Source organism: Neogemmobacter tilapiae, assembly GCF_014652215.1.
Taxonomy (GTDB): domain Bacteria; phylum Pseudomonadota; class Alphaproteobacteria; order Rhodobacterales; family Rhodobacteraceae; genus Neogemmobacter; species Neogemmobacter tilapiae.
This window is the reverse complement of the sequence record NZ_BMYJ01000011.1, coordinates 56,088-110,875: the sequence shown is the minus strand read 5'-3', so window position 1 is coordinate 110,875 and position 54,788 is coordinate 56,088. Positions and strand designations below refer to the sequence as shown.

58 protein-coding genes (1 of these 58 only partly in view) are annotated in these 54,788 nt (G+C 61.6%); 34 read left to right on the top strand and 24 right to left on the bottom strand.

The window, feature by feature from the left end:
- Together IE095_RS15940 and IE095_RS15935 are read right to left on the bottom strand one after the other, a co-directional pair.
- Positions 1 to 28 carry the 5' portion of a ceramide glucosyltransferase gene (locus tag IE095_RS15940; RefSeq protein WP_189412880.1) on the bottom strand. 1,064 nt of this gene lie to the left of the window's left edge, so 28 of the gene's 1,092 nt are visible here — the first part of the coding sequence; it begins with the start codon at positions 26 to 28; the stop codon falls past the left edge of the window.
- Entirely contained in the window at positions 25 to 828 is an 804-nt protein-coding gene (locus tag IE095_RS15935) for a UDP-2,3-diacylglucosamine diphosphatase (RefSeq protein WP_189412879.1), read from the bottom strand. Before IE095_RS15935 ends, IE095_RS15940 begins: the two co-directional genes overlap by 4 nt.
- A 199-nt stretch (positions 829 to 1,027) precedes the next feature.
- Here IE095_RS15935 and IE095_RS15930 point away from each other — a divergent pair, with 199 nt between their 5' ends.
- Both IE095_RS15930 and IE095_RS15925 read left to right on the top strand, forming a co-directional pair.
- Entirely contained in the window at positions 1,028 to 1,429 is a 402-nt protein-coding gene (locus tag IE095_RS15930; protein WP_229804851.1) for a c-type cytochrome, read from the top strand.
- Positions 1,430 to 1,470: 41 nt separating this feature from the next.
- Entirely contained in the window at positions 1,471 to 2,787 is a 1,317-nt protein-coding gene (locus IE095_RS15925) for a replication-associated recombination protein A (RefSeq protein WP_189412875.1), read from the top strand.
- On the opposite strand, the gene IE095_RS15920 is transcribed toward IE095_RS15925, so the two are convergent.
- On the bottom strand, positions 2,784 to 3,338 hold the full coding sequence (locus IE095_RS15920; RefSeq protein WP_189412905.1) for a YqgE/AlgH family protein: 555 nt from the start codon (positions 3,336 to 3,338) through the stop codon (positions 2,784 to 2,786). The genes IE095_RS15925 and IE095_RS15920 overlap by 4 nt on opposite strands.
- A gap of 123 nt (positions 3,339 to 3,461) precedes the next feature.
- On the opposite strand from IE095_RS15920, the gene IE095_RS15915 reads away from it, so the two are divergent.
- A complete protein-coding gene (locus tag IE095_RS15915) occupies positions 3,462 to 4,268 on the top strand; it encodes a protein-disulfide reductase DsbD domain-containing protein (protein WP_189412873.1) in 807 nt (268 codons plus the stop codon).
- Positions 4,269 to 4,274: 6 nt separating this feature from the next.
- Here IE095_RS15915 and IE095_RS15910 read toward each other — a convergent pair whose 3' ends face one another.
- Positions 4,275 to 4,625 carry a hypothetical protein gene (locus tag IE095_RS15910; protein ID WP_189412871.1) on the bottom strand — a complete coding sequence of 117 codons (351 nt, stop codon included), beginning with the start codon at positions 4,623 to 4,625 and terminating at the stop codon, positions 4,275 to 4,277.
- Positions 4,626 to 4,793: 168 nt separating this feature from the next.
- Here IE095_RS15910 and IE095_RS15905 point away from each other — a divergent pair, with 168 nt between their 5' ends.
- The 3 genes from IE095_RS15905 (at position 4,794) to IE095_RS15895 (ending at position 7,741) form a co-directional block, all read left to right on the top strand.
- Complete coding sequence (locus tag IE095_RS15905; RefSeq protein ID WP_229804849.1) at positions 4,794 to 5,753, top strand: threonine-phosphate decarboxylase; 960 nt, start codon at positions 4,794 to 4,796, stop codon at positions 5,751 to 5,753.
- A complete protein-coding gene (gene cbiB / locus IE095_RS15900) occupies positions 5,750 to 6,673 on the top strand; it encodes an adenosylcobinamide-phosphate synthase CbiB (protein ID WP_189412867.1) in 924 nt (307 codons plus the stop codon). The genes IE095_RS15905 and cbiB overlap by 4 nt, the downstream gene beginning before the upstream one ends.
- Positions 6,674 to 6,802: 129 nt before the next feature.
- Positions 6,803 to 7,741 (top strand): glycosyltransferase family 2 protein, encoded by a 939-nt coding sequence (locus IE095_RS15895; protein WP_189412865.1) that lies wholly within the window; start codon positions 6,803 to 6,805, stop codon positions 7,739 to 7,741.
- Here IE095_RS15895 and smc read toward each other — a convergent pair.
- Positions 7,738 to 11,187 carry a chromosome segregation protein SMC gene (smc, locus tag IE095_RS15890; protein WP_189412863.1) on the bottom strand — a complete coding sequence of 1,150 codons (3,450 nt, stop codon included), beginning with the start codon at positions 11,185 to 11,187 and terminating at the stop codon, positions 7,738 to 7,740. The genes IE095_RS15895 and smc overlap by 4 nt on opposite strands.
- A gap of 167 nt (positions 11,188 to 11,354) precedes the next feature.
- Here smc and IE095_RS15885 point away from each other — a divergent pair, with 167 nt between their 5' ends.
- The gene (locus IE095_RS15885) at positions 11,355 to 11,852 is read left to right on the top strand and encodes a GNAT family N-acetyltransferase (RefSeq protein ID WP_189412861.1); all 498 of its coding nucleotides are present in this window, start codon (positions 11,355 to 11,357) and stop codon (positions 11,850 to 11,852) included.
- Here IE095_RS15885 and IE095_RS15880 read toward each other — a convergent pair.
- The gene (locus IE095_RS15880; protein ID WP_189412860.1) at positions 11,849 to 12,511 is read right to left on the bottom strand and encodes a Crp/Fnr family transcriptional regulator; all 663 of its coding nucleotides are present in this window, start codon (positions 12,509 to 12,511) and stop codon (positions 11,849 to 11,851) included. The genes IE095_RS15885 and IE095_RS15880 overlap by 4 nt on opposite strands.
- 204 nt (positions 12,512 to 12,715) lie before the next feature.
- On the opposite strand from IE095_RS15880, the gene IE095_RS15875 reads away from it, so the two are divergent.
- Positions 12,716 to 15,604 (top strand): NAD(P)-binding protein, encoded by a 2,889-nt coding sequence (locus IE095_RS15875; RefSeq protein ID WP_189412858.1) that lies wholly within the window; start codon positions 12,716 to 12,718, stop codon positions 15,602 to 15,604.
- Complete coding sequence (locus IE095_RS15870; RefSeq protein ID WP_189412856.1) at positions 15,604 to 18,342, top strand: adenylate/guanylate cyclase domain-containing protein; 2,739 nt, start codon at positions 15,604 to 15,606, stop codon at positions 18,340 to 18,342. Before IE095_RS15875 ends, IE095_RS15870 begins: the two co-directional genes overlap by 1 nt.
- Positions 18,343 to 18,415: 73 nt before the next feature.
- Here IE095_RS15870 and IE095_RS15865 read toward each other — a convergent pair whose 3' ends face one another.
- The 10 genes from IE095_RS15865 to IE095_RS15820 all read right to left on the bottom strand — a co-directional run bounded on the left by IE095_RS15865 (position 18,416) and on the right by IE095_RS15820 (position 25,683).
- Entirely contained in the window at positions 18,416 to 18,748 is a 333-nt protein-coding gene (locus IE095_RS15865; protein ID WP_189412854.1) for a RebB family R body protein, read from the bottom strand.
- Positions 18,749 to 18,824: 76 nt separating this feature from the next.
- The gene (locus tag IE095_RS15860; RefSeq protein WP_189412852.1) at positions 18,825 to 19,157 is read right to left on the bottom strand and encodes a RebB family R body protein; all 333 of its coding nucleotides are present in this window, start codon (positions 19,155 to 19,157) and stop codon (positions 18,825 to 18,827) included.
- A gap of 47 nt (positions 19,158 to 19,204) precedes the next feature.
- Complete coding sequence (locus IE095_RS15855) at positions 19,205 to 19,915, bottom strand: hypothetical protein (RefSeq protein WP_189412850.1); 711 nt, start codon at positions 19,913 to 19,915, stop codon at positions 19,205 to 19,207.
- Positions 19,916 to 19,920: 5 nt separating this feature from the next.
- Complete coding sequence (locus tag IE095_RS15850; protein ID WP_189412848.1) at positions 19,921 to 20,229, bottom strand: hypothetical protein; 309 nt, start codon at positions 20,227 to 20,229, stop codon at positions 19,921 to 19,923.
- Between the two features lie 27 nt (positions 20,230 to 20,256).
- Positions 20,257 to 21,723, bottom strand: coding sequence for a hypothetical protein (locus tag IE095_RS15845; protein WP_189412846.1), 1,467 nt, complete (start codon positions 21,721 to 21,723; stop codon positions 20,257 to 20,259).
- A gap of 38 nt (positions 21,724 to 21,761) precedes the next feature.
- The gene (locus IE095_RS15840) at positions 21,762 to 22,529 is read right to left on the bottom strand and encodes a hypothetical protein (protein ID WP_189412844.1); all 768 of its coding nucleotides are present in this window, start codon (positions 22,527 to 22,529) and stop codon (positions 21,762 to 21,764) included.
- Positions 22,530 to 22,603: 74 nt separating this feature from the next.
- The gene (locus IE095_RS15835; protein ID WP_189412842.1) at positions 22,604 to 22,876 is read right to left on the bottom strand and encodes a RebB family R body protein; all 273 of its coding nucleotides are present in this window, start codon (positions 22,874 to 22,876) and stop codon (positions 22,604 to 22,606) included.
- 3 nt (positions 22,877 to 22,879) lie between these two features.
- Complete coding sequence (locus IE095_RS15830; RefSeq protein ID WP_189412840.1) at positions 22,880 to 23,518, bottom strand: RNA polymerase sigma factor; 639 nt, start codon at positions 23,516 to 23,518, stop codon at positions 22,880 to 22,882.
- 95 nt (positions 23,519 to 23,613) lie between these two features.
- Positions 23,614 to 24,294, bottom strand: a complete 681-nt coding sequence (locus tag IE095_RS15825) for a Crp/Fnr family transcriptional regulator (protein WP_189412838.1) — start codon at positions 24,292 to 24,294, stop codon at positions 23,614 to 23,616.
- A gap of 381 nt (positions 24,295 to 24,675) precedes the next feature.
- On the bottom strand, positions 24,676 to 25,683 hold the full coding sequence (locus IE095_RS15820) for an NAD(P)/FAD-dependent oxidoreductase (protein WP_189412836.1): 1,008 nt from the start codon (positions 25,681 to 25,683) through the stop codon (positions 24,676 to 24,678).
- A 46-nt stretch (positions 25,684 to 25,729) separates the two neighbouring features.
- On the opposite strand from IE095_RS15820, the gene mnmC2 reads away from it, so the two are divergent.
- Both mnmC2 and IE095_RS15810 read left to right on the top strand, forming a co-directional pair.
- On the top strand, positions 25,730 to 26,398 hold the full coding sequence (mnmC2, locus tag IE095_RS15815) for a tRNA (5-methylaminomethyl-2-thiouridine)(34)-methyltransferase MnmC2 (RefSeq protein WP_189412834.1): 669 nt from the start codon (positions 25,730 to 25,732) through the stop codon (positions 26,396 to 26,398).
- On the top strand, positions 26,395 to 27,285 hold the full coding sequence (locus IE095_RS15810; RefSeq protein WP_189412832.1) for a DMT family transporter: 891 nt from the start codon (positions 26,395 to 26,397) through the stop codon (positions 27,283 to 27,285). Before mnmC2 ends, IE095_RS15810 begins: the two co-directional genes overlap by 4 nt.
- Here the strand turns inward: IE095_RS15810 and IE095_RS15805 are convergent.
- The 5 genes from IE095_RS15805 to IE095_RS15785 all read right to left on the bottom strand — a co-directional run bounded on the left by IE095_RS15805 (position 27,272) and on the right by IE095_RS15785 (position 32,003).
- A complete protein-coding gene (locus IE095_RS15805) occupies positions 27,272 to 29,212 on the bottom strand; it encodes a lytic transglycosylase domain-containing protein (RefSeq protein ID WP_189412830.1) in 1,941 nt (646 codons plus the stop codon). The genes IE095_RS15810 and IE095_RS15805 overlap by 14 nt on opposite strands.
- Before the next feature lie 68 nt (positions 29,213 to 29,280).
- Entirely contained in the window at positions 29,281 to 29,922 is a 642-nt protein-coding gene (locus IE095_RS15800) for a trimeric intracellular cation channel family protein (protein ID WP_189412828.1), read from the bottom strand.
- Positions 29,919 to 30,395, bottom strand: a complete 477-nt coding sequence (rnhA, locus tag IE095_RS15795) for a ribonuclease HI (protein WP_189412826.1) — start codon at positions 30,393 to 30,395, stop codon at positions 29,919 to 29,921. Before rnhA ends, IE095_RS15800 begins: the two co-directional genes overlap by 4 nt.
- Positions 30,395 to 31,345 carry a 4-hydroxy-3-methylbut-2-enyl diphosphate reductase gene (gene ispH, locus IE095_RS15790; protein ID WP_189412824.1) on the bottom strand — a complete coding sequence of 317 codons (951 nt, stop codon included), beginning with the start codon at positions 31,343 to 31,345 and terminating at the stop codon, positions 30,395 to 30,397. The genes rnhA and ispH overlap by 1 nt, the downstream gene beginning before the upstream one ends.
- An 88-nt stretch (positions 31,346 to 31,433) precedes the next feature.
- Positions 31,434 to 32,003 carry a LabA-like NYN domain-containing protein gene (locus IE095_RS15785; protein ID WP_189412822.1) on the bottom strand — a complete coding sequence of 190 codons (570 nt, stop codon included), beginning with the start codon at positions 32,001 to 32,003 and terminating at the stop codon, positions 31,434 to 31,436.
- Between the two features lie 161 nt (positions 32,004 to 32,164).
- Between IE095_RS15785 and folK the strand changes: the two genes are divergently transcribed.
- The 5 genes from folK to IE095_RS15760 all read left to right on the top strand — a co-directional run bounded on the left by folK (position 32,165) and on the right by IE095_RS15760 (position 36,791).
- Positions 32,165 to 32,743 carry a 2-amino-4-hydroxy-6-hydroxymethyldihydropteridine diphosphokinase gene (gene folK, locus IE095_RS15780; protein ID WP_189412820.1) on the top strand — a complete coding sequence of 193 codons (579 nt, stop codon included), beginning with the start codon at positions 32,165 to 32,167 and terminating at the stop codon, positions 32,741 to 32,743.
- 81 nt (positions 32,744 to 32,824) lie between these two features.
- Complete coding sequence (gene rpoZ, locus IE095_RS15775) at positions 32,825 to 33,181, top strand: DNA-directed RNA polymerase subunit omega (RefSeq protein WP_189412818.1); 357 nt, start codon at positions 32,825 to 32,827, stop codon at positions 33,179 to 33,181.
- A 28-nt stretch (positions 33,182 to 33,209) separates the two neighbouring features.
- On the top strand, positions 33,210 to 35,327 hold the full coding sequence (locus tag IE095_RS15770; RefSeq protein ID WP_189412816.1) for a RelA/SpoT family protein: 2,118 nt from the start codon (positions 33,210 to 33,212) through the stop codon (positions 35,325 to 35,327).
- 54 nt (positions 35,328 to 35,381) lie between these two features.
- The gene (locus IE095_RS15765; RefSeq protein WP_229804847.1) at positions 35,382 to 36,038 is read left to right on the top strand and encodes a DUF2062 domain-containing protein; all 657 of its coding nucleotides are present in this window, start codon (positions 35,382 to 35,384) and stop codon (positions 36,036 to 36,038) included.
- A gap of 9 nt (positions 36,039 to 36,047) precedes the next feature.
- Positions 36,048 to 36,791, top strand: coding sequence for a pyridoxine 5'-phosphate synthase (locus IE095_RS15760; protein ID WP_189412812.1), 744 nt, complete (start codon positions 36,048 to 36,050; stop codon positions 36,789 to 36,791).
- On the opposite strand, the gene IE095_RS15755 is transcribed toward IE095_RS15760, so the two are convergent.
- Entirely contained in the window at positions 36,788 to 37,738 is a 951-nt protein-coding gene (locus IE095_RS15755) for an ATP-grasp domain-containing protein (protein WP_189412810.1), read from the bottom strand. The two genes, IE095_RS15760 and IE095_RS15755, sit on opposite strands and share 4 nt — an antisense overlap.
- Positions 37,739 to 37,810: 72 nt before the next feature.
- Between IE095_RS15755 and IE095_RS18655 the strand changes: the two genes are divergently transcribed.
- From IE095_RS18655 to IE095_RS15715, 9 genes are all read left to right on the top strand, one after another.
- Positions 37,811 to 37,945, top strand: coding sequence for a hypothetical protein (locus tag IE095_RS18655; RefSeq protein WP_268247728.1), 135 nt, complete (start codon positions 37,811 to 37,813; stop codon positions 37,943 to 37,945).
- 31 nt (positions 37,946 to 37,976) lie between these two features.
- Positions 37,977 to 38,939, top strand: a complete 963-nt coding sequence (locus tag IE095_RS15750; RefSeq protein WP_189412808.1) for an aKG-HExxH-type peptide beta-hydroxylase — start codon at positions 37,977 to 37,979, stop codon at positions 38,937 to 38,939.
- Positions 38,936 to 39,340, top strand: coding sequence for a holo-ACP synthase (gene acpS / locus IE095_RS15745; protein ID WP_189412806.1), 405 nt, complete (start codon positions 38,936 to 38,938; stop codon positions 39,338 to 39,340). The genes IE095_RS15750 and acpS overlap by 4 nt, the downstream gene beginning before the upstream one ends.
- A gap of 68 nt (positions 39,341 to 39,408) precedes the next feature.
- The gene (gene lepB / locus IE095_RS15740; RefSeq protein WP_189412804.1) at positions 39,409 to 40,203 is read left to right on the top strand and encodes a signal peptidase I; all 795 of its coding nucleotides are present in this window, start codon (positions 39,409 to 39,411) and stop codon (positions 40,201 to 40,203) included.
- Complete coding sequence (gene rnc / locus IE095_RS15735; protein ID WP_189412802.1) at positions 40,200 to 40,892, top strand: ribonuclease III; 693 nt, start codon at positions 40,200 to 40,202, stop codon at positions 40,890 to 40,892. The genes lepB and rnc overlap by 4 nt, the downstream gene beginning before the upstream one ends.
- Positions 40,885 to 41,808 carry a GTPase Era gene (gene era / locus IE095_RS15730; RefSeq protein WP_189412800.1) on the top strand — a complete coding sequence of 308 codons (924 nt, stop codon included), beginning with the start codon at positions 40,885 to 40,887 and terminating at the stop codon, positions 41,806 to 41,808. The genes rnc and era overlap by 8 nt, the downstream gene beginning before the upstream one ends.
- Before the next feature lie 98 nt (positions 41,809 to 41,906).
- A complete protein-coding gene (locus IE095_RS15725; protein ID WP_189412904.1) occupies positions 41,907 to 42,236 on the top strand; it encodes a DUF1491 family protein in 330 nt (109 codons plus the stop codon).
- A 27-nt stretch (positions 42,237 to 42,263) separates the two neighbouring features.
- Positions 42,264 to 43,001 carry a DNA repair protein RecO gene (gene recO / locus IE095_RS15720; protein ID WP_189412798.1) on the top strand — a complete coding sequence of 246 codons (738 nt, stop codon included), beginning with the start codon at positions 42,264 to 42,266 and terminating at the stop codon, positions 42,999 to 43,001.
- A gap of 326 nt (positions 43,002 to 43,327) precedes the next feature.
- On the top strand, positions 43,328 to 44,578 hold the full coding sequence (locus IE095_RS15715; RefSeq protein ID WP_189412796.1) for an MFS transporter: 1,251 nt from the start codon (positions 43,328 to 43,330) through the stop codon (positions 44,576 to 44,578).
- Here IE095_RS15715 and IE095_RS15710 read toward each other — a convergent pair.
- Both IE095_RS15710 and IE095_RS15705 read right to left on the bottom strand, forming a co-directional pair.
- Complete coding sequence (locus IE095_RS15710) at positions 44,551 to 45,558, bottom strand: SDR family oxidoreductase (RefSeq protein WP_189412794.1); 1,008 nt, start codon at positions 45,556 to 45,558, stop codon at positions 44,551 to 44,553. The genes IE095_RS15715 and IE095_RS15710 overlap by 28 nt on opposite strands.
- A 63-nt stretch (positions 45,559 to 45,621) precedes the next feature.
- On the bottom strand, positions 45,622 to 47,220 hold the full coding sequence (locus IE095_RS15705) for a phosphoenolpyruvate carboxykinase (protein ID WP_189412792.1): 1,599 nt from the start codon (positions 47,218 to 47,220) through the stop codon (positions 45,622 to 45,624).
- 294 nt (positions 47,221 to 47,514) lie between these two features.
- On the opposite strand from IE095_RS15705, the gene IE095_RS15700 reads away from it, so the two are divergent.
- From IE095_RS15700 to IE095_RS15660, 9 genes are all read left to right on the top strand, one after another.
- The gene (locus IE095_RS15700) at positions 47,515 to 48,216 is read left to right on the top strand and encodes a response regulator transcription factor (protein ID WP_189412790.1); all 702 of its coding nucleotides are present in this window, start codon (positions 47,515 to 47,517) and stop codon (positions 48,214 to 48,216) included.
- A gap of 9 nt (positions 48,217 to 48,225) precedes the next feature.
- Positions 48,226 to 49,920 (top strand): sensor histidine kinase, encoded by a 1,695-nt coding sequence (locus IE095_RS15695; RefSeq protein WP_189412788.1) that lies wholly within the window; start codon positions 48,226 to 48,228, stop codon positions 49,918 to 49,920.
- Positions 49,917 to 50,336: an HPr kinase/phosphorylase gene (locus IE095_RS15690; protein WP_308428909.1), complete on the top strand. Its 420-nt coding sequence runs from the start codon at positions 49,917 to 49,919 to the stop codon at positions 50,334 to 50,336. The genes IE095_RS15695 and IE095_RS15690 overlap by 4 nt, the downstream gene beginning before the upstream one ends.
- A gap of 34 nt (positions 50,337 to 50,370) precedes the next feature.
- Positions 50,371 to 51,294: an RNase adapter RapZ gene (gene rapZ, locus IE095_RS15685; RefSeq protein ID WP_189412900.1), complete on the top strand. Its 924-nt coding sequence runs from the start codon at positions 50,371 to 50,373 to the stop codon at positions 51,292 to 51,294.
- Between the two features lie 7 nt (positions 51,295 to 51,301).
- Positions 51,302 to 51,733, top strand: coding sequence for a PTS sugar transporter subunit IIA (locus IE095_RS15680; RefSeq protein WP_189412786.1), 432 nt, complete (start codon positions 51,302 to 51,304; stop codon positions 51,731 to 51,733).
- Complete coding sequence (locus IE095_RS15675; protein ID WP_189412784.1) at positions 51,730 to 51,999, top strand: HPr family phosphocarrier protein; 270 nt, start codon at positions 51,730 to 51,732, stop codon at positions 51,997 to 51,999. The genes IE095_RS15680 and IE095_RS15675 overlap by 4 nt, the downstream gene beginning before the upstream one ends.
- A 39-nt stretch (positions 52,000 to 52,038) precedes the next feature.
- Positions 52,039 to 52,920 carry a lysophospholipid acyltransferase family protein gene (locus IE095_RS15670; protein ID WP_189412898.1) on the top strand — a complete coding sequence of 294 codons (882 nt, stop codon included), beginning with the start codon at positions 52,039 to 52,041 and terminating at the stop codon, positions 52,918 to 52,920.
- 123 nt (positions 52,921 to 53,043) lie between these two features.
- Entirely contained in the window at positions 53,044 to 53,628 is a 585-nt protein-coding gene (locus tag IE095_RS15665) for an ANTAR domain-containing response regulator (protein WP_189412896.1), read from the top strand.
- Positions 53,625 to 54,782, top strand: coding sequence for a CmpA/NrtA family ABC transporter substrate-binding protein (locus IE095_RS15660; protein WP_189412782.1), 1,158 nt, complete (start codon positions 53,625 to 53,627; stop codon positions 54,780 to 54,782). The genes IE095_RS15665 and IE095_RS15660 overlap by 4 nt, the downstream gene beginning before the upstream one ends.
- Positions 54,783 to 54,788 lie beyond the last annotated feature (6 nt).

The window sequence follows — 54,788 nt, the reverse complement described above, 5'->3', positions numbered from 1 at the left end:
ATCCACTGGCCAGAACAGTACCGATCATGCGATCACCGCCTGGCCCTGCGCCGACTGACCACGCTGGACGGCCATGGCACGGACATCCAGCAGATGCAGTCGGCCCGAAAAATCCTCGGCCAAGGCGGTGAAACTGTCCAACCAGTCGCCACAGTTGCCGTAGAGCAGCCCATGGCGTTCATGCAGCGCCGCAATGTGGAAATGGCCGCAGATCACCCCATCGACACCCCGCAGACGCGCCAGATCAATCAGACGCCGTTCATGCGACCGGTCGGGATAAAGCCAATGGTTCAGCAGATGCAGCGCCTTGGCAAAAGGCCCCCGTTTTGGGTCGCGCAGCCGAAGGATCCAATCATCGATCACGCGGTCCAAGGCCCGCAGTCCATGGTCCAGCCGACTGCCGATGCGCCGCAGAAGGTTCGACTGAAATAGCCAATTGTCCTGCCCGTCGCCGTGAATGATAAGATAGCGCCGACCATCCCCGGCCTGATGCACGATTTCCAGACAGGTTTCGACGCGCAGTGCACGCGAGGGATGCGCCGTTTCAGGAGCCGGGTCGTGGTTGCCCCGGACATAAGTGATGCGCGCACCTTCGGCCTGCCGAAGGTGCAAATGGTCGATCACGGCCTGATGCGTGTCGGTCCAATGCGGGATCACGACATGCCAAAGGTCAAGGATGTCGCCGACGAGATGGTAATGTTCAGCGCGGTTCTTTTGCAGGAAATCGAGGATCAGATCAGCGCGGCACCCGATGGCGCCCAGATGCAGATCCGACAGGAACAGGCTGCGATGTTGGCGGGGCGGATGATCCGGTGCGGCGTGACCCATCTGTCCTGTCCTTCGTTCCTTGGCGTCTTTCGCCATTAACGGGGCGGTTTTGTCTTTCCGTCGCAGAATCCTGCAACGTCGCTGTGACATTGCTGCGAATGCAGCATGACACAGGTCAAAGCTCTGACCCGGCATTTGGTTCCAGTCTGGAGGCGCATGCCCGAATCAGGGGCATATTCTTTGGATGAGAGGATAAATGATGCTGTTGCGCAGCAGTGTTTTGCTGGCCCTGCTGGCCAATCCGGCTTTGGCGGGCGATCCGGCGGTGGGCGAGAAAGAGTTCAACAAGTGCAAGGCGTGCCATGCGCTGGTAGCCTTTGACGGAACCGTGGTGGTTAAGGGCGGTAAGACCGGGCCGAACCTTTACGGCGTGATCGGGCGGCCTGTGGGGGGGATGCCGGAATATGTCTATGGTCCGGCGCTTTTGGCTGCCGGGGCAGATGGGCAGGCCTGGGACGAGGCTTCGTTGGCCTTGTATGTGAGTGACCCGAACAAATGGGTGCAGGAAAAGACGGGTGATCCGGGGCTAAAGACAAGGATGACCTTTAAGCTGGCGAAGGGAGGCGAGGATGTGGCGGCCTATCTGGCGACGCTGAAATAGCGGGGCTTTCCGTCAGGACGGATCGGACCTAGGTTATCCCCATGTCCGATCTATTCGACCATGCCGCCCAAGGCCCTGTTTCCGATGCCAACCGACCCTTGGCCGACCGGCTGCGCCCGCGTGCGCTGGATCAGGTCATCGGGCAGGAAAAGGTGCTGTCGCCCGAAGGCCCCTTGGGGGCGATGCTGGCGGCGGGTTCGCTGGGTTCGCTGATCTTGTGGGGGCCCCCCGGTGTGGGCAAGACGACCATCGCCCGGCTGCTGGCGGATGCGACGGACCGCCATTTCGTGCAGGTCTCGGCGATCTTTACCGGCGTGCCCGATTTGCGAAAGGTCTTTGATACGGCGCGGCTGCGGCGACAGAACGGGCAGGGTGGAACCTTGCTGTTCGTCGATGAAATCCACCGATTCAACAAGGCGCAGCAGGATGGGTTCCTGCCGCATATGGAGGATGGGACGATCCTTCTGGTGGGGGCGACCACGGAAAACCCCTCATTTGAACTGAACGCGGCGCTTTTGTCACGGGCGCAGGTGATTGTTCTGGAACGGCTGACGCTGGCCGATCTGGAGCGGCTGGCGCAAAGGGCGGAAAAAGCGCTGGAACGCGGCCTGCCGCTGACGGGCGAGGCGCGCGAGGCGCTGCTGGAAATGGCGGATGGCGATGGTCGGGCGCTTTTGAATCTTGTGGAACAGGTGATGGCCTGGAAGGTGACGGGGCATCTGGACCGCGATGCGCTGACGACGCGGCTGATGCGGCGGGCGGCGCGTTTCGACAAATCGGGGGATGAGCATTACAACCTTATCAGCGCGCTGCATAAATCGGTGCGTGGGTCCGACCCGGACGCCGCCTTGTATTGGTTCGCGCGGATGCTGGAGGGGGGCGAAGACCCCCGTTTCCTAGCGCGCCGGATCACGCGGATGGCGGTAGAGGATATCGGTCTGGCCGATCCGCAAGCGCAGGAATTGTGTCTGGCCTCGTGGCAGACCTATGAGCGTTTGGGCAGTCCCGAGGGGGAGTTGGCCCTAGCGCAGGCCGTGGTGTATCTGGCTTTGGCACCGAAATCGAACGGGGTCTATGTGGCCTATAAAGCGGCAAGGGCGGCTGCGGCGGAAAGCGGTTCCTTGCCCCCGCCGAAACACATCCTGAACGCGCCGACGCGGCTGATGAAGGACATTGGCTATGGTGCGGGTTACAACTATGACCATGATGCCGAAGACGGATTTTCAGGGCAGAACTATTTCCCAGACGGGATGAAACGGCCCGTCTGGTACGCGCCGCCGGACCGGGGTTTTGAGCGCGAGTTGAAAAAGCGGATCGACTATTTCGCCAAGCTGCGGTCGAAGCGCCAAGGTGGCTAGGCCCGGCCTGCTGTTGCCGAAAGCGTCAAGGGGCTGATCCCTTGCCGCGCCAAAGCGGCCGCCCATTTACCACCATCATCGGGCGAAAAGACCAGATCGGCAGCACTTTCCCCGGTCAACCAGTCGTTCCGCGCAATCTCGGCCTCCAACTGCCCTGGCCCCCAACCGGCATAGCCCAAGGCGAGCAGTGCCTGTTCCGGCCCATCGCCTTGCGCCAAGGCTTGCAGAACATCCAGCGTGGCCGTCATGCCGTAGCCGCCGGGCACGGCCATGGTGGCCTGACCCGTGCGATAGTCGGGTGTGTGCAACACAAAACCCCGTCCACGTTCGACCGGCCCACCGAAATGCACGCGAATATCCCGCCCTGCCGGGGCATTCGGAATCTTCAACTGATCCAGCAGTCCGGCAAAGGTCAGATCAAGCGCCGGTTTGTTGATAATCAACCCCATCGCCCCCTCGGCCGAATGGGCGCAGACCAACACCACGCTTTGCGCAAAGCGCGGATCACCCATACCGGGCATCGCAATCAGCAGATGGCCACCAAGATCCATGACCCGAATATGGCCCGCCCCTGCGTCGCTGTGAAGCCCCGCAACAGTGGCGCCGTGGTCGCGGTTGCGTGATCTCGCCCGAAAGTGACTTTCCATCGGCGACGCGCTGCCTATTGTCGCCGCATGATCAAAACCTGTGCCTCTTCCTTGTTCCTTGCGATTCTCGGCAGCGCTGCGCTGGGCGAAAGCAAACTTCCTGCCGATCTGGTGCAGGCGACCATCCTGCCCGGCTGGCGCACCGCGGATGGCACCCATATGGCCGCCCTGAAGCTGGAGCTTTCGCCCGGATGGAAAACCTATTGGCGCGCGCCGGGCGAGGCGGGGATCCCGCCGGAGTTTGACTGGACGGGCTCGCAGAATGTCGCGGGCGTGCGCCTGCATTGGCCGCGTCCGGTGGTTTTTGACACGAACGGGATGCAGACGCTGGGCTACCACGATGTGCTGGTTCTGCCGGTGGAGATCGCGTTGAAAGATGCGGATCAGCCGCTTCATCTGGCGGTGAACGCCGATCTGGGCGTTTGTCGCGATATCTGCGTTCCGGCACAGGTGCATGTCACCGCCGATCTGGCCCCGGATGGCAAAGGCGATGCTGCTATCCGCGCGGCTTTGGCGGATCAACCGCTTCCCGCCCGCAAGCTGGGCCTGAGCAACGCGGTCTGCGCGGTCGAACCGATCGCGGATGGTTTGCGGGTTACAGCCAGCCTGACGATGCCTGCCCTAGGCAAAGGCGAAACCGTGGTTTTGGAAAGCGGTGCGCCGGGCGTCTGGGTCAGTCAGGCCATGTCGCTGCGCGAAGGCGGCACACTGCGCGCGACAGCAGATATGGTCGGCAACAGCGGTCAGCCCTTTGCGCTGAACCGCGAAGATGTGCGGATCACCGTGCTGGCCGGGGATCGTGCGGTTGAGACTTGGGGCTGCCAAGGCGGCTAGGCTGCCTTAGGCGCTGGGCAGATAACCGACGGGTGCGTTTTCATCCCGCCAGAAATCCAGCGCCGGTTTTTCGCTGACCGGGGAATGGCGTTTGAAATCGCAGTTCAACTCGCCATTTTCAACCGTCGTAGCCACGATCAGCGCCTGAAACACATGCCGGGGCCCGTCATAGATATCCACCAGCCCGCGCAGATGCAGGACGCTGTCTGCAGGAATGGAAAATCCGTCTTTCCAGCGACGCAGGATCGGAAAAGACTGACCTTCAATTTCTAGCCGCAGCCGGGAACGCTTTTTCAAATCGCGCAAGCGAGCGGCTTCCAGCCCCTCACGCACGTCTTTCGGTAAAAATTCCAACATGACTACACCCTCATCCCCCTACATTCTGGACCGATGTTTCCAATGATCAAGGGAATGGATGAGGATTTTGTGAATCGTTGCTGTGGGTGCCCGTTTTGCAACGCAAAGGGGTGATTGAAACGCCGGCGGGAATGGGGTTTGAGGGGGAAACGCCAAGCAAGGTCGATGATGTCCCCGATTTCCAACCTTCCTGACCTCAGCATCGCCGCCGATCATGGTGGCGGGTTGGATGCGGCGATGGCGCGATTCGGCGGCAAGTCCACCGATTGGCTGGACCTCTCGACGGGTATCAATCCGCGTCCTTGGCCTTTGCCAGCCTTTACGGCAGAGGATTGGAACCGTTTGCCCGATAAAGCGGCCTTTGCAGCCATTGAAGCCGCAGCGCGCGACTTTTGGCAGGTGCCAGAGGCGGCGGCGGTGCTGGTGGCACCGGGGGCATCAAGCCTGATTGCGCGCATTCCTTGGTTGTTGCCGCCCGGCAAGGTGGAGATTCCGGGGCCAACCTACAACGAACATGCGCGGGCTTTCGCGGCGGCGGGCTGGCAGATGGCGCAGGGCGCTGGTCAGGTGTTGGTGCATCCGAACAACCCCGATGGGCGGCTTTGGACGGCCAAGGATGTAAAGGCCCCCTTCGTCGTGATCGACGAAAGCTTTTGCGATGTGACGCCAGAGGCCAGTCTGATCCATCTGGCCGCCCGGCCCGGCTCCTTGATCCTGAAGAGTTTTGGCAAGTTCTGGGGTTTGGCGGGCCTGCGGTTGGGCTTTGCTATCGGCGATCCGGCCTTAATTGCGCGTCTTGGCCAGATGATTGGGCCTTGGGCCGTGTCTGGTCCCGCGTTGCGGGCTGGGGCCTTGGCCCTACAGGACAAGGTTTGGGCCAAGGCGACGCGCCTTAGGCTGGAACAGGACGCGGCGCGGTTGGACCAATTGATAGGCAAAGCCATTGGCGGGACGACACTTTTCCGCCTGTATCAGGTGGAAGACGCCCTTCACTGGCAGGAACATCTGGCCAAGGCGCATGTCTGGACACGCCGCTTCCCCTATGATCCGACATGGCTTCGACTGGGCCTGCCGGGGGATGAAAAGGGCTGGGCACAGTTTGAGCAAGCGATGAAGGGTCTGAGATGAGCGCAGGGCTTTTGATCGGAGCGATGCTGCTGGATGCTGCCCTCGGCGAACCGCGCTGGCTATGGGGCCGTTTGCCCCATCCAGCGGTCTTGATGGGCCGGGCGGTCGGTTGGGCCGAGGCACAACTGAACAAGGGTGAAGACCGCCGTGCTAAGGGCATTGTTGCGATGACAGGCTTGGGCCTTGCGGCATTGCTTGTGGGCTGGCTGATCCATCTGATCCCGGACTGCGGGTTGATCGAGATGCTGGTGGTCGCCATCCTTCTGGCGCAAAAATCGTTGGCGCAGCATGTGCAGGCGGTGGGCGATGCGCTTCGCCTGTCTTTGGGGGATGGGCGGCGGATGGTCGGGCGGATCGTGGGTCGCGATACAGCCATGTTGGATGAACCAGCCGTTGCAAGAGCGGCGATTGAAAGTGCCGCGGAAAATCTCTCCGATGGGGTGATTGCGCCAATCTTTTGGTATCTGGTGGCGGGGCTGCCCGGCCTGCTGCTTTATAAAATCACCAATACCGCCGACAGCATGATAGGCCATATGACCCCCCGCTACCGCGCATTCGGCTGGGCGGCGGCGCGATTCGATGATCTGCTGAATCTGATCCCCGCGCGACTGACCGCCGTGTTGATTGCGTTGGCGCATGGGCGGTTTGATGCCGCGGGCCCCATCCTGCGCGATGCGCCCTTGCACCGCTCGCCCAACGCCGGTTGGCCCGAAGCGGCGATGGCCGTTTCGCTGAATGTGGCCCTGTCCGGCCCGCGCAGCTATGCGGGGGAAATGCGTGATTTTCCTTGGGTTTACGCTGAGGGGCGGCGCAATATAGGGCCGCAGGCTGTGGATGATTCCGTGACAGCACTTTGGCACAGCTGGGCTTTGTCGTTGGGCTTGGTGGTGCTGATCTGGCTTGTGGATAAAGCACTCTGACCGCTTGACGGGCCAAGGGCTTTCGGCGACTTTCCACAAAGGCTCGCAAAGCTGCCCTTTGTGCGGTCCCATTCATATTGGAAGTCAAACATGGCAAGCTGGGGCACCTGCACCCTTTTGAAGAACCCGATGGACGAGGTTTTGGCCTATGTCGCCCATCACCAAGAGATGGGGGCCGAGCGGGTCTATCTGTTCTTTGACGACCCGACCGACCCTGCCGCCGATGTGCTGGAGGCGGCGCAAGGTGTCGTGGTGACGCGCTGCGATGAGTCGTTTTGGAATGGGCTGTCCGGCAAGCGGCCATTTCGCCACACAGAGCGGCAACGCCAGGTGCTGATGAAAACCTATCTCGGCTGTGGTCTGGATTGGCTTCTGCATATCGATGCCGATGAGTTTCTATTAAGTGACCTGCCAGTCGACGAGTTACTGGACGATGTTCCCGCGCATCTGGCAACGGTCAAAGCACAGCCTTTCGAAGCAATGCCCGGCGACACGCCCAAGGGCGACCGGATCTATCGTTCGGTGCATTTTCGCGGCCAGATCACCGATCCGGCGCTGATCCAGCAGTTGTTTGGGCCATTTGCGCCGGCATTGCACCGGGGGATGGTCAGCCATCGCTTGGGCAAATCATTCTTCCGAACAGGTGTTCCGGACATGGTGCCGAGCGTGCATTTCGCCAAAATCGGTGACACGACGACAGAAGGGCAGCCGTTCCATCCGGCTTTGCGGCATCTTCATTTCCACGGCGATGATGTTGAGCATTGGGTCGCTACCGCCCACTACAAGGCAAAGGTCGGTGGGGTGCGCTTTAATGAGCCCTATGCCAAGACACTTTTGGCATTGGACGAAGCTGGCTTGCGGCGTTTCCATCGCCGGGTGCACAGCTGCGATCCCGCCGTGGTCGCCATGCTGACTGAAAAGGGACTGATGTTGAGCATTGACATTGATCTAGAGGCAAAAGTCGCGCGCTTGCTTCAGTCTTTGCCCAATTCGTCTGCCAAAGCGGCACCAACGACTCGAAAATCCTTCTTTGGTGCCTTGCTGGCGCGCGGACGTCAGGCCGCCTAGGCCACCATCGCCGCCGCTTTGGTCAGATCGACGCTGACCAACTGACTGACACCCTGTTCGGCCATGGTGACACCGAACAGGCGGTCCATGCGGGCCATGGTGACGGCGTGGTGGGTGATGACCAGAAAGCGGGTTTCCGTGCGGCGGGTCATTTCGTCCAGCAGATCGCAGAAGCGCGTGACGTTGGCGTCGTCCAAAGGCGCGTCCACCTCGTCCAGCACGCAGATCGGGGCGGGGTTGGCCAGAAAGACGGCAAAGATCAGGGCCATGGCAGTCAGAGTCTGTTCCCCGCCCGACAAAAGCGACAGCGTGGACAGCTTTTTGCCGGGCGGCTGACACATAATTTCAAGCCCAGCCTCCAGCGGGTCATCGCTTTCCACCAGCACCAGCCGCGCCTCGCCGCCGCCGAACAAATGGGTGAACAGCGTGGCAAAGCTGGCGTTGACCTGTTCAAAGGCGGTCAGCAGGCGTTCCCGCCCTTCGCGGTTCAGCCCGGCAATCCCAGCGCGAAGCTTCTTGATCGCTTCCTCAAGGTCCAGCTTTTCCTGTTTCAGCGTGTCATGTTCCTGCTGAACGGTGGCCGCATCCTCTTCGGCGCGCAGGTTCACCGCACCCAAGGCTTCCCGCTGGCGTTTCAGGCGGTTCACCTCGGATTCCAGATGCGCCACATCGCCCATCGCCGCCGGATCCCCGCCCAGCTTTGCCAAAAGCCCTGCCGGATCGGTTTCCAGTTCTTCGTCGATCCGGTGTTCCGCCAGCGCTACACCGGCCTTGGACGCCTCGACCTGCGCCTCGGCCCGCGCCCGCGCTTCGCGTGCCTCGCCCGCCAGCCTTTCGCCTTCGCGCTCTGTCAATTGCGCCTCGCGCAATGTCGTCTCGCCCAAGGCCAAGGCATCCGCGGCCTTGGCGCGGCGGGTTTCGGCCAATTCGATGGCCTCGACGAGTTTCGCCTTTTCAGTCGCAATCTGGGCGGGCGCTTTCTGCGCTGTGGCAAGCGCCGTTTCCGAATCCGTCCGCCGCTGACCCAGTTCAGAGGCGCGCTTTTCCGCCGTGTCCAAGCGGTGTCGCCAGCCGGACAGTTCCTTTGTCACCTCTTGCTGACGCCGAACCCGCGCCTCGCCCTCGCGCCGCAGTTCATCCTGCGCGGTGCGCCGCGCGATCATCGCCAGACGCGCTGCCTCGACCGTGGTCTTTTCCGCTTCGACCGCTGCCCTTGCTGCTTCCAGATCGGGCAGATCCTTTTGCCCTGCCTCGGCCTCGGTCAGCCGCATCTGCGCCTGTTCCGCCTCGGCCACGAAACGCAGAACCGAGAGTTCCGCATTTTCGGCACGGCTGGCCGCCATCGACTGTTCCGCCTCGGCCCGCGAGGCCGCGCGGGCGGTTTCGGTGGCGCGTTGGTCGGCCTGACGGCGCGCATCGCGGGCCGCACTATCGGCGCGGGTTAGTTCGGCCAAGCGTTGATGCAGGAGATCATGCGCTTGGCGTGCCCCCTCGGCAGTGGCGGCAACCTCTTCCAGATCGCGCTTCAATTGGACAAGGCGGTTCAACTGTCGCAAGCGCATGGCGGCAGCCGAGGGGGCATCTTCGGCGCGCGTGGTCAGGCCGTCCCAGCGCCAAAGATCGCCTTCAAGACTAACAAGGCGTTGACCGGGAAGAAGGGCCGCCTGCAAACCGGCCCCCTGATCGCGAGCGACAAGGCCAATCTGCGCCAGACGGCGGTGCAGGACATCGGGGGTTTTGGCATGCTGGGAAAGGGGTTCTGCCGCCTTGGGCAGGGGCTGATCGACGGCATAGGGCGACAGCGCCACCCAGCCGGAACCGCCCTTGGCCAAGGGGGCCCGCAGATCATCCGACAGGGCGGCCCCCAAGGCGGCCTCGAACCCCGGTTCGACCTGCACCAGATCCAGAACCTGCGCGCCCGCCTGCGATTCCCGTTCCACCAGCCGCGCGAGCGCCGCCACTTCGGCACGCAGAGCATTTGCCTCGCCTTCGGCGGCCGAACGCACCGCCCGCGCCTCGGCCTCGCGGCCCTGCACCTCGGCCCGCGCGGTTTCTGCCGCTGTCAGCGCCTGATCCGCGTCCAGAGCAGCCTTGGCAGCCGCCTTGGAGGCCTGTTCCGCCGTGGCATAGGCGGCACCTGCCGTATCCCGTGCAGCAATGGCCTGTGTCACGGCAGACCGCGCCTTGGCCTCTTCCCCCAAGGCGCGGTCCAGCCCGCCCTGCGCCTCGACCATCAGACGTTGCGCCGATTGGTGCCGCGCCGAAAGTCGCGCCATGTCTTCGGTGCGTTCCGACAGGGCTGTTTCCCGCCCCGCCAGTTCTGCTCCCGCCTGCCGTGCGGCTTCCACCGCTTCGGCCAGGCGGGATTCGTGTCCCTCATGCGCCTTCAGCAGTTGGTCCTGTTCCCATTCCAGCCGCTGGATGGTTTCCCCCGCATCGCGGTTCAGCCCCGCCTCGCGGTCCAAGTCGCGTGCTATTGCGGCAATGCGTCCCGTCAGATCGGCAATCGCCGCCAAGGCCCGCGCTTCGTCCGCGTTCAATTGATCGCGTTGCAAGGTCAGACGCGCCAGAACCGCCCCGGCAATCGCCTCTTCCTCTCGCAAGGGGGGCATCGCGGCCTCGGCGCGGGACCGCAAAACCCCTGCCTCGCGGGCCTGCCCCTCGGCCTGCGCCGCAGCCATGATCCGCGCGCGCAGGGCTTCCTCGGTCGACAGGCGCAGGGCATCCGCCTCGGCCCAGCGCCGGAACAGCAAGGCCCCTTCCGCCCGACGCAGTTCCTCGCCGATTTCGCGGTAGCGCGCCGCCTGCCGCGCCTGCCGCGCCAGGGTGGCCAACTGGCCCGCCAATTGTTCCAGCACGTCATCCACCCGCGCCAGATTCTGTTCCGTCGCGTTCAGCCGCAGTTCCGCCTCGTGCCGGCGCTGGTAAAGCCCGCTGATCCCCGCCGCTTCCTCAAGGATCCGCCGACGGGATTTCGGCTTTGCATTGATCAGTTCGGCAATCTGCCCCTGTCGCACCAAGGCCGGGCTATGCGCCCCGGTTGAGGCATCGGCGAACAGCATCTGTACATCGCGTGCGCGGACATCTTTGGTGTTCACCTTATAGGCTGACCCCGCATCGCGGGTGATGCGGCGGGTGATTTCGATCTGGTCCGCCTCGTTGAACCCGGAAGGTGCCAGTCGTTCGGCATTGTCGATGATCAGCGCCACCTCGGCAAAATTGCGGGCGGGGCGGGTGGAAGCCCCAGCAAAGATCACATCCTCCATCCCCTCGCCACGCATGGCGCTGGCCCGGTTTTCGCCCATGACCCAACGCAAAGCCTCGAGCAGGTTCGACTTGCCACAGCCATTTGGCCCGACAACGCCGGTCAGACCCGGATGGATCACCAGATCGGTTGTGTCGACAAAGCTTTTAAAGCCGTTCAGGCGAAGCTTGGTAAAGCGCAAGGCGCGGGCCTTCTGATTCCCTCGGACAGGGCCGCATCGTTGGGTTCGGACAGGGTTCTGTCAATCGGAATGGCCTGCCCATGGCGGTTTCCTGCCCCTTATCCACAAGATATGGGTGCGATTCCATCAGGCTTGACCGATGGCCTTGCCGGTTTCATCATTTCGCCATGCTCACGCTGCTGCGCCCCGTTTCCAGTGATACGCAGGCATGGCCCTATCGGGCCCATGCCCCGTTCGATTGGGCCGCGATCCTGCGGCTGATCCAGACGGCCTTTGCCGGGATGGAGGGGCGGATCGACCCGCCTTCGTCGATGCACAGCCTGACGACGGCCGACATTGCCCGACAGGCGGAAGGCGCCGAGGTCTGGGTGATCGGTGATCCGCCCGTGGCCTGCATCTTTATGACGCCGCGTCAGGATTGCCTGTATCTGGGCAAGATCGCCGTCGACAGCGCCCATCGCAACCAAGGTCTGGCCCGTGCCCTGATCGACAAGGCCGAAGCCCGCGCCCGTGCCTTGGGCCTGCCCGCGCTGGAGCTGCAAAGCCGGGTGGAATTGGTCGAAAACCATGCGGCCTTTGCGGCGCTGGGCTTTCAGCAGGTGGGGATGACCGCGCATCCCGGCTTTGACAGGCCGACCTCGATCACCTTCCGCCGCTGGGTCTAGCCGCGCCCCGACAGCAGCAGATCGGGTTGCAGGATCACGATCCGCCCCCGTCCCCCTGAAATCGCCCCGGAGCGCGCCAAGGCGGACATTGCCCGGCTGACCGCTTCGCGGTTCACGCCCAGACTGGCGGCCAGTTCCGCATGGGTCGGGGCCTTCTCAAGAACGCCACCAGCACGAAAGACCCCCAAGGCAAGGGCAAGCGCCGCCAGATGACCCTGCACCCTTTCGGCCACCGTCAGGGCGCTGCCTTGCCAGGCCCTTGCCGTCAGCCGCCGCACCATCGCTGCCAGATGCTGCAACATCCGCTCCCGCACCAAGGGCTGGCTGTCCAGCAGGGCGCGGAATTCGGGGCCCGTCAGCACGAAGCATTCAGCGGCAGACCGCGCGTAGATCGCCAGCGACCGCCCGCCCCCATCCAGGGCCGCGATTTCCCCGAAATGGCTGCCCGGCTGCATTTGGCCAAAGACGATCTCGCGTCCGTCCTCGGCCAGATAGACTGCCAGCAACTGTCCCCTGCCCAGAAAGAACACGTCCCCCCCCGGATCGTCCCGCTGATAGACCTGCTGGCCCGCCACGAAACGGCGGGCGGGGCGGCGGGGCAACAGGGCGGGATCAATGCCCTGGAACAGAGGAAAGGCAGAAAGTTCCGTGAATGACATGACGAGCCTTTCGCAAGGAATGGCCCGCCATGGCAGCTTCACCCCGACCAATCAACAGCCTGTTCCGGCAAACTGGCCCGAAATGCCCCAAAATCGCCGTTTTGCCCCGCCCATATCGCCGCAGGCTCTTGCCCGTGTGTCCAGTGGCGTGTTTCCCGTTTCCAGCAGGGCCGTATCAGAACCTCGGAACGGACAGGCCTGTTCATGCAGAAACAGAAGATTGCCGTCATCGGCGGCGGCGTTGGGGCCATCACAACGGTCTATGCGATCACGCAAACCCCCGATTGGCAGACGAAATACGACATCACGGTCTATCAGCTGGGCTGGCGGATCGGGGGGAAAGGCGCCAGCGGACGGAATGCCGAGCATGGCCAGCGGATCGAGGAACATGGCCTGCATATCTGGGCGGGGTTCTATGACAACGCCTTTCGCAACATGCGGGCCTGTTATGATCAGTTGAACAGCCTTGGCCTGCGGGCGGCGGATGCACCTTTGGGCAGCTTTGATCAGGCCTTCAAGCCGCTTTCGCATCTGTTCCTCGCGGAAAATGTGGGCAGCACATGGCGGCCTTGGGTGATTGATCTGCCGACCAATGACCGGCCCGTGGGCAGCGAAACCGAGGTGCCCGGTCCCTTTGCAATGCTGCAACGGATCTTGGGGATCGCCGCCGAATTTCTAGAGAAGGACGAGCTTTCGGAAAACGCGCTGGGCCTGAAGGCACCGCCCGGTCTGCATCTGTCGGTGAAAAAGGTTCATAGCCATGCCTTGGGAATGGCGGCCGATGGTTTGAAACATGCGCCGGCGGATACGAACCTTTTGGCCGACCTGATCCGCGCGGCGCAAAAGGCGGTTCAAGCGGCAGAGACTCCGGCGAACATGGAGGATGACGGCTATCGGCGGGCGCTGATGCTGCTGGAGATCATGCTGGCCTATGGTCATGGGGTGGTGACTTCGGACACGTTCGTTTCGGGTTATGACATTCTGGATCAATGGGAATTCACCGATTGGCTGCGGATGAACGGCGCGAGCCAAAAGGCGGTGGATTACGTGGCGATCCGGGGCTGCTATGATTTTGTCTTTGGCTTTGCCAAGGGGAACACCGAGCGGCAGGGCGATGTTGGGGCAGGCACGGCGATCCGCGCGATGGCGCGGCTGATCTTTACCTATTCGACGGCCATCTTTCACAAGATGCAGGCGGGGATGGGGGATACGATCTTTGGGCCCTATTATCAGGTTCTGTCGGCGATGGGGGTGCGGTTCGAGTTTTTCAACGCGGCGCGGGAACTGCATCTGAACAGCGACAAGACGGCGGTGCAGTCGATCCGCATGGTGCGGCAGGCCAAGGTCAAGGCGGGGACGTATCAGCCTTTGGTGGATGTCAAAGGGCTGCCTTGCTGGCCATCGGAACCGCAATGGGATCAGTTGGCCAATGGGGCAGAGCTCAAGGCGCTGGGCGTGGATTTCGAATCCGAGGAATCGCCGCCGACGGGGACGGAATACTATCTGGAACGGGGTGAAGATTTCGATCTGGTGGTTCTGGGGGCATCCTTGGGATCTTTGCCCTATCTGACGCCGGAATTGTCCGAGGCCTCGCCCCGCTGGGCCAAGATGCTGGAAAAGGTGCAGACGGTGGGCACCCATGCGGCGCAATACTGGCTGAACCAGACGGCAGAAGAATTGGGTTGGGACGGTCTTGTGGCGCAGCACAATGCGGCACGGGCCTTGCCGCCCAGCCCGATGCAGACGGTGATCACGGGCTTTGCCGAACCCTTGGATACCTGGGCCGATATGTCCCATCTGCTGCCGCGTGAGGATTGGGCGGATCAGGGGCCACAGTCGCTGGCCTATTTCTGCGCGCCGGCACCGGATGGCGAAACGCTGGAGGATTTTACGCAAAGGGTGCGGGGCTGGAATACCAGCGATCTGACAACGATCTGGCCGAAGGCGAAAAAAGGCAAGGGCCTAGACGGTGGGATTTTCTATCCGTCGGGTAAGAATGCCTTTGACCAGCAATATCTGCGGGTGAACATGTTCGGGTCGGAACGTTATGTTCTGTCGGTGACAGGCAGCGTCTTTCACCGGCTTGCGCCCGACGAAAGCGGTTTTCCCAATCTGTTTCTGGCGGGTGACTGGACACGCTGCGGGATGAACGCGGGCTGTGTGGAGGGGGCGACGATGTCCGGCATTGCGGCGGCCAGCGCCGTAACGGGCGTCGATCTGCCGAATGTCGGGGCCGATGACATCCCCGATGCAAGCACAGTGAATGATCAGGCCGCCTATTTAAGCAATTCCATCTCTCGCACCAGTTGGCCGCTGACGCCTTTCTTTGCCCGTGGGGAAATGACCGGCTGGTTCATGTTCTATTATTTGCCACGGGAGCAGGTTCAGGCCTTGTTGGCCGATGGTATTCATCTGGGCCCGGCCCCCGGCGCGCCGCCCGGAATGCATCCGGTAGGGCTGTCCTTCTGCCGTTATCAGAACGTGCGGGGTTCCTTCCTGCCCGGCTTTACCGCCATGTCGCCCTATGGCGAGGCGACCTATGCCATTCCCTATACGCTGACCGATCAGGGCGGCCGCGCGCCGTTGCTTTATCCGCGCAAGCTGTATGTCAATAACAAGACAGCCATATGGGCAGGCAAATTTTGGTATGCAATGCCGAAAAGCCCCGCAGAAATCACTGTGACGGATTCGCGCTTTGTGGCAAGTGACGACAAGGGGATGAGGATCGAGGCAGAGTTTGAACAGCAATCCGACATGCGGGCCTTTTCGACGCATCCGGCTTTCGGGGCAATTTCCGACATGCTTGACCTGACCTTTGTCACCCGCAAGGCCAATGGCGTGCTGCGCTACAATGCCTTTAATCTGGAAATGGCGCAGGCCTTCGTGGCCCCCGTTCATGCGCGGGTGAAGGTCAGCGATCCTGACCCGAATGGTTTTGCGCCCGTCGATCAGGCTTTCCGCCCGCTGGAGGGTGGCGAGGGTCTGCCTGGCGCTTTCCGCATCTGGTGCAGTTGGTCGCTGGGCAATCCCTTTGCCTCGGGTCAGATGCTGAATGCCGCCAAGGCGCGGGCTTTCATCCGGCAGGGGGGCTGATGGACGATTGTTCCAGCCCGGACCAACAGGCGATGGATCGGCGGATCCTGACGCTGTTGTTTGCCGATTTGGCCGGTTCCACCGAACTGGCAGAGCGGCTGGGGCTGGAGGCTTTTGATGCGCTTTTGTCGGGCTTTCACCGGCGTGCGGCTCAGGTGGTCGGGCGGCACGGCGGGCAGGTCTTGCAGCATTATGGCGACGGGATTCTGGCCTGTTTCGGTCTGGCACATGATGGCGAGGATGCCGCTTTGGCGGGGGTTTCGGCCGCGCTTGAACTGGTGGATGCAGGATCAGAACATGCCATTCGGGCTGGTATGCACAGCGGCAGTGTGCTGTGTCGTGGGACGCCAGACCATCGCCAGCCGCAGATCACCGGGTTGGACGTAAACCTGACGGCCCGGTTGCAGGGGCTGGCGGAACCTGGCGAAGTGATCGTGTCGCAGGCGACGCTGGATTTCGTACAGCGTCTGGCAATGCCGCTGATCGAGGGCAAGCAGGCCGTGGTGGTCAAGGGTGTTCGGCAGCCAGTGACCATGGCGCGGGTGACGGGGCTGCGGCGGTTAGCGCGCCTAGCCCAGCCTGCGCAATTGCAGGGGCGCAAAACGCTTTTGGACGCCTTGGAAAAAGGTGGGAACTGGCTGATCAGTGGGCCGCCCGGTCTGGGCAAAAGCGCCCTGTTGCAGGCGTTGGGCGACAACAGGGCGATCCGGGTTTCGGCACGCGGCAATTTGCAGAACAGTCCGCTTTTGCCGTTTGCGGATTGGCTGGGGCAATGGCTGGCCGGGCGTGATCTTGCAGATGCTGCTGCGGGCCGGGGCCTGACCACCGACCAAATCAGTGCCTTGGGCGAGGTCATGGGCCGGACCGCCCCCGATTGGCTCGCCCCGGCGCAAAGGCGGGCAAACCGGATTGCGGCACTGGCACGTCTGCTGGCGGATGAATTGGCCGATGATTCTGGTCTGCTGGTTTTTGACGATCTGCACGGTGCGGATGAGGACAGCCGTCAGGTGCTTTCGGCCTTGGCCGGACAATTGCCCGCCGGGGCGCGGATGGTGGCAACCAGTCGACCGGATGCCGAGGTGGCCGTTTTGGCGGGAACGCTGGGCTTGCAGAGGGTGAACCTGCCGCCGCTAACCCGTGTGGAAGCCGCCGCTTTGATCGGGGATGGCGGGTTGGCCGAAGATCAGACACAGCAGATTTTGGATCGGGCCGAGGGAAATCCGCTGTTCCTTTTGTCACTGAAAGCGGCGGCGCAGGGGGGGCAAGCAGGCCTGCCCCAGACGATCGAGGCGACCTTGCAGGCGCTGATCAATGCCCAAGGCCCGGGCAAGGACAGCCTTTTGAAGGCGGCGGTGATCGGGCGTTCGTTCGCCGCGACGCAACTGGATTGGCTGGGGGCCGATGCCGGCGCAATGGAAGGGGCGTTGCGGGCGGGTCTGATTGAACAACGTGGAGAAGGCTGGCGGTTCGTGCACGGGCTGTTGCGCGATGCCGCCTATCATATGCTTCCCGGCGGACGGCGGCACTCCTTGCATCAAGCTTTTGCGCTGGCGATGGAGGCGCGCGACCCGGCGGGGGTTCAACGCTTTCCCGAAACATTGGCCGATCACTATCTGGCGGCCGAAGATGGGGCGAATGCGCCGCGGGCCTGTCTGGGGGCGGGGTTGTCCTTTCTGCAAAGGGCCGATTTCGATCTGGCCATCCACTATTTGGATCAAGCCGCTCAAAGGCCGGGGGGGCACCGGCTGGCGGCGCTGACCTATCTGGCGGCCGCCCGCCAGCAGAAATTGGGCTTTGCACATCCTGACGTGGGTGCCGCCTATGCGTTGCTGGAAACCGAGGCCGAGATACCGGACGGGGGCGGGCTGGAACGGATGGTGGCGCTCTATGGCCTGTTTGCCCAAAGGATGATCGGGGGCGAGGTGCAGGGCTGCCATGAGTTTATTCAGCGGATGCGGGAAGTGGCGGCTCCCGACGACGCGACCCAGCAGATCTTACGGTTGGTCAATGAATCGGCTTTTGGCCTGTATTCGGGGCGTTTTTCCTTGTCAGAGCAGGCGAATGCAACCTTGCGGGAGTTATATGATCCGGCCGTGCATGGCCATTTGTTCTTGCAGGTGGGGGCAGATCCTTTGGCTTCAATTCTGTCGGCCGAGGTGCATATCCATGCGCAACGGGGCGATCTGGCGGCTGCGAAGGCGGCATTGGCGCAGGGCTTGGCGCATTTGGATCGGTTAGGGGCGCAACAACAATTGCCGTGGCTGCATATTTTTGGGGCGGCGGGGCTGTTTTTTGCGGGACCAAGCGATCTGGCGCGGGAACATTTGGCCAAGGGTCTTGCTTTGGCCGACAGGCAAGGGGCGGGTTTCTGGCAGCTGATCGGGCGGATCTGGGAGCAGGTCTTTTCAATCTCCGAGACGCCAACACCAGAAGGCGTGGCGGCCTTGGACGCGCTTTTGGGACATGCCTGCGCCATTGGGGCTGAACTGCAACTGCCGCTATATCGGGCGATTGTGGCGCAGGCTCATTTTGTATTGGGCGCTGCGGAGGCGGCGGATCGGGACAGCGAAGCGGCTTGTCGTTTGCTTGGCCAGCGGGGCGAGGGGCAGTGGGCGGGGCTTATCTGGCGGATCCGGGGCAACGTGCTGTTGGCGCAGGGCAAGGCGGAAGCGGCAGCAAAGGCTCAGAACCTGGCCAAGGCCTATGATGAGTTGACCGGCGCCCTAATCTGGCATTGAAGGGAGCGAAGCCCCAACTGGGGGCGGGGGCTTCGCCAAGCCTTATCCAGACACCAATTGCGGTGACGATGGGTCAGGCTTGCTGGGGCCGGAAGGCGTTGATCATAGCCAACATCGACGCCATGCTGTCCGGTGTGCCGACGGTGCCAATCTTCTGGGTCGCCCCGGCGGTCGCGGTCGTGTCGAGGCTGTAGATCTGCATCACGCCTTGGTTCGCCGCCGCCTGCGCCAGCGTATTCTGCTGTTGGGCAGCGGCCACGGCGTTCTGGAACAGGATGCCTGTCGAATGGGCCATGGTCTGATAGATCGTGCCCATGGCGATTGCCGGGGCTTCGCCCACGACCTTTACGTTCGACTGAGTGACGGCGTCGGTGATCTGGTTGTTGACCGAGGTCGGATAGGTCATCGTCTTTCTCCTTGGTTGGGTTGGTTTGGTCATTCATGGCAGGGGTTAGCCTGCCAAGGGCGGGGCGGCAGCGGCGTTAGGACTGCGGCTGCTGGAAAGCGGCGATCAGGCCGAGGAAGGACGCCATGCTGTCGGGCGTGCCGGTCTGACCGATCTTTTGCGTCGAGGCGGCAGCTGCGGTGGTGTCGAGGCTGTAAACCTGCATCACGCCTTGGTTCGTCGCAGCCTGCGACAGTGTGTTCTGCTGCTGGGTCGCGGCCACGCTGTTTTGCAGCAGAATACCCGTCGAATGGGCCATGGTCTGATAGACCGAGGCCATGGCCAAGGCGGGCCCATCGGCCACGACCTGCACGTTGGACTGGGTCACCGCATCGGTGATCCGATCATTCACCGCCGTCACTGCTGTCATGATATTTCCCTTTCATGTCAGAAGGTTGAAACAAAGATGTTGACGTTTCATCCGCCGCTATGTGACGGTCTTTCCGTCTCTTTTGGCAGGCGTTCGTCGGGGGGCACGACCGCCGCAATTTCGCGGTCGAGGTCTTTCTTCAGTGCCGCTTGCAGGGCCAGTGTCTCTGCCCGCAGTTCGGCAATTTCGCGCTTCAGCCTAGCCTCCAGAGCCTCAGTTTCTTTCTCGGCCTTGCGCAGGCTTTGTTCAGCGACCTGCGTTTCGATCAACCGCTCCAGCCGCCCCGCAAAACTGCCTAAGGCCGCGTTTGCCGGGCCAGGAAGGCTGGCTGATCTCTCCCGTAGATCCGCCAGATTGCGCGCCTCGGCCAGAAGCGCATCAATCTTGGGGTCGCCGGAAATGGCAGGGGGTGGGTGGTGATGATTTGTCGCGGGCGCTTGATAACCAACGGCGGCAGGGCTGCCGGGGTTGGGATAGCCGCCAATGGCCGCCGCTTGCGCAATGGCCGAGCGGGCATCCAGTTGGGCCACGTTCATCACCGCATTGATGGCGTTTTCTGTGGCTTGGCGGTTGGTCCGGATGGCAGCCCGGGCCGCAGCCAAGTTGCTGCCCACCGGGTCGCTGCCCGCAGGGGCAGCGGCATCGGTCTCAAGCAACCAAGTCAGAAGTTGAAGAACCTGCGTTTCCGAAAGGTCGCGGTCAAGCCAGGCCCGCGCCACGGTCAACAGCCGTAGGAGATCTTGTTCGGCCCGGCTCATGGCGGCTACCTCTTGCTTTTCGGGCCAAGCCGCGACGGAGAAACTTCTTCTTCGTCCACGTCGATCTTGATCGTCCGCCGAAGCGTCTCGGGTTCGCTATCGTCATGCCGACGGTGCCGACGACTGCCAGGCTCCACGATCAGGTAGCCGCGATACAGCGCGTTGCGCGCCTCGTTCAACTCACCTGCCAGCCGATCAAAGGGGAACCCGGTTGGACGATAGGTGTCCACCATCGAATTCGACCAGTCGGCCAGCACCTGTGCCAAAAGCTGATCCACCTCGTCACAAAGACGCATCAAACGTTCTTCCATCATCTTTTTTCTCCTTGAGTTCTGGGAAAATCAGGCCGCGGCGACCGTCTGCACCACGCCATAGATCGGGCTGCCGACGAAGGGTTCGATCAGTTCGACATAATTGGCTGCGTTTTGCAGAACCCCGGGGGGTAACATCATCCCCTTGGTAACGGCGGTTCGAACATCGGCCGCACGTCCAGCCAGCAAGGGGTTGAAGGCCCCGTTAATCAGCGGGGCGGCGGCGGCGGCCCCCGGCAGAATTCTGGCTGAAAGTCGTTGGAGCGAAGGGGCCGGGCCGGGCCCTGGGGTATTCAGCCCGCCAACAAAGGCATTGTAGGCGTTTCGTCCAAAAATGTTCGGGTTCAGGTCATTGTCGGCACGGGCCGTACCGACCAATGACAGGCCGACAATCAGGCCGACCTCATGCCGGAGTTCCGGCTTGTTGGGCATCTGATAGACATCTTGTAGAACAAACAGCGTATAGGCCACGTTCGGGGCGATATTGGAAATCTTGAGCGTGGAGGCGCGGGCGGCTTTCCAGTCGGTGTAGATTGCAGCAAATGCAGCGAAATCACTGTTGGTCAGATAGGGCGAATAGAAGCGATCAATGGCGTTCTGGTTCGCCTGCTGGTGCAGCGCCACAGGCGGAATCAGGTTGATTGCCATCATAGATTCGGGCAGCGAATGATGTTGCTGGGCGACAATCGTGGCGAAGGAAGCAAAAGCTCTGCCGTTGTTGATCATCTCGACGATGCTGTGACGGATCTGATCCGCCGTGCCGATCTGCATGAAATGTGGGTTCTCGACAGTCGTCGACAGCATTGCCAAGGCGCCCAGCGCGTCCGTGGTCGATCCGGAGATATCGGCCGTTTCGTAGTAGCCAAGCATCCGATCCATGGCGCCCAACACATCCTCGGGCGGCAGGTACCAGTTGACCAGCCCCACATCCGGCCCCTGTTCAAAGATGTTGCGGCGAAAGACACGCGAACGGTTTGTCAGGCGGTTGAACGCCACCGGGTCTTGAAGGCTGCCCAGAAGCGTTTTCAACTCGGTCAAGTGGGCGTTGGGTGCAGGGTTCGCATTCTGCCCCGGCAATGCGCCCAGCATATCGGCAAAGGCACTGCTGAAATCGCCGATGGCCAGGGGGCTTAGAAGGGTGTCGCCATTGTAGATGTTGATCGTGGCCAGTCGCCTGATCTGGGCCTTGGCTGGCGCATAGGGGTCATCGCCCTGCTGGGGCGGGGCGATGTTGTAGATATCAAAAACGTCATAAGGCTGGTTCGCACCCGCCCGAAGAGGTTGGGCAATCTGTTGCTGGGCGATCACTGCACGGGCTTGATCACAAATCTTTTGGGCGCGTTTGCCAATGCCGTGCATGGCCCCACCCTGTGCGAAAAGGTGGTCCAGAATGCGCATCAGATAGCAACTGTCCACCTCGCGCATCACACGCCGTGCGTCATCGACTTGCGATCCGACCAGCCATTTGACCTCGTTCACATCCGCAACAAAACCCATAATCCTGTTCCTTTTTCATACGTGGAAAACGTGGCTGATCAGCCCTGCGGCATCGGCGGGACGGGGTTGGCGGCGCTGGCCTTGTTCAATTGGCCGATGGCAAAGCCCGCGCTGGCGGCCTCCATCGCGCCACCGGCTGCGGCGACGGCCATGGCTCCGGCCAGAAGGATCTCGGTGACGGCCAAGATGCCGCTGTCTTCCAAAGCCGGGAGGTAGTTTTCATCGACCACATCCTGCGTGATCTTTTGCAGAATGCGGGTCTGGGCGGCCAAGACGACCTTGGTCATGCTGTCGTAATACTGGGCCGACGACAGCGCTGCCAAACCGGCGGCCTGACCGATCATCTGATCGGCGGGCGTCACGATCATTGCCGTGGCCGCGTCAATGGCCTGGGCATTGGTAAACTGGATGCTTTGCACCACCGACTGGTTCAGCGCCGAGGTATCCGTCGGACCGCCGGGGGCCACGGGGCCGCCGGTCAATGGGGACCCGCCAAGGGGGCGGGGATAGTTGGAACTGGGCGCGGCATTGTCCACGGCCAGATTGACGCGGGGGGCCATGTTGCGCTGGCGATAGGCCGACAAGACCGAAACGGGCGGCGCTGGGGGGGGATTGATCTCGCCGGTCAGCACCGTCTTGCCCGCGTTTTTGGCATTGGCTGCGGCCTGCCGAACATTGGCCGCTGCGGCCGTTAGTGGCGCCTCCAAGGCGACCTCTGCATCCTTTTCGACAGTGCCCAGAATCTCTTCGGCAGACAGAAGATCACTGTCGAGCTGGGCAGAAGGATTCGCGATGGCATTGGCCATCTCAGGCTCTTTCCGCAGGTTTTTTAGAAATCTGAACATGGTTCGCGCGCCCCCCGACGCTGGGTTTCACGGTGTCAGGTGGTTTTGCCGCCGCCGCCGCTGGACGAAGACGAGCTGCTGCTTCCCCCGCCCAAGGCGAGGATCTCGCGGACGGCGGTGGCGACGACGGCATTGGCGATCTGGTTCAGATTCTGCTGGCTGCTGACCGCGTTTTGCAGGGAAAGGCCCGCCGAATGGGTCGCCATCTGGTAAAGCATGCCCAAGGCTTCGGCCGGGGAAGAGGCCACCACATTGACATTGGTCTGGGTGACGGCATCGGTGATCTGCGAATTCACTGTCCCGGACATCGGCTAACCCCTTGCGCTTTTCGGTGTGTCAAAAGGAAAGGACGCGCGCATCTTTGGGTTGTGAACGGTTGGTGCCACTTTCTTGGGTGGGTCAATATCATCCAGCGCACGACGCAAGGCCTGACGGGCCAGTTGCATCCGCTTGCGGGCCAAAGCCTCGCTGATGTCCAGCCTTTCGGCGATTTCGCGGTAGGAGCGGCCTTCGACGATATGCAGATCAAAAAGCTCGCGCAGATGGGCGGCCAACTGCCGTGCCGCCCGCATGGCACGGTCCATTTCTTGCCGGGCGAGCAGTTGCGCCGGGGCGTCCAGTGTGTCGCGGGCGCTTTCCGGGGTCAGGTCGGGAAAGGGTTCAAAGGTGCGCTGGCGGCGGTTCTGGCCGCGCCAGTAATCGAGCGCGGTGTTGCGCAACGAAACATAGAACAGCGACTCCATGTTGCTGATGGGCAGTTGCCCGCGGCGGACATGGCCCAGAATGCGCAGGGCGGTCTGGGCGACCATGGCTTCGGCCACATCCTCTTGCCCCCTTGCATAACGGCGGGCGCGGCGGATCAGGGCGGGATATTCAGCCCGCCAGATCCGATCAATCTCGGCCACGGCGCTGGTGCCGTCGGCATCGTGAAAGAAGGTTGCTGCATACATCGGTTCCGCCCCCTTGGCTAAGGCGGACCATGCGACAGGGCGGGGCCAAGGCCCTGTTACGCAGGTAACAGTTGAATGCAGATTCCGGGCTGGTTTCATTCCACGAGATACTTTTTCCAGAACTGTTCGCTTTGGATCGTCACGCGGTTTCGGCTGACCTTGATCTCGCCGGACTTGACCCAGTTTTGCAGCGTGATGTTGACCCGTGTCCGACTGGCATTCACCTTGGCCGCGATCCGCGGCTGGCTGTCGGGCAGAAGAATGTCGTCGCCGGTCAGATGGTCACGCAGGTAATGGGCAATCCGCGCCTCAAGATTGCAGACGAGCATGCGGCGGATGAAGCGGTCCATCGCCTGAATTTCGCGCGCCAGATCGGCGTGCAGGGCGCGGGCAAAGCGTGGGTCTTGCAGAAGAGGCTCCGCTTGGGCGGCGGTGATCTCTATTGTGGCGCTTGGCTCGGCTGCGACATGCGCACAGGGCGTGGGCGTTGTATCGTCTGCCAGGCATTCGTGGCCAAAAATGCCACCCGGTCCAAAGGTACGAACAACAATGTCTTGCCCGTTTTGACCGAAGACCCGTTTGTCGATCCGACCATTGACACATAGCCGCAGATGGGTGGGTCTTTCATCCTGCGATTGGATCGTGGCGCCGCGCCCATGCGAGACCAATCGGGCATGGCGGGCCAGATAGTCCAGATGCCCGCGCTCCAATCCCTGAAACACCGGCGCGCGACGCAGGTGTTGGACAAGGGCAAGCTGTCTGGAATCCAGAAGCATGGGCAAGGTCCGGGCGGGATTGCGGGGGAATCGGGGGAAACTTGCAAAGCCAAGAAACGCACTGGCGTCGCCTGTTTGACACTCAATCAGAGGTTGTTTCTGTGCCCTTGGACACAGAAACCCAACACTCAGATGAAGATGCCTTTGCCCAACCTGCATCCTGCGGCTGAAGGGAATCAGCCGCAGGATCTCTCGGTTGGGACCAATATTGCGAGAGCAGGCAGTCTGGGAAACAGAGGCCCTGGCAAGCTCCGGAAACGATCTGGGGAAATCTCAGGCGCTGGTGGGGCCAGTTGCCTGTCCGGTGATTGCACTTTGTCAGGCTGAATATGGCCCCGTCTGTGCGCAAAGATACAGACAGCGCTGAAAATGGTCTTCGAATCAGGTGTGGAAGGAGGGCGGAATTGCGTCAAACCCGTCTAGGATGAGTTCTGACATAGTCGTTGCAATCTTGGGCGCTACGCCAAAGCCGATCTTGAAACCGCCGTTTGCGACAAAATGGCCTGGGCGCCCGGGCCAAGGGCCGAGAAGCGGGGCACGTGACTTGGCGCGCGGGCGCAGACCGGCCCAGCGGTGCAGGAGGGGGGCTTTGGCCAGAACCGGCAGCAGGGCGATAGCCTTTTGATGCATTGCGTCCAATTGTCCATCGGTGGAATGGGCATTCTCCCATGTGCGTTCACTGGTTGATCCGATGCCGATTGTGCCATCGGCATGAGGCACAATGTGCAAACCATCGGCATAGATCTGTGGCAACCTGCGCTGATCAAGGGCCAGCGATAGGGCTTGGCCCTTGACCCCGTCGCCTTGCCCCATCGCACGCAATCCATCAACCCCGGTTGCCCAGATCACGGTGCCATCGCCCGGACTGTCCCCATCCTCCACTTGAATGCACTTGCTGGCCAACGCGGCCAATAGCGCTGTTAGAGCCATGCGTGGATGCAGCCTTGCGCTGAGCGTATCCCGGATCAGCCAGCCGCTGGGCGAAGGGGGTTCCCAACCGCCAGTGGCGCGGACCAGTTGCCACACGGCCTGACCTTGCCACAGCTCGCGCGCCGATTCGGCGCGCCTCTGGGCCAATTCCAGCCCGACCTCATCGCTGACCGCCTGCAACCGCCCCAAGCGCGCATAGCCACTGGATTGTCCACCCGCCGCTTCGACAGCTTGCCACCAAGCCTGTGCCATCAACAGGCTTTCCAGTTGGAACTGTTTTTTGTCATTCCATTGTTCTGGCACATGCGGCTGCATTGCGCCGACCAGCCCGCCGCTGGAGCCTGCACCCGGTCTCGCCACTTCGACGACGCGGACTTTGGCACCGCGCTGCGCCAGTTCCCAGGCGATGGACAGGCCAAAGATGCCTGCCCCCATCACCCAGATTGCCTTGCTGGACATTCCGCCCGCCCTTGCCCATGTTGCGCTGCGATCGGGTGTAGGGCGAATGACGGGAAACGACCAGAGCGATGCATTGGACTGGCGCGATGGGGTGCCGGTTTCCCTGCGGTTCGATGACCCCTATTTCAGCTTGAACAACGGTCTAGCCGAAACGGGTCATGTCTTTCATGCGGGCAATGGGCTGCCGGGACGCTTGCGCGATGGGTTTCATATTGTGGAACTGGGTTTTGGCACCGGGTTGAACCTGCTGGCCACCGCGCAGCTTTGGGCGGGGCCGGGTTTGCTGCGCTTTACCAGTTTCGAGGCCTTTCCGATGGATGCTGTCGATATGGCGAAATCGCTGGCACATTTTCCGGACGTTGCGGCCTTTGCCGACCCCTTGCTTGAGCAATGGGCCAAGGGTGCGCGGGTGATCCATCTGCCAGGCATCCACGCCGAAATCATCATAGGCGACGCGCGCGAAACGCTGCCCCAATGGCGGGGACGTGCGGATGCCTGGTTTCTGGACGGTTTTTCCCCGGCCAAGAACCCCGAACTCTGGTCGTCCGAATTGATGGCCGAAGTTGCCCGCCACACGGCACCGGGGGGTACGTTCGCCACCTATGCTGCCGCCGGCCATGTCCGCCGCTCCTTGCAGGATGCCGGTTTCGTGGTGGAACGTCGGCCCGGACACGGGCATAAGCGGCATATGACCGCCGGATACCTGCCCCAATGACCGAACAGAACCGACGCAAGGGCATCGCCCTGATGCTGACCGCCGTCACCCTGTTCGCTATTCAGGACGGCTTTTCCCGCTATCTGGCGGAAACCTACAATGTCTTTATGGTTATCATGGTGCGCTACTGGTTCTTTGCCGGTTTCGTGATCCTGCTAGCCTTGCGCCGCCCCGAAGGCTTTCGCGCTGCTGTCCGCACCCATCATCCGTTCCTGCACATCGCCCGCGCCAGTCTGCTGATCGCCGAGGTCTGCGTCATCGTTTATGGCTACACGCTGATCGGTCTGATTAACTCCCACGCCGTCTTTGCCGTCTGCCCCCTGTTGATCGCGGCCCTGTCGGTGCCGATTCTGCGCGAAAAGGTGACTTGGCAGAACTGGTTGGCGATTGGCATCGGGATGAGCGGCGTTCTGATCATCCTGCAACCGGGGTCGGGCGTCTTTTCCTTTGCCTCGCTGCTGCCGCTGTCGGCGGCACTGATGTTTGCACTTTATTCGGTGCTGACACGCCTGACGACGCGGGATGAGCCGGGCTTTGTCAGCCTGTTCTGGTCGGGCGTGATCGGGGCTATTCTGGTGTCGGCCATCGGTCTTCCGAACTGGCAGAACATGACGCCCTTGGATTGGGGCATGACCACTGCCTATGCGCTGATCGCGCTGGTGGCCAACTGGGTGCTGATCCGCTGCTATGAAGTGACCGAGGCTGCAACCGTGCAGCCCTTTGCCTATCTGCAAATCGTGCTGGTCACGCTGATCGGCATTTTCATCTATCACGAACCGCTCGGTCTGCCGGTTATCCTTGGCACCTGTGTTGTTGTGGGGGCGGGACTATATACGCTGTGGAATGCCCGTCGCGGGGCACCGGGGCGGCTGGTCAGCCGCCCTTGAGTTCTGCGCGCAGACTGACCGGGCCGACTTGGCCTTTCAGCCGGGCGCGGTAGATGACCAGACTTTCCGACACGCGCATCACATAGGTGCGGGTTTCGTTGAAGGGGATCATTTCAACCCAATCGACAATGTCAACATCGGCGCGACGCGGGTCGCCAAATTCTTCGATCCAGCGGCGCGGGCGGCCAGGACCGGCGTTATAGCCGCTGGCGACCAAGGCGACCGAGGGGCCGAATTCTTCAACCATCTCGGCCAGATAGGCGCTACCCAATGTCACGTTCTTGGCTGGATCCTCGGTCAGATCGGCGGTCTTGAAGGCGACGCTCAGGCGTTTCGCCACCTTTTCCCCCGTCGCAGGCATGACCTGCATCAGGCCCCGTGCGCCGGCATGGCTTTGCGCCCTTGGGTCGAATTCGCTTTCCCGTCGGGAAATGGCCAAGGCCAGCGCGCGACTGACCGGCAAACCGTCGGTCGGGATCATCTCGGGCGCAGGGTAATAGGCGCGGGGCAGGATGAACCCGCGTTCCGCCGCCTGTTTGGCAATCAGCAGGGCAATATGTGGCTCGCCCACCCGCAGGGCCATATCGGCAAGCTGTTCCAGCCCCTGTTTCGGCTGGCTTTCCGCCAGATGCAGCAGAAAGCGTTTCGCCAAGGTCCGGTCCCCGGCACGGATCAGCAGCAAGCCTGCCTCCAGCACAGAGGACGATACGAAATCGGCATTGCGCCAATCGGGCGGGGCGCTGTCGTCCAGCAGACCTTTATCCAGCGGCAGGCCCAGATGTTCGGCGGCGAGTTGCCCATAATAGGCGGTCTGCATGCTGGCCGCTGTGGTAAAGGCGGCCAAAGCCTCTTGCCCTTTGCCTGCGGCCTCAAGCGCCCGGCCTTTCCAATAAAGCGCGCGGCTGCGGCTGATGTCGGTCTGGACCGAGCCTTCCAGATGGACAAAATGCTGCAAGGCGCGTTCCGGGTTATCCAGCCGCCGCAAAGCAATGAAACCCGCCAGAAACTCCAGATCGGCATAGGCGCTGGCCCCGCCACCCGGTTGCAGACCATGGCTCGCCGCCAGTTGATAGGCCTTTTCGCCCTCACCCTGCCGCAATAGGCGGCGCGCCAACAGGGCCCGCCGTTCGGCCCAAACCTCGGGGCGACCCAGCCCCGCCGCATCGGGGGAACGCGAAAGGATCAGGTCGATCGATTCGTCATACAGGTCTTTCCGCATCCGCCAGTCGAAACGCGCATGGGCCAATCCCGGATGATCCTTGAACTGTTCGGGCACTGCGGCAATCAGCCCGTCGACGCCATCGGCTTGTTCGCCCAAGGCAATCATCGCTGCCGCCAGCGCCTGCCAATCCTTACCGACCCGGCCCAGCATCCGCTTGGCCCCTGTCAGATCGCCATCCCAGAGCAACCGTTCCAACCGCTGTTCATGCCGTTCGACCGGCATTTCGGGGAACAGCAGCAGCATCGCTGCCTCGTCCTCGGGGGCGAAGGGCAGGTTCACCCAAGCCCGACGCGCCTCGGCCAAGGCTGCATCCTTCTGGTCTGTCGTCAGAAAGGCCCCGATCAGGGCCACAGACCCGGCCCCGGTTTCCGGGGAGCGGCCCGCGAAATAGGCGATGATCCGGCCCGCATCGGTCGTTTCGGCCAGGGCCTTTTCGCCCTTTTCGTGCAACAGCGGCATCCCCGGCCAATCGGCCCGGCGCCTCAGGAAATCCTCATATTCCGCTGCCGTGCCCTGACCAGCGCGCAGGCGTTGCCATTCCACGATGTCCCGTGCAATCGGTCCTTCCAACTCGGCCTGTGCCAAGGCTTCGGGCCAGACACCCGCCGCGCCCAGCTGCAAAGCCTTGGTCAAGGCCTCCTGCGCGTAGAGGGGCGCGGTGGCCATCGACAACATGAAAGCAAGGGAAAGGCCAATTTTCAACATGTTGAAAGCCTGCCTTAAAGCGAGTTTTCGCGCAACTCACATCCCTGCCATCGGCAAGGGCTTGCCCATCAGTCACCCTTTTTCGGGGCTTCGGGCCGGGGCGGGCGGGTTTTATAGACTGGCAGCCGCCAGCCAAGGCCCAACGATCCCGCCCGCAGGGTCAGCGTCAGGGCGGCGCAGGCCAGTAATGCCTCGCGCGCGGTTCCGCCCAATTCGGCGACAATGACCGCGGCCACGGCCCCGGCAAAGGCCGCCGTCACATACAATTCGCCTTGGCGCAAAACCACCGGCACTTCGTTGCAGACCACATCCCGCATGAGGCCCCCCATGCAGCCGGTGATCATGCCCATCACCAGCACGATGGGCCAACCCGCGCCATGGTTCAGCGCGATGCCGACCCCGGCCGGCACGGCGACCGCCAGCGCGAAAGCATCAAGCCACAGCAAGGCTCGCATCCGGCTTTCAAAACGGTGGGCGGTAAAAAACACCAGCACGGCCGCACCGCTGGCCACCAGCAGAAGGGCTGGATCAGCCACCCAAAAGGGTTCACGGTTCAGGATCAGGTCGCGCAGCGTTCCGCCGCCCACAGCGGTCAGGCAGGCGACGAAGATAAAGCCCACCACATCCAGTTGCGAACGGCTGGCGGCCAGGGCCCCGGTCAGGGCAAAGACGACCACGGCGGCATAATCAAGGCCTTGAACTAGGGTCATGCGCCAGCCTGCTTAGAGGGGCCAAGTTTGAAGGGGGCCATACCAGCCCGGGCCAGTTCATCGGCGCGTTCATTTTCGGCATGGCCCGCATGGCCCTTGATCCAGCGCCATTCCACCTTGTGCCGCGCTTGGGCGGCATCCAGCCGCTGCCAGAGGTCGGCATTCTTTACCGGCTTTTTGTCTGCTGTCTTCCAGCCGTTTTTCTTCCAGCCAAAAATCCAGCCCGTTACGCCATTCTTTACATAGGCGCTGTCCGTCACCACGATGATCGTCGAAGGCCGCTCCAGCGTTTCAAGGGCCGAGATCGAGGCCATCAGCTCCATCCGGTTGTTGGTCGTATCCCGCTCGCCACCTTGCAGGGTGCGTTCCTTCAGAACCTTGTCGCCCTCGCGCGCCAGAAGCAGAACCCCCCAGCCCCCGGGGCCGGGATTGCCGCTGCAAGCCCCGTCTGTATAGGCATAAAGTTCGGGCATCAGACCGCCTCGCGCAGGATGCGCGGCACTTTGAATTCGATGTTTTCCTGCGCGGTTTCCACCAATTCCACGGTCGTATCATAACGAGAGCGGAAGGCGTCAATCACGCCGTTGATCAGCACTTCGGGTGCGCTGGCCCCGGCGGTGATGCCGATGGCGCGGATGCCTTCCAGCGAACGCCAGTCAATCGCGCTGGCATCCTGCACCAGTTGCGCATAGGCACAACCTGCACTGCGCCCCACCTCGACCAGCCGTTGGCTGTTGGACGAATTGGGCGAGCCGATCACCAACAAAGCATCAATCCGCCCGGCAATTGCCTTGACCGCTGCCTGGCGGTTGGTGGTGGCATAGCAGATGTCTTCCTTGTGCGGTCCGACGATCCCCGGAAAACGTGCTTGCAGTGCGGCGACGATCCCCGCGGTATCATCGACTGAAAGCGTCGTCTGCGTGATGAAAGCCAATTTTTCCGCGTCGCGCACCTGCAAGCGGGCCACGTCGCCCTCGGTTTCGACCAGCAAAACTTCGCCCGGCGGAAGCTGACCCATCGTGCCGACCGTTTCCGGGTGGCCCGCATGGCCGATCATCACCATCTGCAAGCCGTCCTCATGGTGCCGCTGCGCCTCGTTATGCACTTTTGTCACCAAGGGGCAGGTTGCATCGACGGCGATCATGTTCCGACGTGACGCCTCGGCCGGCACCGATTTCGGCACGCCATGCGCCGAAAAGATCACCGGGCGGTCATCGGGGGCTTCGTCCAGTTCTTCGACAAACACGGCGCCCTGCGCCCGCAGACTTTCCACCACATGCTTGTTGTGTACGATCTCGTGCCGCACATAGACTGGGGCGCCCCATTTTTGCAGCGCCAGTTCCACGATCTTGATGGCCCGGTCCACACCAGCGCAAAAGCCCCGCGGCGCGGCCAAGTATAGGGTCAGAGATGGCTTGATCATCGGCTTTTCCGTCAGGTCTGTCGCCCCTACCTAGCCATCCTGATGTGAAACGGAAAGGGCGGGCCCGTCCCCTGGCCCGCCCTTTTCCTTATTTCACCGCTTCAACGCTTTCTTCCATCGGTCGGGGTTCACGAGGTGGACGCCCGATCACATCGCGCAATTCGTCCAGTTCGATGAAATTGTCGGCCTGACGGCGCAATTCATCGGCAATCATTGGTGGCTGGCTACGGATGGTCGAGACGACTGAAACGCGAACGCCCTGCCGTTGCAGACTTTCGACCAAGGGCCGGAAATCACCGTCACCCGAGAACAGCACGATATGATCCAGCCGTGGGGCCAATTCCATCGCGTTCACGGTCAGTTCGATGTCCATGTTGCCCTTCACCTTCCGCCGTCCCTGGCTGTCGGTGTATTCTTTGGCGGGCTTGGTCACCATGGTGAAGCCATTGTAATGCAACCAGTCCACCAACGGGCGGATCGGCGAATAATCGTCATTCTCCAGAAGCGCGGTGTAATAGAACGCCCGCAGCAACTTGCCCCGGCGCATGAATTCCTGGCGTAGCAGCTTGTAGTCGATGTCAAAGCCCAGCGCCTTTGCAGCGGCATATAGGTTCGATCCATCGATGAACAGCGCAAGCCGTTCGTCCTTGTAAAACATGTATTTCGTCCCCTTGAAATAACATTTCCCCGTGCGGCGTCCGAAACTGATTTGGGTCTATGGATGCCGTCCTAGGAACTGGCTAAGTAGCGTCGTGATACTGCATCGACAAGCGACCCGATACGAAAGTGTCGCGGCACCTATACGAAAGTGTAGCTCAAATGGACGCGAACGAAAAGCTGGCGCTGATTGCACTTGGCGCGAATCTGCCGTTCGGCAAGATGCCTCCGGTTGCGACGCTTCTCGCGGCACTTTCGGCATTGGCCGAGGAAGGCCTTGAAATACATGCAAAAAGCAAAATGTATTCGACGCCATGCTTTCCGGCGGGTGTTGGGCCCGACTATGTGAACGCTGCCGCCGCGCTGAAAATTGGGGCAAAAGATGACGTTGCGTCAGTTTTGCAGGCCCTGCATCGCGTTGAGGCGCAATTTGGTCGAGAGCGGCGGCAACGCTGGGGGATGCGGACGCTCGATCTGGATCTTTTGGCAGTCGAAGACCTGATTCTGCCCGATGATGCCGGGCACCGGCACTGGATGGACCTAGAACCCGAATCGCAAATAGGCCAAGTGCCTGACCAACTGATCTTGCCGCACCCCCGCTTGCAGGACCGCGCCTTCGTTCTGGTTCCGTTGGCTGAAATTGCCCCCAATTGGCGGCATCCTGTAACCGGCAAGACCGTGCAGCAGATGCTTGCAACGCTGTCCATTCAGGACCGTGATGCAATCAAACCTTTGGAATAAGGGTATTGGGCGCTTGTCATTTTCAGGAAGGGGGTCTAAAAGCCCCCTCTTATCCCCCTCCTGTCCGGAATGGAGTATCAGATGGCCCGCGTGACGGTCGAAGATTGCGTTGACAAGGTTCCGAACCGGTTCGAACTGGTAATGTTGGCCGCCCATCGGGCGCGCGAAATTCAGTCGGGTTCGCCCCTGACCATTGACCGGGACAACGACAAGAACCCGGTTGTTTCCTTGCGTGAAATTGCTGAGGAAACCCAAAGCGCTGATGGCCTGCGCGAGCGGATGATCGAAAGCCACCAGACCCAGATCGAGGTGGACGAGCCGGAAGAGGACCAGATGGCCCTGCTGATGGGCGCCGATGGCGACCGCCCGATGCATGACGATATGTCGGAAGAGCGGATGCTCCGGATGCTGATGGAAGCGCAAGGCGGCGACGACTGACGCCGTTACACGCACGGGGGCGGGTCAGATGATCGACGTAGAAGACCTGATCGCCCTTGTCCGCAACTATAACCCGCGCACCAATGCCGAGCTGATCCGTCAGGCCTATGCCTACGGGCGTCAGATGCATGAAGGCCAGTTCCGTAAATCGGGTGAACCCTATTTCACGCATCCCGTGGCGGTGGCGGCGATTCTGACGGAACAGCGGCTGGATGATCAGACGATCGTTACAGCGCTGCTGCACGACACGATCGAAGATACGAAATCCACCTATTCCGAAGTGGCGCGCCTGTTCGGTGAGGAAATCGCCGAACTGATCGACGGTGTGACCAAGCTGACGAACCTGCAACTTTCCTCGGCCGAATCGAAGCAGGCGGAAAACTTTCGCAAGCTGTTCATGGCGATGTCCAAGGACTTGCGGGTGATTCTGGTGAAACTGGCGGACCGTCTGCACAACATGCGGACGATCAAAAGCATGAAGCCAGAAAAGCAGGCCCAGAAAGCGCGCGAGACGATGGAAATCTTTGCGCCCTTGGCGGGGCGCATGGGGATGCAGTGGATGCGGGAGGAGCTGGAGGATCTGTCCTTTCGCGTCCTGAACCCGGATGCACGGAATTCCATCATCCGGCGTTTCATTACCCTGCAACGGGAAACTGGCGATGTGGTTCACAAGATCACGGCGGATATCCGGCACGAGCTGGAAAAGGCGGTGATCGAGGCGGCGGTCTATGGGCGGGCGAAAAAGCCCTATTCCGTCTGGCGGAAGATGCAGGAAAAGGATCTGGCCTTTTCGCGGCTGTCGGACATCTATGGTTTCCGGGTGATCAGCGAATCCGAAGCGGATTGTTACCGCATTCTGGGGGTGATCCACCAACGCTGGCGGGCGGTGCCGGGGCGGTTCAAGGATTACATCAGCCAGCCGAAATCGAACGGCTATCGGTCGATTCATACAACCGTTTCCGGGCGGGATGGCAAGCGGGTCGAGGTGCAGATCCGCACCCGGCAAATGCACGAAGTGGCCGAGGCGGGGGTCGCGGCACATTGGTCCTATCGCGAAGGCGTTAGGGCACAGAACCCTTTTGCCGTGGACCCGGCAAAATGGGTGGCCAGCCTGACGGAACGCCTGGACGAAGAGGATCACGATGATTTTCTCGAGAATGTGAAGCTCGAGATGTATCAGGATCAGGTGTTCTGCTTCACGCCCAAGGGCGACGTCATCCAGCTACCCAAAGGCGCGACGCCGTTGGACTATGCCTATGCGATCCATACGCGAATCGGCAATTCCTGCGTTTCGGCCAAGGTCGACGGCATCCGCGTGCCGCTTTGGACGCGGCTGAAGAACGGCCAGTCGGTGGAAATCATCACGGCGGAAGGCCAGCGCCCCCAGGCCAGTTGGATCGACATTGCCACCACGGGCCGCGCCAAATCCGCCATCCGGCGGTCACTGCGCGAAGAAGACCGGGGTCGGTTCGTCAAGCTGGGGCAGGAACTGGCGCGGGCGGCTTTTGACCATGTGGGCAAGAAGGCCACCGACAAGGCCCTTCGGACAGCGGCCAAGATGATGGGGCTGGGCGACGAAACCGATCTTCTGGCGCGGATTGGCAGTGCCGAGGTTCCGGCGCGGCGAGTGTTGGAACTGCTGTATCCCGAACTGGCGCAGGCCCATTCAGATGAGGTCGCGGCCGACCGTCCGGTTTTGGGGCTGACGGCAGATCAATCTTTCCGCCGGGCGAAATGCTGCCAACCCGTGCCGGGCGAACGGATCGTGGGCATCACCTACCGCGGGCAGGGCGTGGTGATCCACACCATCGACTGCCCGGTTCTGGCCGAATTCGAGGAACAGACCGACCGCTGGGTCGATCTGCAATGGCAGCCGGGGCGGCATCCTGCGGTGCATACCGTATCGCTGGATGTGACCATCTCGAACGACGCTGGCGTTCTGGGACGGATCTGCACAATCATCGGCGATCAGAAGGCCAATATCAGCGATCTGGTGTTCATCGACCGGAAACCCGACTTTTACCGATTGCTTGTCGATGTCGATCTGCGCGATCTGGAACATCTTCACATGGTGATGACCGCCCTTGAAGCCGAGACCGATGTCGCACAGATTTCACGACATCGGGATATGACCCGAAAACCTTGAGAAGTTAGGCCTTTATCTGTGTTCAAGCGGCGCGACAAACAGCCCCTTTCCCAAGTGGCCAAGGAATTTTTCTACCCGCGCGGGGGCATCGTGCGGGCGACGCGCTATGTGCTGCACCGAATGCGCCGCCTGCCCGACAGCCCGCATCGGGTGGCCCGGGGGGTTTTTGCCGGTTCGTTGGTGGGCTTCCTGCCCTTGCCGGGGCTGCAATTTCTGGCGGCTTGGGGTGCCGCGCGGGCGGTGCGGGGCAATGTGCTGGCGGCGCTGTTGGGCACGTTCAATACGAACCCGCTGACGACGCCCTTCTTTGCGGTGATGGCCATGTCGCTGGGGCATTGGATCATGGGGGTCGAGGCTCCTTTGTCGGCCAAGGCGATTGGTCATGCTTTTGGCCGAGCGGGGGATGATCTTTGGCGGAACATCAAGGCGCCTTTCACGCATGATGTGGCGCAGTGGGACGGGCTGATCCAGTTCTGGCATGATATCTATGTGCCCTATTTTGTCGGGGCCCTGATTCCGGGCGTGATCCTTTCGGCGATTGCCTATTATCTCACGATCCCATTGGTTTCGGCCTATCAGAAAGCCCGTGCCGCGAAGGCGCATGAACGTGCCGAAAAGCGGGGCAAGCTGCGCAAGGCCCTGGCCGAGGCGACGGAGCGGCTGAAGCGCAAGACGGAAAGACCCGATGCCGAGGGGCCGGGCGAACCATAGGGGGCTGGGATGACGGGCAAGCTGCGGCTGGGGGTGAACATCGACCATGTGGCGACGGTGCGGAATGCCCGTGGCTCGGTATGGCCCGACCCTTTGCGCGCGGGCCTCTTGGCCGAAGCGGCAGGGGCGGACGGCATCACCGCCCATCTGCGCGAAGACCGGCGGCATATCCGCGATGCGGATATTGCAGCACTGAAGGCAGGGCTTTCGGTGCCGCTGAATTTCGAATGTGCGGCGACCGAGGAAATGCAGCGGATCGTGCTGGAAACCCGGCCCCACGCCGTCTGCCTTGTGCCGGAAAAGCGCGAAGAAAGGACGACCGAGGGTGGCCTTGACGTGGCGGGGGATGAGGCGCGGCTTGTCGCCTATATTGCCCCGCTGCGCGATGCCGGTTGCCGGGTCAGCATGTTCATCGGGCATGATGCCCGGCAGATCGAGGCCAGCGCAAGGATCGGCGCGGCCGTGGTGGAACTGCACACCGGGCTTTATTCCGAATTGCTGGCAGACGGGCATGAGGATCAGGCCCAACTGGAACTGGCCGCCTTGCAAAAAGGCGCGGCCCTTGCGGCATCGCTGGGGCTTGAGGTTCACGCAGGCCATGGGCTGACTTATGAAAACGTCGGGCCGATTGCCGCCATCCCGCAGGTTATGGAACTGAACATCGGCCATTTCCTGATCGGCGAGGCGATCTATCTGGGCCTTGGCCCGGCCATCGAAGAAATGCGCCGCCGCATGGATCTTGCCCGCAGCTAGGGCCGGTGTTTCGGCCAAAGCGGCAAATCGCGCAGATCGACTTCGGGGCCGTCCGTCTGCGGCACCAAGGCGCGGAAGGCGTCTAGGAGTTGTTGTCGCGAAATTGCGCCAGACTGGCGGCGGGCCGGACTCGGATGATCATCGGGAGGAAAACTGAAGGCGGGATTGGAATTGACCTCATAAATTTCAGGTCGCCCGTCCACCATGCCGAAATCGACCCGCCCATATTGGCAGCCCAGCAGATCTGTGACACGCAGGATCAAGTCTGTATGGGCATAAGCTGTCATTTCCGCCAGTTCCGCCTCATAAGTCGCCTCGGCTGCCCGGCCTTGCGTCCCGTATTTTGCCATCCAACCGTCGTCATTCACCGTCATCGCCCGGATCACGCGATCCCCAATGCGATAGGCCGCATGTTTCTGGAAATGCCCCAGCGTCGGATCAGCCTTTGCGCGATATTCCACAAAAACAAGGTCGGTCAGCGGATGGCCCTGCGCCAATGCGGCATCAAGGGCGATTTGGCATTCCCGCGTATTCTGCAAAAGATCGCTGATGCTGCCGCGATGCGCTGCCTGCGTGCGCAGAAAGACGGGAAATCGATCGGGAATCTCGGCCAGACTAGGCAGCCAGCAGGTGAAGCTGTTGATCCCTTTGGCAAAAAAGTGACGAATCTGGCCCGCCCGACCCAGAAACCGGGCGGGATCATTCAGCACTGGCAGACCGGCCGTGATCAGCGTCTTCCGGCGCCAAGTGGCGAGTTCGGCGTTCCAGACATGCACCCTGTCAAAATCCGTCAAGGTCCAGGCTCCATGTGGCACGGACTCGGCCCCAAGAAACTGGTCCCAATTCCAGTTGCGCAGCGCAATGCCACCTTCCTCCAGCACCGGACGCAAATTTTTCGTGGCGCCGGTGAATTTCCCCGTGGTCACAATATGCAGGGTGGGGGACATACGGGCTCCACAATTGACGCGGCCAGAAAACCCGGCCAAACTGTCAGAGAAATAGCTGCTGGGATCAGACGAATGCAACGTATCGAATTGGACCTGACGAAACTCTTGGGCTTCCGCTTGACCGCTGACAGCGCCAGCGAAGCCGCGCCTTCGGCCAAGGTCGGGGCCAAGATTGGCAACAAGGCTGGTCGCAAGACGACGGCTTGATTTTGGCGTGACCTTGTCACGCTTAGATCGGATGACTTTTGTCTTCGCCCCATCGGCAGAACTGGGCCGCCAGACCGACAGCCGGATGCACATCGGGTTGTCTGAAAGCCTGACCTATCTCGGGCAGGCGGTACAGCCGCATGATTTTGATCTGTCCGCTGATCTTTTTGATTTCGGCGGACAATTGCAGGCCGGTTTGCGCATCCCGGCGCTGAGTTTTTCCGAATATTACAGCCTCGTCCCTACGCTGCAATCGGGCGATCTGGCCCAATGTCGTGCGATGCTGGCGCAGATGCGGTCGCGTGGCGCTCGTCAGTCTGGCCAGATCATCCGTGCCGTTGGTCATCCGGGGGCCGAGGCATTGACCCATTCTTTGTCCCAAGACCCCGACGAATTGCTGCATATGGCCGCCGTTTCGGATCAGACGCTGACCGATTTTACGGCATTGTTGCGCGAAGGTTTCGGCCTGATGGACGCCCATGTACCCGATTTGGCTGCCGAAATCCGCGCGATCGTGCATGATATCTTGCTTGGCCATGCCCAACCAGGATCGAAGGTCGAGTTTGACGGGGCATCGCATTATCAATACTGGGGCCTGCTGATGCTGAACCCTAAGCACCACAAGACGCCTTTGGCCGTTGTCGAGGTGCTGGCCCATGAATCGGCGCATTCTTTGCTGTTCGGCCAGACCATCGAGGAGCCCTTGGTGCTGAATCCGGACGAGGAATTGTTCACCTCGCCCCTGCGCCCTGATCCTCGTCCTATGGACGGCATCTTTCACGCCACCTTTGTCTCGGCCCGTATGGCTTGGGCGATGGAGCAATTGGCGGATGTGGCGACACTGTCACCCGCGGATCGTCAGCAGGCAGCCGAGGCTGCGGCAAAAGATCGGCAGAATTTTGCATCGGGTCTGTCTACGGTTCGGGCGCACGGTCGGCTAACGCAGACTGGGGCGCAGATCATGGCCGCAGCGGAAGACTGGATCACCCGATGATTCTGGGCATCGGCAGCGATCTGGCGAACATCGACCGCATCGGCGGTGTCTTGGAACGGCATGGCGACCGTTTCCGCAACCGCGTCTTTACCCCCATCGAACAGGCCACAGCCGAATACCGCCAGCAGACAGTGGCGACCTACGCCAAACGCTGGGCGGCGAAAGAGGCCTGCTCCAAGGCGCTGGGCACTGGCCTGCGTATGGGCATTGCGTGGAAGGATATGGCCGTGACCAACCTGCCCACCGGTCAGCCGGTGATGCATCTGACCGGCTGGGCCGCCGAACGGTTGGCCAGCATGACACCGCCGGGCCATCAGGCGATTGTCCATGTGACGCTGACCGATGACCACCCTTGGGCACAGGCCTTTGTGGTGATCGAGGCCAATCCCACGGCTGTTTGATCCCGCAAAACTTGACTTCCCCATCGGCCCGCGCAAGAAGCGCCCGAACCCCAGAACAGGAAGACATCATGGCCAAGGCCGACAAGAAGCCCGAAACCATTGGCGAAACCATCAAGACCATTGTTTATGCCCTGTTGATTGCCGGTGTCTTCCGCACCTTGTTCTTTCAGCCCTTCTGGATTCCCTCGGCGTCGATGAAGGACACGCTTCTGATTGGCGATTTTCTGTTCGTCAACAAGATGGCCTATGGTTATTCCGCCGTCTCTTGCCCCTTTGCCATCTGCCCCATTTCGGGTCGTCTGTTCGGCTCAGAGCCCGAGCGCGGTGATGTGGTGGTGTTCCGGCATCCGGTCAGCAATGAGGATTACATCAAACGGCTGATCGGCCTGCCAGGCGATACGGTCCAGATCAAGGACGGCATCATCTGGCTCAACGGGCAGGCGCTGCCACAGGAACCGGCAGGTACCTTTGAAGAGATCAAGGAACCGCAAGGTTCCATGCAGGGCATCCCCCGCTGCGCCAATGATCCGGTGGGGCTGGGCGGTGTTTGTACCAAACCCCGCGCCACGGAAACGCTGCCCGACGGTACAAAGCACGACGTGCTGAACATCGTCGATCAGGGCCAAAATTCGCCTGACAATACTGGCGTCTACGAGGTGCCACCCGGCCACTACTTCTTTATGGGTGACAACCGCGATGACAGCACGGACAGCCGCTTTGCGCAGGGCGCGGGTGGGGTGGGCATGGTTCCTGCTGAAAACCTGATCGGTCGGGCCGACCGGATCATGTTTTCCTCGGCCGGTCGTTCGCTGCTGATGTTCTGGACATGGCGCAGCGACCGCTTCTTTAAGGCCATCGAGTGAAGATCGGGGCGGACCTACAGGCCTTTCAGGTCAAGTTGGGGCACAGGTTCAACGACCCCGGCCTTTTGCTGCGGGCCTTGACCCATGCCTCGATTTCCGGGATCACGCGCGCCTCGAACGAAAGACTGGAATTTCTGGGTGACCGCGTTCTGGCGCTGACCATGGCCGAGGCTTTGTTCAAGGCCGATGGCAAGGCCAGCGAAGGCCAGTTGGCCCCGCGCCTGAATGCGCTGGTGCGGCTGGAAACCTGTGCGGAAATCGCGCGCGAACTCGATCTGGGCGAAGTGCTGAAGCTGGGGCGTTCCGAGATGATCTCGGGCGGGCGTCGCAAGGATGCGCTGTTGGGCGATGCGCTGGAAGCGGTGATCGCGGCGGTTTATCTGGACGCGGGCTTTGAAACGGCGCAGGCTTTGGTTCTGCGGCTCTGGCAGTCACGGCTGGAACGGCTGGCTGACAGCGATGCGCGGGATGCAAAATCGGTGTTGCAGGAATGGGCGCAGGGACGCGGGATGGGCGTTCCGGTCTATGAGGAAACGGGGCGCACGGGGCCGGATCATCAGCCGGTGTTCACGGTAAGGGTCCGGCTGGATAACGGCGAGACTTGGGAAGCGACCGCCAACACGAAACGGGCGGCGGAACAGTTGGCAGCGCGGGCGCTGCTGGATCACCTAGGAGATAAAGATGGCTGAAGGCGGAACACGGGCGGGCTTTGTCGCGCTGATTGGCGAGCCAAATGCTGGCAAATCAACGCTGCTGAACCGGATGGTGGGGGCCAAGGTCAGCATCGTGACGCATAAGGTGCAGACAACACGAGCGCGGATCCGGGGCGTCTGCATGGAGGGCCAAGCGCAGATCGTGTTCGTGGACACGCCGGGCCTGTTCCGGCCGCGCAGGCGGCTGGATCGGGCGATGGTGGCCGCAGCCTGGGGCGGGGCGGCGGATGCGGATGTAATCGTGCTGCTGATCGAGGCGCACCGGGGGCTGACCGAAGGGGCAAAGGCGATCATTGACCGAATGCGGGACCAGATTCCACAAGGGGTGCCCGTGGTGCTGGCGATCAACAAGATTGACCGTGTGAAGGCGGAGACTTTGCTGGGCTTGTCGGCGGAATTGAACGAGGCTTACGGTTTTGCCAAGACATTCATGATCTCGGCCGAGCGGGGCTATGGGGTGGACGACCTGCGGGAATGGCTGGCCGCAGAAATGCCGGAAGGGGCGTGGTTCTATCCCGAGGATCAGATTGCCGACCTGCCGATGCGGATGATTGCCGCCGAAATGACGCGGGAAAAGCTGACGCTGCGGCTGCACGAGGAACTGCCCTACCAACTGACGGTGGAGACCGAAAAGTGGGAAGACAAGCCGGACGGATCGGTGCGGATTGATCAGGTCGTCTATGTGGCGCGGGATGGGCACAAGGGGATTGTGCTGGGGAACCGGGGAGAAACGATCAAGTCGATCGGAACGGCGGCACGGGCCGAAATGAAGACCTTTCTGGAGCGGGAAGTGCATCTGTTCCTGCAAGTGAAGGTGCGCCCGAACTGGCTGGAAGAAGCGGAGCGCTATCAGGAAATGGGGCTGGATTTCCGCGACGGGGATTCGACGTAAGAGCGGCCCTTGGGGGGCATTGAGCCCCCCAAGGGCCGGTGGGGCTCTGCCCCAGACCCCGAGGTATTTTTAGCAAGATGAAAGAGAGGCGGGCCGGGATGGCGCGGTTGGCGGCAGAGTTCTGGGTGGCGGCCTATCTGGCGCGTCTGCGGCTGGCGGATATTGCGGCCTATGTGGTGAAGCGGGGCGAGGCGGGGGCGGGGGCGGTTCTGGTGAAATCGTCGACTCTGGACGGGCAGGCACGGGCTTTTCAGCGTTCCTTTGACCCCTTGTCGGGCGATCGGGTTTGGATGGTTCTGGCCGAAGGGGATGAGGCCTCAGTCGATGCGGTGATCGGGCGGCAGCGAGGGCGGGACCCGGATATCTGGGTGATCGAGGTGGAAGACCGGCAGGGGCGGACCCTGTTGGACGAGGTGGGGCTGGACTAGCGGCATCTTTCTGGGTTTGGCTGAGCCATGGACTGGCAAGATCAGGGCATTGTGCTGTCAGTGCGCCCGCATGGGGAAAATGCGGCGATCCTTGAGGTTTTCACAGCAGAACATGGGCGGCATCTTGGGGTGGTCCGCGGTGGTATATCGCGCAAAATGACCCCCTTTCTGCAACCGGGCAATGATCTGGCGCTGTCGTGGCGGGCTCGGCTGGAGGATCATCTCGGCGTCTTTGTTGCCGAGCCGGAGCGATTGCGATCAGCACTGATGGCCGATCGGCTGGCGTTGCTGGGGTTGAACACGGTGACAGGCCTGTTGCGGCTGGCTTTGGCGGAACGGGATCCGCATCCCGATCTGTGGTGGGCCAGCCGGGCGCTGCTTGATCAGATGCAAGGGCAGGGCTGGGCGGCGGCTTATCTGGGATGGGAACTGGGACTTTTGGCCGAGTTGGGCTTTAGCCTGGATCTGTCTTGCTGCGCCGTGACGGGCACGGTGGCGGATTTGGTCTATGTCAGCCCAAAGACAGGCCGCGCTGTCAGTCGGGGCGCAGCAGGCGAATGGGCGGAGCGTCTGCTGCCGCTGCCTCTTGTCTTGCGTCGCTTGGCGTCGGCAGAGGCGTTGGGCCCCGTTGAAGCGATAGAGCTGGCCCAAGGTTTTGCTATCACAGGACATTTCCTAGAAAAAGCCTTGGGGCCGGTTCTGGTGCGTCGCGGTTTGCCCGACGCGCGCGCGGCACTCGTAGGGCGATTGTGCAAAGGGGTTTAGAACCCAAGTTTAGGCCTGTCGACCGATGGGCGGATGGCCGGTAGTGCCAAGGCTGGGCAAGCTGAACCTGTTTCCAACAGCAATAGGCTTTTATCATGCGTGTCCTTGCCCTTACTTTGTTGACACTTGCCATCGTTCGTCCGGCGGGTGGACCGGCACCCCGCCCTTTGCCGCCCGGCGAGGGGATGGACAGGGCGGCCCCGGAAGAGCGGGTTCGGCTGCTTTGTCCGCACTGCCCGCGCAAATAGCATCACTTTCCGACAGCGCATGTCGGGCGGGGAACAGCGGCGGCTTTGGCACTGTGTTCAACGTGACGCAGGTCCGACATGTTCTTCGATTTCCGATACCTTCACCTGCGACTGCGCAAGCGCCCGGCGACGCCCGGTGTGCGCTCTTTCGCAACGCTGAACGCCATCGAGGCGGTGGTCAGGGGAACGGTGCTTTCGGTCTATCCCGTCGTTTTGTATCGCGCCTTTCCAGACGCTGCGGTGGTTTCGCAGATTTATCTGGTGGTCGGGATTATCTCACTGATGGTCGGCTTGTGTATTCCCATCCTGACCAGCCTGATACCCCGGCGCTGGGCCTATAGCTTAGGCTGTGGTCTTTATTTGCTTTCGGCGTTGCTGGGTATCATCGGTGGGCCATTCGTTGCCGCGGCCTTGCTGACCAGTGCGCTGGGCGCGGCGACGGTTTTCGTCTGCCACAACGCCTATGTGCTGGACAACATCCCCAAGCCGGAGTTGAGCCGTCTGGAAACTCTGCGGCTGTTCTATGGCGGCGTCGGCTGGTCCTGCGGGCCTTTCCTCGGTGTCCTGCTCATGCAATGGGATGCCCGCGCGCCTTTTGCTATCACCGGGCTTGCGGCGATAGTGTTGTTGGCCACCTTTTGGTATCTGCGTATGGGGAATGGCCGTGTCATCGCGCGGGCCAAGGGCAAATCGCCCAATCCGCTGGCCTATCTGGGGCGGTTCTTCAGCCAGCCACGGCTGATCACAAGCTGGCTCTTCGTGGTGTTCCGTTCGGTCGGCTGGGCGGTGTTCATCGTCTATGTCGGGATTTTCGCCGTGGAAAAGGGCTTGGGTGAAAACATCGGCGGGCTGGCCACATCAATCGCCAATGCCACGCTGTTTCTGGCCCCGCTGATGCTGCGCTGGGTGAAACGGCAATCGGTGCGTTTTGCGGTGCGCACGGGATTTCTGGGGGCGGCGATCTGCTTTGCCTTGGGCACGGCGCTGGCGGCTTGGCCTTGGGCCGCTATTGCGGCGCTGATGCTGGGCACCGGCTTTCTGGTGTTGTTGGACATCAGCGGCGGCTTGCCTTTCCTGATGTCGGTCAAGCCATCGGAACGCAACGAAATGGCGGCGGTCTATTCCAGTTTCCGCGACTTTTCGGGGATCGTGTCGCCGGGTCTGGCCTGGTTGACGCTGCAATTCGCACCGCTGGATGGGGTGTTTCTGGCCTGCGGGCTGTGCCTGTTCGGCTGTTGGGTTATCGCGGGACAACTGCACCCGGAACTGGGCGTTCCGGGCGCGCAACGACAGCGCAAGGATCAGACCAGCGCGTTGTCGACCAGATAGCGCCCCGAGGCAATGACCGCGTCGCGCCCCGGTATGAAGTTCATCGCCATTTCCGAATGGGCGCGGGCGTTGTTCACCCGCTCGATCTGCCCGAGTGAGGGCAGGATCGAACGGATTTCGCTGTCGAACAGGCCCAGAATGCGCATGACGAAATGCGGGGCGATGCGCGTCGGGATTTTCCGGTTGGGGAACGTGTCTTTCAGGGCGCGGGTCATCTGGGCGAAGGTCAGGCTTTCGCCGGCACAGATATAGCGTTTGCCTGCCGTTTCGGGGCGTTGCAGGGCGCGCAGATGCATCTCGGCAACGTCGCGGACATCGACCACGGGAAAGCCCAGATCGGGAACCATCGGATCCTTGCCGCGCAGGAAACGCCGCATGACGCTGATCGAACTGCCGAAATCGCGGCCTAGGGCTGGGCCGAGGATGAAGCCGGGGTTGATGACGGTCAGGGCGATGCCTTCGCGTTCGGCGAAATCCCAAGCGGCGCGTTCGGCCTTGAGCTTGGATACGGCATAGGGTCGGGTGCCGGGGGTGGAGGGATCCAGCCAGTCGCTTTCATCATGCACACGGTGGGCATTGGTGAAAATGGCGACGATGGACGAGGTCATGACGACCCTTTGGACCCCCGCCGCCTTGGCGGCGCGCAGGATACGGAGGGTGCCGTCGACGGCGGGGCGGATCAGTTCTTCGGGGTCTTTCGGTTGGGTCAGGGGAAAGGGCGAGGCGGTGTGGACGATGGCCGCAACCCCCGTGGCGGCCTGTTCCCAGCCGTCATCGCGGGTCAGGTCGGCCTTGGCAAAGGACAGGCGGTTGATGTTTTCGGGGTTTTGCAAGGCCGCTGCAATGGCGCGGCGGGCCTCGTCGCCCTTGGCCGGATCACGCAGCGTGCCACGCACGGCATAGCCTGCGTCGAGCAGTTTGACCGCGCAATGCCGCGCTATAAAGCCGGTCACGCCGGTCAGCAGAATGGTATCGGTCATCATCGCCCCCTTATCTTTCCAATGTAAAGATAAGGGGGCGATGATCTTTGTCAACCCATAGGATCAGATGGGTGAGGCGGCGCGCACCTCGGGGGCGATATGGTCCTGATATTGGGCGAAATTGTCGATGAACATGCCGACAAGACGTTTGGCTGCGGTGTCATAGGCCAAGGGATCGGCCCATGTGCGGCGCGGGTCGAGCAGGGTGGAATCGACGCCGGGCACGGCAAGCGGCACCTCAAAACCGAAATGCGCGTCCTTGCGGAAAGCCCCTTGCGCCAAGGTTCCGTCCAAAGCCGCCGCCAGCAGGGCGCGGGTGGCTTTGATCGGCATCCTTCTCCCCGTGCCATAGGCCCCGCCGGTCCAGCCGGTGTTGACCAGCCAGCAGCTCGCACCATGATGGGCGATCTTGGATTGCAAAAGCGCACCGTATTCCTCAGGCCGCCGCGGCATGAAGGGGGCGCCGAAACACGTGGAAAAGGTTGGTTGGGGCTCGGTGACGCCGCGTTCCGTGCCCGCGACTTTTGAGGTGAAGCCCGACAGGAAATGATACATCGCCTGCGCTGGGGTGAGCCGCGCGATGGGCGGCAGAACACCAAAGGCATCGCAGGTCAACATCACGACATGCCGCGGATGGCCCGCCAGACCCGTGGCGCTGGCATTGCTGATGTAGTCCAGCGGATAGGCACAGCGGGTATTGGCGGTCAGGCTGTCATCGTCAAAGTCGATTTCCAGCGTGTCGGGGTCAAACACGGTATTTTCCACCACGGTCGCAAAGCGTTTGGTCGTGGCGTAGATCTCGGGTTCCGCCTCGGCCCGCAGGCCGATGGTCTTGGCATAGCAACCGCCTTCGAAATTGAAGATGCCGCTGTCGGACCATCCATGTTCGTCATCGCCGATCAGCACCCGGTCGGGTGCTGCCGAAAGCGTGGTCTTGCCGGTGCCGGACAGGCCGAAGAAGACGGCGGCATCATCAGGATTTCCCGGTGCATGGTTTGCCGAGCAATGCATCGGCATGACGCCTTTTTCGGGCAAAAGATAGTTCAGCACGGTGAAGACGGCCTTCTTGTTTTCCCCGGCATAGGCGGTATTTCCGATCAGGATCAGCCGCTTGTCGAAATTCAGCGCGATGACCGTTTCCGTCCGGGTGCCGTGCCGCGCGGGATCAGCCTTGAACGAGGGACAGTTCACCACTGTCCATTCTGGCGCAAAGGCTGCAAGCTCGGCCATGTCGGGGCGGCGCAACAAATGACGAATGAACAGCCCGTGCCAGGCCAGTTCCGTCACCATCCGCACACTGATCCGGTGGGCGGGGTCAGCACCGCCGAACAGATCCTGCACCACCAGCGCGCGTCCCTGCATATGCGCCTTCATGTCCGCTTCTAGCCGATCAAAGGCATCGGGCGTCATCGGGGCGTTGTTGTCCCACCAGATGGTGTTTTCGGTCGCCGCCGTCCGGACCACGAATTTGTCCTTTGGCGAACGCCCGGTGAATTGCCCGGTCGAACACAGGAATGCCCCACCTTGACCAACCCGCCCTTCGCCCCTTGCAACCGCCAATTCCATCAGCGCCGGTTCAGAAAGGTTGTAATAGACATGACCCACACCGGCAAATCCCTGGGCTTCAAGGTGGATATTCGGTTTTTGGGCTGTGTTGGTCATGGTTCCTCCCACGGGGTCAAAAAGCGGATTTCTTCGCCATGATCCCTTTAGAACCAGATTTTTCCTCAAGGAAGGCATATATTTAGTCCGTTAGCGCCAACAGATTTCCGGTTAGCGCAATCATTTTCAGTGCCGCCCCAAAGCGGTGCATTTCTGCCGCGCCTTGGGGGTGGGGCGCGTTCAAAGGGACAGCAATTGGTCGCTGATTCGCAGTTAAGTATTGATTCTTTTGGGCGGAACCCGGATCATGTTGAAAAAATGGCCTGAACGGGCCGGGCAGAGCGGGATTGGGGAATGTCACGTATCGCACTGGTTGATGATGACCGGAACATCCTGACGTCAGTGTCTATGACACTGGAAGCCGAGGGATTTGAGGTTGAGACCTACAACGACGGACAATCGGCGCTGGATGCCTTTAACCGGCGGATGCCCGATATGGCAGTCTTGGACATCAAGATGCCACGCATGGATGGGATGGATCTGTTACAACGCATCCGCCAGAAAAGCGCGATGCCGGTAATTTTCCTGACATCGAAGGATGACGAGATCGACGAGGTTCTGGGCCTGCGAATGGGCGCGGACGATTATGTCAAGAAGCCCTTCAGTCAGCGGCTTTTGGTCGAACGTATTCGTTCGCTTCTGCGCCGCCAGGACGCGATTGCCACGGGTGAGGTGGCAACGACCGAAGAGACCAAGATCATGGAGCGTGGCCAATTGCGGATGGACCCGCTGCGCCATGCTGTGACCTGGAAGGGGATGGATGTTTCCCTGACCGTGACAGAGTTTCTGTTGTTGCAGGCCCTTGCCCAGCGTCCCGGCTTTGTGAAAAGTCGGGATCAGCTGATGGATGTAGCCTATGATGATCAGGTCTATGTCGATGATAGGACCATCGACAGTCATATCAAACGCCTGCGCAAAAAGATGCGCACGGCGGATCAGGACTTCTCGGCGATCGAGACCCTTTACGGCATCGGCTATCGCTATAACGAAGAGTAACGCGCTACGATGACCGCGTCCACGCGCCTGAACCCGGTGGCCAAAAGCCGCGCCCCTCGGCGTGGCGAGGTGATTCTGGGGGAAGACTGGGTCACGCCAGATGCGCTGGCTGATCAGGAATTCAGCGCAGCGCGCAGCAAACGCAGCGTGGTGGCGCTGAACCGGTCACCACTGGCCCGCAAGATCATCCTGTTCAATCTGATGGCCTTGGTCATCATGGTCTCAGGGATTCTGTATATCAGTCCGCACCGCGATGGCCTGACCATACAGCAGGAAAAGGCTATGGTGGCCCAAGCCTGGATGACCGCGCAATTGATGTCGACCGAGGTCGGAAAACCTGGATCAACGCCGGATGGGTTGCTGGCGGATGTTCCATTGGACATCGGCACCCAGGCGTTCCTTTACAACCAATCCGGCACCATGGTCAGCGAACGCAGCGGTACCGAACGCCAAGTCTATGAAGGGGCGACAAGCGGTGCCCATACGTTGTTTGCGACCAAAGCTCTTGATGGCACATGGAGCTTTGTGTCCGGCGTTTTGTCGGCTCCGGGTCAGAAACCGCCACCCGTGGATCTGCGATCCTATGCCGATTTGGCGATGGATCCAGCGCGCCGCGGCACTCCTCAGGTGCACTCAGCCCAAGCCGCGGATGGGACTGCGGTCTTTGCTGTCGCGGTTCCCGTTCTGCGCGGTGACGAACAGGTCGGTGTTTTGGCGCTGGCCCGGCATGGCTTGGACGTCGATGCGCTGGTGAACAGCGACCGTGAACAGATCTTGCAGATGTTTCTGATCGCACTTCTTGTCTCGGTCGGTTTGTCAATTCTTTTGGCCTCGACCATCTCAAACCCGTTGTCCGACTTGGCTGCGGCGGCTGAACTGGGACGTGACCGTGACAGCCGCAAGATTTCGGCACGGGTGCGTATTCCCGATCTGACAGCCCGACCCGACGAAATCGGTCGCCTGTCGGTGGCTATGCGCGGAATGGTTGCGGCGCTTTATGACCGGATTGACTCGAACGAACAATTCGCCGCGGATGTCGCGCATGAAATCAAGAACCCCTTGGCCAGCCTCCGTTCCGCCGTGGGGACGATGCGTGTGGCCAAGCGTGATGATCAGCGCGAAAAGCTGCTGGAAGTGATCGAGCACGACGTGCGGCGCCTAGACCGATTGGTCAGCGATATATCCAACGCCTCTCGGTTGGACAGCGAACTGGTCAAGGAAGAAGAAGAACAGTTCGACCTGATGAAGACGGTGACGAACCTCGCAAGCTATCTGTCAAAAGAGGCAGGGGAAAAAGGCGTCGAATTCATCACTGACCTGCCGAAAGAGGCCATTGTTATTCGTGGGCTCGAAGGGCGCCTGGCGCAGGTTGTTGTGAACCTGATCACGAATGCGATCTCGTTCTGCGAAGATGGCGATGCCGTCCGGGTCTGGGCGCGTCGGCGCGGCAACCGTGTGCTTGTGGTGGTCGAAGATACGGGCCCCGGTATTCCTGAACAGGCGCTGACCAAGGTTTTCAAGCGCTTCTATTCCGAACGGCCCGAAGGCCAATTCGGAAACCATTCGGGTTTGGGCTTGGCCATTTCCAAACAGATTGTTGAGGCGCATGGTGGTGTGATCTGGGCCGAAAACATCCGCCCGAATGATGCCGATGTGACGACCGATCCGCTTGGTGCGCGGTTCGTCGTCGGCCTGCCGGTGTGATCCAATCCTTCCATGCCAGTTGCGTGGCTTTCGGTGCGCGCGGCCTGTTGATCCGGGGGGCCTCGGGTTCCGGCAAATCCAGTTTGGCACTGGCCATGATGGCGCGAGGGGCGGCGTTGATCGCCGATGATGTGACGCGGCTTGCAGTGCGCAACGGGCAATTGGTCGCAACCTGTCCACCGCAGGGACGCGGTTTGATCGAAGCGCGCAACATGGGCATCTTGCGCACGGCGCGGGTGCAGGATCAGACAATCCTAGCGCTGGTGGCGGATCTGGATGATGTCGAAACAGAACGCCTGCCAGTTGCACGGCATTGTGACATTTTGGGCGTGACGCTTGATCTTGTGCGCCGGATTGACGGCCCCCATTTCGCTGATGCGCTTCTGTGTTATCTTGAAGGCCAGCGCCATGCGTGACGCTGCCCTGCATGATGATTGTGCGGTTAGCCGGATGAGTGACGTCCAAATCCCGACTCCCGACCCTGCCCAGCCCGAGCTGCGGCTGGTGTTGGTCACAGGCCCATCCGGTGCGGGCCGGTCCACGGCGATTGATGCGCTGGAGGATCTGGGTCACGAGGTGATCGACAACCTGCCGCTTTCGCTGGTGCCCCGCTTGGTGGATGGCCCGCCTTTGGGTCGGCCCATCGCCTTGGGTCTGGATGTGCGCAACCGCGATTTCGACGTGACCGCACTGATCGAACTGATCGACAGCCTGACGCGCGATCCGCGTCTGACCATCGAGGTGCTGTATCTGGACGCAGCCCCGCAGGTTCTGATCCGCCGCTACAAGGAAACACGCCGGCGGCATCCCTTGGCCCGCGACGGCGATCCGGCCAGCGGGGTGGAACGCGAAATCGACCTGTTGGCACCCATCCGCGTGCGGGCCGATGTGCTGATCGACACATCCGACCTGTCGCCTCATGATCTGAAATCGGAAATTTCGCGCTGGTTCGGGCGTGGCAATACCGCCCGCATGGCGGTTTCGGTCGAAAGCTTTTCCTACAAACGGGGCATTCCCCGTGGCGTCGACATGGTTTTCGACTGTCGATTCCTCGCCAATCCGCATTGGGTGGCCGGTTTGCGCAGTTTGGATGGACGTGATTCGCGGGTTTCTTCACATCTTGAAGAGGATCCACGTTTCGCCCCATTCTTGGACCAATTGACCTCCATGTTGCTTTTTCTGCTGCCCGCCCAGCAGGATGAGGGCAAACCGCATCTCTCCATTGGCTTTGGCTGCACCGGCGGGCAACACCGTTCGGTTGCAGTTGCAGAAAAAATGGGCGATGCGCTTGCAGAAGCGGGCTGGCCGGTGTCAAAAAGGCACCGGGAGCTGGAACGGAAGGCATCGGGTGGGATGCCTCTTACATCGGGGTGATCCTGGGGTGATCGGGATAGTCATTGTCGCCCATGGCGGGCTGGCACGGGAATATCTTTCCGCTGTCGAACATGTTGTCGGCAAGCAGGAGGGTATGGCAGCCATCGCCATAGAGGACGAATGTAATCGCGGCCGAAAACAGGCCGAAATCTGCGCGGCCGCCGACAAGGTGGACCGTGGTGATGGGGTCGTCGTGGTGACCGATATGTTCGGTGGTTCACCCTCGAACCTGTCGCTTCCGGCCTGCATGGGCCAAAATAGGCGCATTCTTTATGGCGCAAATCTGCCGATGCTGATCAAGCTGACCAAGTCGCGTGACTTGAATGTGCCGGACGCTGTCGCCTTGGCCTTGGACGCCGGGCGGAAATACATCAACAGCCTGGACCTTGGGGCTGAAAACGCGATGCCAGAGCGTGTGATGCAAGGGGGCAGGGCTTGATTGAAAAGACGCTGAAGATCGTCAACGAAAAGGGGCTTCATGCCCGCGCTTCGGCGAAGTTCGTGGAATGTGTCGAAAAGTTCGATGCCCGGGCCGAAGTAACCAAGGACGGCATGTCGGTGTCGGGTGACAGCATCATGGGGCTTTTGATGTTGGCGGCCTCGCGCGGAACGACTATAGACGTCAGAACCAGCGGGGCGGATGCCGCCGGGCTGGCCGAGGCGCTGGAAACCCTAGTGGCGAACCGCTTCGGCGAAGACAATTAGGCCGCCCAAGGGCGAAAGGGTTTGCCCCAGACGATGCAGATGCACCCGACCGATACGCCCAGCACGGCACGTTTTGTCGATGATCCGGAATACCGGCCCTATGACAAGCGCAAGCTTTCCTATGCGCATACTTTCGACAGCAAGCCCAAGCAGTGGTTCATCCGCACGCTGGAATGGCTGACGGGCAAGATCACCCTGTTGCGGCGTATCCGCAAGTTCGAACATCGGGACAAGGTGGAAGGTCAGGCCTTCTGGCCGCGTGCGCTGGAAATCATGGGGATCGAGCTGCGGACCCCCGCCGAACAAATCGCCCGGATTCCCGCGACAGGCCCCTTGGTGGTCGTGTCGAACCATCCGCATGGTCTGGTCGACGGCATGGTTCTGGCCGAGATCATCGGCCGGGTGCGGACCGACTACAAGATTCTGACCCGTTCCCTGATTTCCAACATTCAGGAAGTCAGCCAGTTCATGATTCCCGTGCCCTTCCCGCATGAGGATGATGCCCTGCAAAAGGGCCTCGACATGCGGCGCGAGGCGATGGAGGTTCTGGCCAAGGGCGGGGCGATTGTCCTGTTCCCGGCAGGCGCCGTGGCCAATTCCGACGGTTGGTGGGGCCGGGCCGTGGAAAAGGAATGGAACCCCTTTACCGCCAAAATGATCCTGAAAAGCGGGGCAACAATCTTGCCGGTGTATTTTCCGGGGCAGAACAGCCGGGCCTATCAGATCGCTTGCCATGTCTCGCCCACCATCCGCCAGGGCCTGCTGGTGCATGAAATCGCCTATGCCTTGGACAAGCCGCAGGCGCCGGTAATCGGCCAGCCGATTGCGGCGGAAGAGGTGGCGAAATGGTCGTCGAACCAACGTGGTTTCATGGAATGGCTGCGGGCCGAGACGCTGGCCTTGGGGCAGGGCGGGAACTGACCTTCGCCCAAAGGTCGGGCTTCCCTGCAATCCTTTGCTCGAAATATGTGCAGTGATGAAAGTTGAATGGCTTTCCATCGGCTGCCTCTTGGCCTTTGCCGCAAAGCGGCGAATGAGGGGGCCATGCACGAAAAGCTGCGGATCATCATTGTCGAACGCGACCGCGACCGGGCGCATCTGATCGTCGACGCCCTGCGCGAGGCGGGCGATCATCAGATTACGGTCATCGGTGAGGAAAGCGGTCTGGCGCGGCGGATCGCCGACATCCGCCCGGATTTGGTGCTGATCGACATCGCCAATCCTTCGCGGGACATGCTGGAGGAATTGGCCTTGGCCTCTGGCCCGATGGAACGGGCCGTGGCGATGTTCGTCGACCGTTCGGATCAGGGCCTGACGCGCGCGGCGATTGAGGCGGGGGTCAGCGCCTATGTCGTCGATGGGCTGCGGCCGGAACGGATCAGGCCGATTCTCGATGCCGCGATTGCGCGGTTCCACATGTTCAGCCGAATGCGCAACGAATTGGCGGCGACCAAAGCGGCGCTGGAAGAGCGCAAGGTGATCGACCGGGCCAAGGGGCTGATCATGCGGGCCAAGGGCATTGGCGAAGATCAGGCCTATGCCCTGCTGCGCAAGGCGGCGATGGATCAGGGCAAACGTTTGCCGGATGTGGCGCAAGCCATCGTGACAGCGGCGGAGATTCTGGGATGACGCAGGATCGTTTGGCACTGGGGTTCATCCCCTTGGTCGATGCAGCACCCCTGATCGTGGCCGAAGAATTGGGCTTTGCCGCCGAAGAAGGGCTTTCGCTTAACCTGCGCGCGGCGGCCAGTTGGTCGATGCTGCGCGACATGTTGGACTTTGGGCAGGTGGTGGCGGCGCAGATGCTGTCGGTCGTGCCCGTGGCGCGGGCTTTGGCTTTGGGCGGGGGCACGCAGCAGCTTGAGGCGCTGATGGTCCTGTCAATGAACGGGCAGGTCTTTGGCGTTTCGGCGGAAATCGGGCAGGCCCTGGGCGACCTGCCCTTTGGCGATCCGCTGGCGGCGGGCAAGCGTCTGGCCGGGCTGGGGCGTGATCTGCGCATTGGCGTGCCCTTTCCGTTTTCCATGCATACGGAACTGCTCGATTACTGGCTGCCCCGCGCCGCGCCTGATCTCCGCTTTGCCCTGCGCACCGTGCCACCACCCCGCATGGCCGAAGCGCTGAAGGCCGGGGAAATTGATGGATTCTGTGTGGGTGAACCTTGGGGCAGCCATGCCGTCGCCTTGGCCGGGGCGCGTCTTGTGGTGTCGGGTGCGGCGATCTGGAGCCAAGCGCCAGAAAAGGTGCTGGCGACACGCGCCGGTTGGGCCGAGGAACAGCCGGATCGCGCCGGCCGTCTGATGCGGGCCGTGTGGCGGGCGGGGCGTTGGGCGGCGACGCCGCAAAACCGCACGACACTGGCCGAACTGCTGGCGCGGCCCGAATATCTGAACGTCGCCCCCGATCTGATCGACCGGGCGCTGACCGGGCGTTTGCTGGTGAACAGCGCAGGCCCTGAAATCGAAGCGCCCCAATTCCAAAGTTTTGATCAGGGTGCCGCCAGCTTCCCTTGGCGTTCGCAGGCGGCTTGGATCGCCGACCGACTGGCCCAACGCTACGGCCTTCGTCTGGCTGATGCCCACAATCGCGCAAGGGCCACCTTTCGCAGCGATCTTTACCGTCTGCATCTGGGCCCGGCGGGGGCCGCCCTGCCGCGCAGCTCGGAAAAGGCCGAAGGTGTCTTGAACCAATCGGAAACCGTGCCGGGTGTGACCACAACCTTGATTCTGCCGCGTAACCGTTTCTTTGACGGCCAGATTTTCGACCCGGCTGATCCATTGTGATGAAAA

What these genes read in the sequence shown, in the direction of transcription:
- IE095_RS15760 (WP_189412812.1), top strand. Translation starts at nt 36,048, where the DNA reads ATGACGGGCAAGCTGCGGCTGGGGGTGAACATCGACCATGTGGCGACG.
- IE095_RS15855 (WP_189412850.1), bottom strand. Translation starts at nt 19,915, where the DNA reads ATGAGCCGGGCCGAACAAGATCTCCTACGGCTGTTGACCGTGGCGCGG.
- recO (WP_189412798.1), top strand. Translation starts at nt 42,264, where the DNA reads ATGGACTGGCAAGATCAGGGCATTGTGCTGTCAGTGCGCCCGCATGGG.
- IE095_RS18655 (WP_268247728.1), top strand. Translation starts at nt 37,811, where the DNA reads ATGCAACGTATCGAATTGGACCTGACGAAACTCTTGGGCTTCCGCTTG.
- lepB (WP_189412804.1), top strand. Translation starts at nt 39,409, where the DNA reads ATGGCCAAGGCCGACAAGAAGCCCGAAACCATTGGCGAAACCATCAAG.
- IE095_RS15715 (WP_189412796.1), top strand. Translation starts at nt 43,328, where the DNA reads ATGTTCTTCGATTTCCGATACCTTCACCTGCGACTGCGCAAGCGCCCG.
- IE095_RS15825 (WP_189412838.1), bottom strand. Translation starts at nt 24,294, where the DNA reads ATGCTTCTGGATTCCAGACAGCTTGCCCTTGTCCAACACCTGCGTCGC.
- IE095_RS15665 (WP_189412896.1), top strand. Translation starts at nt 53,044, where the DNA reads ATGCACGAAAAGCTGCGGATCATCATTGTCGAACGCGACCGCGACCGG.
- IE095_RS15925 (WP_189412875.1), top strand. Translation starts at nt 1,471, where the DNA reads ATGTCCGATCTATTCGACCATGCCGCCCAAGGCCCTGTTTCCGATGCC.
- IE095_RS15830 (WP_189412840.1), bottom strand. Translation starts at nt 23,518, where the DNA reads ATGTATGCAGCAACCTTCTTTCACGATGCCGACGGCACCAGCGCCGTG.
- IE095_RS15820 (WP_189412836.1), bottom strand. Translation starts at nt 25,683, where the DNA reads ATGTCCAGCAAGGCAATCTGGGTGATGGGGGCAGGCATCTTTGGCCTG.
- IE095_RS15770 (WP_189412816.1), top strand. Translation starts at nt 33,210, where the DNA reads ATGATCGACGTAGAAGACCTGATCGCCCTTGTCCGCAACTATAACCCG.
- IE095_RS15750 (WP_189412808.1), top strand. Translation starts at nt 37,977, where the DNA reads ATGACTTTTGTCTTCGCCCCATCGGCAGAACTGGGCCGCCAGACCGAC.
- IE095_RS15755 (WP_189412810.1), bottom strand. Translation starts at nt 37,738, where the DNA reads ATGTCCCCCACCCTGCATATTGTGACCACGGGGAAATTCACCGGCGCC.
- IE095_RS15935 (WP_189412879.1), bottom strand. Translation starts at nt 828, where the DNA reads ATGGGTCACGCCGCACCGGATCATCCGCCCCGCCAACATCGCAGCCTG.
- IE095_RS15920 (WP_189412905.1), bottom strand. Translation starts at nt 3,338, where the DNA reads ATGGATCTTGGTGGCCATCTGCTGATTGCGATGCCCGGTATGGGTGAT.
- IE095_RS15785 (WP_189412822.1), bottom strand. Translation starts at nt 32,003, where the DNA reads ATGTTTTACAAGGACGAACGGCTTGCGCTGTTCATCGATGGATCGAAC.
- folK (WP_189412820.1), top strand. Translation starts at nt 32,165, where the DNA reads ATGGACGCGAACGAAAAGCTGGCGCTGATTGCACTTGGCGCGAATCTG.
- IE095_RS15725 (WP_189412904.1), top strand. Translation starts at nt 41,907, where the DNA reads ATGGCGCGGTTGGCGGCAGAGTTCTGGGTGGCGGCCTATCTGGCGCGT.
- era (WP_189412800.1), top strand. Translation starts at nt 40,885, where the DNA reads ATGGCTGAAGGCGGAACACGGGCGGGCTTTGTCGCGCTGATTGGCGAG.
- IE095_RS15865 (WP_189412854.1), bottom strand. Translation starts at nt 18,748, where the DNA reads ATGACCTATCCGACCTCGGTCAACAACCAGATCACCGACGCCGTCACT.
- IE095_RS15700 (WP_189412790.1), top strand. Translation starts at nt 47,515, where the DNA reads ATGTCACGTATCGCACTGGTTGATGATGACCGGAACATCCTGACGTCA.
- IE095_RS15710 (WP_189412794.1), bottom strand. Translation starts at nt 45,558, where the DNA reads ATGACCGATACCATTCTGCTGACCGGCGTGACCGGCTTTATAGCGCGG.
- IE095_RS15835 (WP_189412842.1), bottom strand. Translation starts at nt 22,876, where the DNA reads ATGTCCGGGACAGTGAATTCGCAGATCACCGATGCCGTCACCCAGACC.
- IE095_RS15840 (WP_189412844.1), bottom strand. Translation starts at nt 22,529, where the DNA reads ATGGCCAATGCCATCGCGAATCCTTCTGCCCAGCTCGACAGTGATCTT.
- IE095_RS15860 (WP_189412852.1), bottom strand. Translation starts at nt 19,157, where the DNA reads ATGACAGCAGTGACGGCGGTGAATGATCGGATCACCGATGCGGTGACC.
- IE095_RS15910 (WP_189412871.1), bottom strand. Translation starts at nt 4,625, where the DNA reads ATGTTGGAATTTTTACCGAAAGACGTGCGTGAGGGGCTGGAAGCCGCT.
- IE095_RS15660 (WP_189412782.1), top strand. Translation starts at nt 53,625, where the DNA reads ATGACGCAGGATCGTTTGGCACTGGGGTTCATCCCCTTGGTCGATGCA.
- IE095_RS15805 (WP_189412830.1), bottom strand. Translation starts at nt 29,212, where the DNA reads ATGTTGAAAATTGGCCTTTCCCTTGCTTTCATGTTGTCGATGGCCACC.
- IE095_RS15880 (WP_189412860.1), bottom strand. Translation starts at nt 12,511, where the DNA reads ATGTCATTCACGGAACTTTCTGCCTTTCCTCTGTTCCAGGGCATTGAT.
- IE095_RS15850 (WP_189412848.1), bottom strand. Translation starts at nt 20,229, where the DNA reads ATGATGGAAGAACGTTTGATGCGTCTTTGTGACGAGGTGGATCAGCTT.
- IE095_RS15915 (WP_189412873.1), top strand. Translation starts at nt 3,462, where the DNA reads ATGATCAAAACCTGTGCCTCTTCCTTGTTCCTTGCGATTCTCGGCAGC.
- cbiB (WP_189412867.1), top strand. Translation starts at nt 5,750, where the DNA reads ATGAGCGCAGGGCTTTTGATCGGAGCGATGCTGCTGGATGCTGCCCTC.
- IE095_RS15670 (WP_189412898.1), top strand. Translation starts at nt 52,039, where the DNA reads ATGCACCCGACCGATACGCCCAGCACGGCACGTTTTGTCGATGATCCG.
- mnmC2 (WP_189412834.1), top strand. Translation starts at nt 25,730, where the DNA reads ATGACGGGAAACGACCAGAGCGATGCATTGGACTGGCGCGATGGGGTG.
- ispH (WP_189412824.1), bottom strand. Translation starts at nt 31,345, where the DNA reads ATGATCAAGCCATCTCTGACCCTATACTTGGCCGCGCCGCGGGGCTTT.
- IE095_RS15705 (WP_189412792.1), bottom strand. Translation starts at nt 47,220, where the DNA reads ATGACCAACACAGCCCAAAAACCGAATATCCACCTTGAAGCCCAGGGA.
- IE095_RS15885 (WP_189412861.1), top strand. Translation starts at nt 11,355, where the DNA reads ATGCTCACGCTGCTGCGCCCCGTTTCCAGTGATACGCAGGCATGGCCC.
- IE095_RS15870 (WP_189412856.1), top strand. Translation starts at nt 15,604, where the DNA reads ATGGACGATTGTTCCAGCCCGGACCAACAGGCGATGGATCGGCGGATC.
- IE095_RS15930 (WP_229804851.1), top strand. Translation starts at nt 1,028, where the DNA reads ATGCTGTTGCGCAGCAGTGTTTTGCTGGCCCTGCTGGCCAATCCGGCT.
- rnhA (WP_189412826.1), bottom strand. Translation starts at nt 30,395, where the DNA reads ATGCCCGAACTTTATGCCTATACAGACGGGGCTTGCAGCGGCAATCCC.
- IE095_RS15905 (WP_229804849.1), top strand. Translation starts at nt 4,794, where the DNA reads ATGTCCCCGATTTCCAACCTTCCTGACCTCAGCATCGCCGCCGATCAT.
- IE095_RS15810 (WP_189412832.1), top strand. Translation starts at nt 26,395, where the DNA reads ATGACCGAACAGAACCGACGCAAGGGCATCGCCCTGATGCTGACCGCC.
- IE095_RS15845 (WP_189412846.1), bottom strand. Translation starts at nt 21,723, where the DNA reads ATGGGTTTTGTTGCGGATGTGAACGAGGTCAAATGGCTGGTCGGATCG.
- IE095_RS15800 (WP_189412828.1), bottom strand. Translation starts at nt 29,922, where the DNA reads ATGACCCTAGTTCAAGGCCTTGATTATGCCGCCGTGGTCGTCTTTGCC.
- IE095_RS15895 (WP_189412865.1), top strand. Translation starts at nt 6,803, where the DNA reads ATGGACGAGGTTTTGGCCTATGTCGCCCATCACCAAGAGATGGGGGCC.
- IE095_RS15695 (WP_189412788.1), top strand. Translation starts at nt 48,226, where the DNA reads ATGACCGCGTCCACGCGCCTGAACCCGGTGGCCAAAAGCCGCGCCCCT.
- IE095_RS15875 (WP_189412858.1), top strand. Translation starts at nt 12,716, where the DNA reads ATGCAGAAACAGAAGATTGCCGTCATCGGCGGCGGCGTTGGGGCCATC.
- acpS (WP_189412806.1), top strand. Translation starts at nt 38,936, where the DNA reads ATGATTCTGGGCATCGGCAGCGATCTGGCGAACATCGACCGCATCGGC.
- rapZ (WP_189412900.1), top strand. Translation starts at nt 50,371, where the DNA reads ATGAGTGACGTCCAAATCCCGACTCCCGACCCTGCCCAGCCCGAGCTG.
- rpoZ (WP_189412818.1), top strand. Translation starts at nt 32,825, where the DNA reads ATGGCCCGCGTGACGGTCGAAGATTGCGTTGACAAGGTTCCGAACCGG.